Source organism: Micromonospora sp. LOL_021 (assembly GCF_048060215.1).
Classification (GTDB): domain Bacteria; phylum Actinomycetota; class Actinomycetes; order Mycobacteriales; family Micromonosporaceae; genus Micromonospora_E.
In genome coordinates this window covers 1-57,298 of sequence record NZ_JBHMIN010000001.1, presented here as the reverse complement: position 1 = coordinate 57,298, position 57,298 = coordinate 1, and the positions used below count along the sequence as shown (strand labels likewise).

Sequence of the window (57,298 nt, the reverse complement as noted above, 5' to 3'; positions counted from 1 at the left end):
TGCCCGCGGGTAGCTACCGGATCCGTACCGAGACCGGATCCGGATCGGCCGACGTACGGGTGCCGGACGATCCGGACGGCGAGCATCTGATCGACGCACGGACCGGCAGCGGGAGCATCGTCATCGATCGCAACCGGCACTGATCAGGAGAACGTCCCGCGGATACCAGGTCAGAAGCCCAGCTTGCGCAGCTGCCGGGGGTCACGCTGCCAGTCCTTGGCCACCCGCACGTGCAGATCGAGGTAGACCCGGCTGCCGAGCAGCTCCTCGATCTCCTTGCGGGAGCGGGTGCCGACGTCGCGCAGCCGGCTGCCGCCGGCGCCGATGACGATCGCCTTCTGACTCGGCCGCTCGACGTAGATGTCGGCATATATCCGGATCAGCGAGTCCTCCGGGAGCATCTCCTCGACGACCACCGCGATCGAGTGCGGCAGCTCGTCCCGTACGCCCTCCAGCGCGGCCTCCCGGATCAGCTCGCCGATCAGCACCTGCTCCGGCTCGTCTGTGAGCATGTCGTCCGGGTAGAGCCGGGGGGATTCGGGCAGGTGGCCGGTCATCACCTCGACCAGGGTCTGCACCTGGTGGCCGGTGGCGGCGCTGACCGGCACCACGTCGGCGAAGTCACCCAGCTCACTGACCGCGAGCAGCTGTTCGGCGAGTCGGCCCCGGTCGACCAGGTCGGTCTTGGTGACCACCGCCACCACCGTCGCCTTGAGCTCGGCGATCTCGCCGGTGATGAACCGGTCGCCCCGGCCGATCGGCTCATCGGCCGGGATGCACAGCCCGATCACGTCGACCTCGCTCCAGGTCTGCCGGACCAGGTCGTTGAGGCGTTCGCCGAGCAGCGTCCGCGGCCGGTGCAGCCCCGGGGTGTCGACCAGGACCAGTTGCGACCGCGGCTGGTGCAGGACGCCCCGGATCACGTGCCGGGTGGTCTGCGGCTTGCTGGAGGTGATCGCGATCTTCTGCCCGACGATGGCGTTGGTCAGGGTCGACTTTCCGGCGTTCGGGCGGCCGACGAAACAGGCGAAGCCCGCCCGGAAGGTCTCTGGCGGAGCCGACCGGCGCGGGCTCGCTGGCGTAGCGTGCCGGCTCACTGGCGTACCGTGCCGAGCAGTTTGCCGTCCGGGGCCGCGACGTGGACCGGCGCGTCGGTGGCCAGGTCCCGCACCACCGCGTGGCCGGCACCGTCCAAGGTGGATGCCTCGGTTACCACGGCAGCGGCCTCCAGACGGGTGGCCCCGGACGCGACGGCCGACGCGACCGCCAACTGCAACGCGGTCAGCGTCAACGACGGCAACGCGACGTTCGCTCCGGCGTAGGTGCGCCCGTCCTGGTCCCGCACGGCGGCGCCCTCGGCCGCGCCGATCCGGGCCCGGGCGCTGCGGGCCAGCACGACCAGCTTGCTGTCCTCGGCGCTGATCTGCTGCTCCGGCTCCGACCCGGCCGGCGTGGCCGACGGCGACTCAGGCATCTGCGTGCTGCCTTTCCTCTGCTCTGGCATGACGGTGGTCTTTGCCGCCGGTGGTGTGCTCGGCCGACGGCTCGGCCGGCTGGTCGACGGTCCGGCTCACCAGGACGGTGTCCACCCGGTTGCGCCGGCCGGTGGTGCCCTCGGCGACCAGCCGGAGGCCGGCGACGGTGACCTCCGCACCGGGGATCGGCACCCGGCCGAGCAGGTGGGCCATCAACCCGCCGACCGTCTCGACCTCGTCGTCGGAGATCTCCACGTCGAACAGCTCGCCGAGATCCTCGACCGGCAGCCGGGCGGTCACCCGTACCCGATCGTCGTCGAGTCGTTCGACCGGTGGCCGCTCGACATCGTACTCGTCGGTGATCTCGCCGACGATCTCCTCCAGGATGTCCTCGATGGTGACCAGTCCCCCGGTGCCACCGTACTCGTCGACCACGATCACCAGGTGGGTACGGGCGGCCTGCATCTCGGAGAGCAGGTCGTCCACCGGCTTGGACTCCGGCACGAACGTCGCCGGACGCATCAGCTCGACCACCGGGACCTCGTCGCTGCCCGGCCCGACCGCGTGGGCCCGACGGACCACGTCCTTGAGGTAGATGATGCCCACCACGTCGTCGACGTTCCCGCCGATCACCGGGATCCGGGAGAAGCCGGACCGCAGGAACAGCGCCAGCGCCTGGCGCAGCGTCTTGTGCCGTTCGATCCACACCATCTCGGTCCGCGGCACCATCACCTCGCGGGCGATGGTGTCGCCGAGCGCGAACACCGAATGGATCATCTGGCGCTCGCCGTGCTCCACGACACCGCGCTGCTCGGCCAGGTCGACCAGCTCCCGCAGCTCGATCTGGGTGGCGAAGGGGCCTTCCCGGAAGCCCTTGCCCGGGGTCACCGCGTTGCCGATCAGGATCAGCAGCGAGGCCAGCGGGTTCAGGGCGCGGCCCAGGCCGCGCACCAGCGGCGCGGTCGCCCGTGCCACGACGAAGGCGTGCTGGCGGCCGATCGTGCGCGGGCCGACCCCGACCACCACGAAGCTGACCACGGTCATCGCCCCGGCGGTGACCAGCGCCGCCGTCCAGCCGGCACCGAAGGTGTCCACGGCGACCAGCGCGACCAGGGTGGTGGCGGTCAGCTCGCAGAGCAGCCGGAGCAGCAGTAGCAGATTGACGTGCCGGACCGCGTCCGCGGCGACGATCTGCAACGCCCGGGCGGAACGGCTGCCGTCACGGGCCAGCTCGGCGGCCCGGGCCGGGGAGACGACGACCAGCGCCGCCTCGGTCATCGCGATGATTCCGGCCAGCACCACCAGACCGGCGGCGATGACCAACAGTTGCAGGTCCGGCAGCCCGGTGACTGCCGCAGCGGCGGCCAGCGGGGTGCCGGTGGTATGGCCAGAGTTCACGTGGCCCGGGCTTCCTTCCAGCTGTAGAGCAGGCGAGCCTGCAACTCGAACATCTCACGTTCCTCGTCCGGCTCGGCATGGTCGTAGCCGAGCAGGTGCAGCACCCCGTGCACGGTGAGCAGGTGCAGCTCGTCGGCGGCGGCGTGCCCGGCGGTGGCGGCCTGCTTGCCGGCCACCTCCGGGCAGAGCACGATGTCGCCGAGCAGGCCCGGCTCGTCCGGGCTCGACTCGCCCGGACCGTGGTCGACGCTGCCCTCGTCCATCGGGAAGGCCAGCACGTCGGTCGGTCCGTCGCTGCCCATCCAGCGGTGGTTGAGCTCGGCCATGTAGTCCTGGTCGACCAGCAGCACCGACAGCTCCGCGAGCGGGTTGACGCCCATCTCGTCCAGCGCGTGACGGGCGACGGCGAGCACCGCGTCGGTGTCGACGTCGACCCCGGACTCGTTGGCGATCTCGATGGACACGTGTCTCTCCCGAAGCTCTATCGGCGCCGGTTCGCCCGGCCACCGTGGGCGGTCCGGCCCTGGACCGCGTGGACGCCCTGATTCTGCTGTGCCTCACGGTCGGCGTCCCACCGGGCGTACGCGTCGACGATGTCGCTGACCAGCCGGTGGCGCACCACGTCGGTGCTGGACAGCTGCGCGAAGTGCACGTCGTCCAGGCCGGTGAGGATGTCCCGCACGGTACGCAGCCCACTGGAGGTGCCACCGGGCAGGTCGACCTGGGTGATGTCGCCGGTGACCACGATCCGGGAACCGAAGCCGAGCCGGGTCAGGAACATCTTCATCTGTTCGGCCGTGGTGTTCTGCGCCTCGTCGAGAATGATGAAGGCGTCGTTGAGGGTCCGACCGCGCATGTAGGCCAGCGGCGCGACCTCGATGGTGCCGGCCGCCATCAGCTTCGGGATGGAGTCGGGGTCGAGCATGTCGTGCAGCGCGTCGTAGAGCGGACGCAGGTAGGGGTCGATCTTCTCGTAGAGCGTGCCGGGCAGGAAGCCGAGCCGCTCACCGGCCTCGACCGCCGGCCGGGTCAGGATGATCCGGTTGACCTGCTTGGCCTGCAGCGCCTGCACCGCCTTGGCCATCGCCAGGTAGGTCTTGCCGGTGCCAGCGGGGCCGATGCCGAAGACGATGGTGTGCGCGTCGATCGCGTCCACGTACCGCTTCTGGCCCAGCGTCTTGGGCCGGATGGTCCGCCCGCGCCGGGAGAGGATGTTGAGGGTGAGCACGTCGGCGGGGCGCTCGCTGCCGCCCTGCGCCAGCATGCCGACGGTACGCCGGACCGCATCGGTGGTCAGCGTCTCGCCCTTGGCGATGAGCTCGAGCAGTTCGCTGAACAGCCGCTCGGCCACCGCGTTGTCCGACGGCACACCGGTGATGGTGATCTCGTTGCCGCGTACGTGGACGTCGCTGGCGAGGGACTGCTCGACCAGCCGCAGGATCTCGTCGCCTGCGCCGAGCAGGTTGACCATGATCTGCGGGTCCGGGACGGTGATCCTGGTCTGCACCCGGGCCTGCCCGGGAGGTGGAGTGCCGGTCATGGGTCGGCCTGACGGCCTTTCGCACCTGCTTCCATTTCAGCGCCCCGACCCGGTCGGCCGTGGCGGGCGGACTTGCTGCCATCGTATCCGCTCAACGCCCGGCACAGCGGCTCCATTTCCGCCGGTTGTCAACGGGACAGCAGCGGACCGAGCGGCGCTCCACCGAGCACATGGGCGTGCACGTGGAACACCTCCTGACCGGCGTACCGGCCGGTGTTGAAGATCAACCGGAACCCGTCGGCGGCCAGCCCTTCGGCCTGCGCCACCGCGGCCGCCGTGGTCAACAGCTCGCCCGCGACGGCGGGGTCGGCCGAGGCGAGCGCGGCGACGTCGGGGTGGTGCTGCTTCGGTATCACCAGCACGTGGGTGGGTGCCTGCGGGTGGAGGTCCCGGAACGCGACCGTGTTGGCCCCGTCGTACAGCAGGGTGGTCGGCAGTTCCCCGGCGGCGATCCGGCAGAAGACACAGTTGTCGCTCACCCGACGGATGGTAGCGGTGACCGGGGTCCGGCCGGTCCACCGCCGCGCCACCAGCGCCTCAACCACGGCGTTACCAGCGCCCCAGCCGACCGGAGAGCAGGGCGAGTGCCGCGACACCGGCGGTCGACGTCCGCAGCACCGCCGGGCCGAGCCGCACCGGCCGGGCCCCGGCGTCGACGAAGGTGGCCAGCTCGGCGTCGTCGATCCCGCCTTCCGGCCCCACCACCAGCAGCACCGACCCGGTGGTCGGCAGGTCGGCGACGGCCAACCGCTGCTGCGCCGACTCGTGCAGGACGAAGCTGGCGGCCGATGCCGCGCACCGGGCGGCGACCGCGTCGGTCGGCTCGGCCGGCTGCTGGTCGGAGCCGCCGATCGTCGGTAGCCACGGTCGGCGGGCCTGTTTGGTGGCTTCCCGCGCGGTGCCGACCCATCGTTGCCGGGCACGGGCACCACGGTCGTCGCGCCAGCGGGTCACCGAGCGGGCGGCCGCCCACGGGACGATCTCGTCGACCCCGACCTCGGTCATCGCCTGCACCGCCAGCTCGCCCCGGTCGCCCTTGGCGAGGCCCTGCGCCACCACCAGCCGGGGGTCGGTGGCGCTGACGTACCCGGTGTCGAGGACCCGCAGGTCGAGCTGGTGCCGGCCGACGGCCTCGACCACCGCGTCGGCGACGCCGCCGCACCCGTCGGCGAGCCGTAACCGCTCGCCCGGACGAAGGCGGACCACCGTAGCGGCGTGGTGGCCCTCCGGCCCGTCGAGGGTGTGGGTCGGCCCGGTCGGCAGGCACTCGACGAGAAACAGTGGGGCGCTCACGTCGGATCGGTTCTCCGCTGCTGCTCGCTGGCCGGGGCGGGCGGCGGGTCAGCCGTGGCCGTTGAACGCGTCGCGCATCCGGGAGAAGAACCCGCCCTGCTTGGTCAGCTCGGCGACCTCCTCGCCCCGGGCCTTGGCGAACTCCCGCAGCGTCCGCTCCTGCTCGGCGTCGAGCTTGGTCGGGGTACGCACGTCGAGGTGCACGTAGAGGTCACCGCGGCCGGTGCCGCGCAGATGTGGCACGCCGCGCCCGCGCAGCCGCAGGGTGGCACCCGGCTGGGTGCCCGGCTTGACGTCCACCGGCTCGTCGCTGTCCAGGGTCCGGATGGTCAGCCGGGTGCCGAGCGCCGCGGCGGTCATCGGCACGGTGACCCGGCAGTGCAGGTCGTCGCCCTTGCGGGAGTAGACGTCGTGCGGCCGCTCGTGGATCTCGACGTACAGGTCACCGGCGGTGCCCCCGCCCGGCCCGACCTCGCCCTGCTGGGCCAGCCGGATCCGCATCCCGTCCTCCACCCCGGCGGGGATCTTGACGGTCAGCGAACGCCGGGTCCGCACCCGGCCGTCGCCGGAACAGGTGGTGCAGGGGTGCGGAATGACGGTGCCGTAGCCCTGGCAGGCGACGCAGGGCCGGGACGAGACCACCTGGCCGAGGAAGGTCCGTTGCACCGACTGGACCTCGCCGCGCCCGCCGCACGCCTCGCAGGTCGCCAGGTGGGTGCCGGACGCGGTGCCCGCGCCGGAGCATGTGGTGCAGATCACCGCGGTGTCGACGGTGATCGGCGCCTCGACGCCGAACGCGGTGTCGGTCAGATCGAGCTCCAGCCGCAGGATCGCGTCGGCGCCGGGGCGGGTCCGCGACCGGGGCCCACGGGAGCCGGCCGCCGCCCCGAAGAAGGCGTCCATGATGTCCTGGAAGCCGACGAAGGGCCCGGCCCCGCCGGGGCCGCCGCCGGGCGCGCCGCCGGGCGCCAACGGATCGCCACCGAGATCGACGATCTGCCGCTTCTGGTCGTCGGAGAGCACCTCGTACGCGGCGTTGATGTCCTTGAACTTGTCAGCCGCCACCGGATCCGGATTGATGTCCGGATGGTACTGCCGGGCCAACTTGCGGTAGGCCCGCTTGATGTCGTCAGCGGAGGCGTCCCGGCTCACGCCGAGAATCCCGTAGTAGTCCTTGGCCACTGCGTCTGGTGTCCTCATGTGTCAGTCTCGCATGTGCAGTTCGCCGGGTCGTTTTTTTAACCTGCCCGCCGGTCAGTTCTGCGCCAGCAGATCGCCGACGTAGCGTGCCACGGCGCGAACCGTGGCGATGGTGCCGGGGTAGTCCATCCGGGTGGGCCCCAGCACGCCGAGGCCACCGACGATGACGGTGCCCGGACCGTAACCGGTGCTGACCACGGATGCGGCCCGCAGGTTGTCGATCTCGTTCTCGTCGCCGATGCGGACCCGCAGGGTGCTCGGCTCCACCTCACCGATCAGCTTGAGCAGGACGACCTCCTCCTCCAGTGCCTCCAGTATCGGGCGCAGGGAGCCCTGGAAGTCGAGTAGTCCCCCTCTGGTCAGATTAGCGGTCCCGGCCAGCGCGATGCGTTCCTCGTGCCGCTCGACCAGCGTCTCCAGCAGGACCGTCGAAAGCGTGGTCATCGCCGGTCGCAGGTCCGATGGCGCCTCGTCCACCAACGCCTGGACCAACGGCGGGGTGTCGGAGAGCCGACAGCCGTCGAGCTTCTCGTTGGCCAGCCGACGCAGGTCGGTCACGTCGTCGGCGCTGATCGGGGCCGGCAGCTCCACCAGGCGCTGCTCGACCCGGCCGGTGTCGACGATCAGGACCAGCATCAGCCGGGTGGTGGAAATCGGCACCAGTTCCAGGTGCCGTACCGACGACCGGGACAGGCTCGGGTACTGCACCACCGCGACCTGGCGGGTGAGCTGGGCGAGCAACCGGACGGTGCGGTGCACGACGTCGTCGAGGTCGACGGCGCCGGCGAGGAAGCGTTCGATCGCCCGGCGCTCCGCGGGGCTGAGTGGCTTCACCCGGGACAACCGGTCGACGAACAACCGGTAGCCACGGTCGGTCGGGACCCGCCCGGCGCTGGTGTGCGGCTGCCGGATGTAGCCCTCCTCCTCCAGCACCGCCATGTCATTCCGGACGGTCGCCGGTGACACCCCGAGCTGGTGCCGCTCGACCAGCGACTTGCTACCGACCGGCTCCTGGGTGGCGACGTAGTCCTCGACGATCGCCCGGAGCACGTCGAGTTTGCGGTCGTCGAGACCCATCTGCACCTCCTCCGCTGGCACCGGTCGGACCGGTCCGAGGCTACGGCCCCGGCCGTCGCGGCGGCCGGTGGGTGGCCGGACCGACGCCGGACGCCCTGCTGGCACTCGCCGGTTGTGAGTGCCAGCATACGTCGATCGGGCCGGACCGGCGATGATCAGTTCACCGGGCGGGGGCGCACCGGGCGATATGTCACCAAGCGCACGCACCCGGGTCGGATCGGTCGGCCGGCAGGGCTCCGCCAGCCGGGCGGCGGGCCCCAGAAGCCGGCCGGCCAACCCCGCGCAAGCCGACCGACCAGCGGAGACGGCCTGCCCGGACGGGAAAATCGCCGGCGGGGCTAACTGGCGCGGCTTGATCCGTCCCCCTACCGTGTCGGGCATGACTGAACCACCTCGCCCACCAGGGGAGAACGGTCCCGGCGGCATGCCGCAGGACCCCAACTCCCCGCCGCCACCTCCAGCGTCCTACTCGATGCCGGGCGAGGCCTCCTCTCCCGGATACCCCCCGCCGCCGGGCGGCGCGAGCCCGCCTCCCGGCGGATATCCCCCGCCCGGCGGTTTCCCGCCCGGCGGTCCGGCGTACGGAGGCCAACCCCCGTCCGGCTACGCCACCAACGACGACAAGACCTGGGCGCTGATCGCCCACTTCGGTGGCGCCCTGGGCGCGTTCATCAGCTTCGGACCGCTCGGCTTCGTCGGCCCGCTGATCGCCTACCTGGTCAAAGGTCAGCAGTCACCGGCCGTACGGGCGCACGCGCTGGCCGCGCTCAACTTCCAGATCCTCTGGTCGGCCATCGCCTTCGTGCTGCTCTTCGTCAGCTGGTGCCTGCTGTTCATCCCCAGCCTGGTGGTGTTCGCGATCCAGATCATCTTCGGGATCATCGCGGGCGTGAAGGCCAACGAGGGGACGCTGTACAAGTACCCGATGTCCGCCAATTTCATCAAGTGACACCGCTCGCCCCCGGATCCGTACCGGCTCCGGGGGCGTCACCGGTGGCGACGGTTGAACGGCGGCGGACTTCACGGCAGCAGGTCCCGGACGACCGCGTCGGCCAGCAGCCGGCCGCGCAGGGTCAGCACCGCCTGCCCGGCGGCGAGCGCGCCGGGGTCGAGCAGCCCGTCGTCGCCGGCCCGTCGGGCCGCGAGCCGGCCGGCCGGGGCCAGTCGCGCCAGCGGCAGCCCACTGGCCAGACGCAGCGCCAGCATCACCTCTTCGACCTGCTGCTCGGCGCCGGTGAGCAGTTCCCGGCCGTGGCCGGGCGATCGTCCGGCGGCCAGCCGCTCGGCGTACGACCGGGGATGCCGCACGTTCCACCAGCGGACCCCGCCGACGTGGCTGTGCGCCCCCGGCCCGAGCCCCCACCAGTCGCCGCCGGTCCAGTACAACAGGTTGTGCCGGCACCGGCCGGCGTCCGACCGGGCCCAGTTCGACACCTCGTACCAGTCGAATCCGGCGCCGCTCAGCGCCGATTCGGCGGCGAGGTAGCGGTCGGCGGCGACGTCGTCGTCGGGATACGGCAGTTCGCCGCGCCGCATCCGGGCCGCCAACCGGGTGCCGTCCTCGACGATCAGCGCGTACGCGCTGACGTGGTCCACCCCGGCCGCCACCACCGCCGCCAGCGACTCGTCGAAGTCCGCCGCGCTCTCCCCCGGCGTACCGTAGATCAGATCGAGATTGACGTGCTCGAACCCGGCCTCCCGGGCCTCCCGGGCGGCGGTGACCGCGCGGCCCGGCGCGTGCCGGCGGTCCAGCACGGCGAGCACCGCCGCTGCGGTCGACTGCATGCCGAGCGACACCCTGGTGTAGCCGGCGGCCCGCAGCGCCCGCAGCGACGCCGGGGTCACCGACTCCGGATTGGCCTCGGTGGTGACCTCCGCGTCGACGGCCAGCCCCCAGGTGGCGTCGATCGCGTCGAGCAGCCGGGCCAACGCGTCGGCGGGCAGCAGGCTCGGCGTGCCGCCGCCGACGAAGACCGTGTCCACCTGCCCTGGCGGGCGGTCGGCCAGGACCTTCGCGGCCAGTTCCAGCTCGGCCAGCACGGCGTCCAGGTACTCGCCGACCGGCGCGCTGCCACCGAGTTCGGCCGGCGTGTACGTGTTGAAGTCGCAGTAGCCGCAGCGGGTGGCGCAGAACGGCACGTGCAGATAGACCCCGAAGCCGCGCTGGCCGCTACGGGCGAGCGCGGACGACGGCAGCGCCCCGTCGGCGGGCACCGGCGTACCGGCGGGTGGTGCTCCTGGCATGCGACTAGTGTGCCGGCATGGATGAGCCCCGACCCACCAGGTCCGCGCAGCCACTGATCCGTACGGCCACCGCCGCCGGGATCACCACCTTGACCCTGGACAGCCCGGGCAACCGCAACGCGCTGTCCACCCCGCTGATGACCGAACTGCTCGCCGGCCTGGCCGAGGCGGTCGCCGACCCGCAGGTCCGGGTGGTGGTGCTGAGCCACACCGGGCCGGTCTTCAGCTCCGGCGCCGACCTGAAGGAGACCGCCGAGGCGTACGCGACCCGGCAGGTGCCGGTCGGGATGCTCGGCGACGTACTGGCGGCGCTCTGGGAGTGCCCCAAGCCGGTGGTGGCCCGGGTCGCCGGCCCGGCCCGGGCCGGCGGCCTGGGGTTGATCGCCGCGGCCGACATCGCGATCTGCGACGCGGCGGCCACCTTCGCCTTCACCGAGGTACGGCTCGGAGTGGTCCCGGCGGTGATCTCCGCCACCGTGCTGCGCCGGCTGCAGCCGCGGGCAGCGGCGCAGCTGTACCTCACCGGTGAGCTGTTCGACGGTGCCCGGGCGGCGCAGATCGGTCTGGTCAGCGCCGCCGTACCGGCTGGGGAACTGGACGCCGCGGTGGCGGCGAGCTGCACCGCGCTGGTCCGGGGCGCCCCGGGCGCCCTGGCCGGCACCAAGCAGCTGCTCCGGCGCACCCCGGCGGCGGACATCCGGACCGAGACAGCCGAGCTGCGCGAGCTCTCCACCGGATACTTCCTCTCCGACGAGGGCCGCGAGGGCGTACGGGCGTTCCGCGACAAACGCGACCCGAGCTGGCTGCCGGGCGGTGACCACGGATAGTGGCCCCGAAACGGGGTATCTCCGGCGTACGGGGTCGAGGCGTACGGTGTAAGGGCCGGGTACGGCAAGCGCGCGGGACGCTCTCCCGCTGGACGACACAACCGTCCCTGGTGTACCAAAGGTCCCAGCAACACGCGTGGGGGTGACGGTGCGGGCTAGGACGGTGCTGGTGCTGGTCGCCGTGCTGGCGGCGATCGCCCTGTTGGGCGGAGTCGGCCTGGGCCGGTGGATCGGCGATATCGCGTTGCCCGGGGGCTGGCGGGGCTGCACCGTCGAGCTGCCCGAGTCCATGCCGGGGGCCGGCGACGGCCAACTGCGTCGGGTGTCGCTCGATCCGGAGCAGATGGCGAACGCCGCCACGATCGCGGCGATCGGGGTGCAGCGTGGGCTGCCGCCCCGTGCCGTGGTGGTGGCGCTGGCGACCGGGTTCCAGGAGTCCAAGCTGCGCAACCTGACCGGCGGTGACCGGGACTCGGTCGGTTTGTTCCAGCAGCGCCCCAGCCAGGGCTGGGGCACGGTCGAGCAGATCCGCGACACCAGGTACGCGACGAACGCGTTCTACGCCGGCCTGGAACGAATCCGGGGCTGGCAGGACATGCGGGTCACCGACGCCGCGCAGGCCGTCCAGCGATCGGCCTTCCCCGAGGCGTACGAGAAGTGGACCGACGAGTCGCAGGTACTCACCGCCGCGCTGCTCGGCGAGGCCACCGGCGCGGTCGCCTGCACGGTGACCCAGGATCCGGTGATGCGGGGCGCCGAGGCGACGGCGGCGCTCACCGACGGTCTGCGGCTGGACTGGGGCGGCCTGGAGTCGCTGCTGCCGGTATCCACCACGCCGTCACTGAGCGTTCCGGTGGAGAACGCGCAGGCCGGGTGGCGATATGCGCACTGGCTCGTTTCCCATGCCACTGATCATGGCGTCAAAAGGGTCACGTTCGGCGATCAGGAATGGACTGCGGAAGGCGGCAGTTGGTCGTCGATTTCCGGCAGTGACATCGAGACCGGGCGGGTGATGGCGGAGGTCTTCGCCTGACGTCGGAAGCTGGTCACCTGGTTGCACATCTTAACCGACAGTTAGCGCAACATACGGCAAATTATGCAATACGGACATTTCGCATGGCCGACCTGTACCGAAAGTGCGCGCCTCGACACCTCACGTGCAATCAGCTGTGGCCGACCACACGGCCCGCAATTTGCTGACAATCGGCCCGGGCAGGCCGGCCGAGAGGCGGGCTAGGATCGGCATCCGCCAGGCCCGAAAAGGGCGCACCACCGACAGGACGGGAAAGCTGTGTTCGATTACGGCGGGCGGACCGGTTACGAAGCGATTAGCGACATCGACCGCAAGGAGTTCCACGAGCAGGGCTTCCTCCTGCTGCGCAACGTGCTGACCGAGGACCACCGGGCGGCGCTCGAGGCCGCGGTCGACCGGGTGTACGCCGAGGAGAAGGCCGCCGGCAAGACCACCGCCGACGGCACCCTGCACCTGCTGGGCTTCCTGGACCGCGACGAACTCTTCGGCGACCTGCTCACCCATCCGATCGCGTTCCCGTACATGTGGGGGCTGGCCGGTTGGAACATCTACACCCACCACAACCACCTCGACGTCACCCCACCGGCGCTGGAGCCGGAGAAGCCGTACTGGGGGTGGCACCAGGACGGCTACCGGCAGAACTCCGACCCGGAGACGATGGACCCGAACCTGCCCCGGCCGATGTTCTCGCTGAAGGTGGCCTACGTCCTGTCCGACCTGTCGCAGACCGGCCGCGGCGCCACCAAGGTGATCCCCGGCAGCCACCTGCGCAACTCGCTGCCCCGCCCGGCCGACCTCACCGTGCAGAACCCGGATCCCGAAGGCACGGTCGAGATCACCGCGAACCCGGGCGACGCGTTCATCTTCGACCGCCGGCAATGGCACTCCCGGTCGACAAACCTGTCGACGATCACCCGCAAGATGCTGTTCATCGGGTACACGTACCGCTGGATCCGCCCGTTGGACGAGCTGCATGTCGACAAGGACAGCCAGTGGTGGACGAACCGGACGCCGGTGCAGCGTCAGCTGCTCGGCGAGGGCACCCACACCGCCAACTACTGGGGCATCAACTGGGACGGCTACATCGACGACGAGATCCCACTGCGTAAGGAACTCAAGGAGCGTGGGCTGCTCGACCGCAGCATCCCCTGGCTGCGCTGACCTGCGGCAACCGGGTCCGTCGTCGGCGTCCACCCAGCTTGTGCCGGGGATGGGCGCCGACGACGGACCCGGTGCCGTCAGCTGTCGATCGGTCAGTCCGTCGGCCCGACCGCTCGGTCAGTCGACCCGGCCGCTCAGTACCGGCTCATGCCACGGCGGCCACCGACCCCGACGACCAGCGCCACACCGACTGCGGCCAGGATCACCTGCACGAAGAACTCCCGCCAGTCGAAGCCGGCGGTGCTGGCGAAGCCGCCGGCACGGGCGATGACGGTGCCCAGCAGCGCGGCGCCGACGCCGATCAGCATGGTCAACCAGATCGGGATGTTCTGCTTGCCCGGCACGACCAGACGGCCGAGCGCACCGATGATGAGGCCGACGATGAGAGCGGTGATGATGCCCATGACGGTCATTGTTCATCCTCCTTGTCGGAGATGTCGCGTTGTCCTTGGTGACCGCTAAGTTCCCGGCCATCGCGACAACCAAACCGGTTCATCTCCGCCGGACGAGCAACCGCGTCAACGTCCGAAGGATGCCGCCACGTCCCGTACCGCCGCGTCCATCGTCGCGAAGGCCAACGGCGGCGGCTCGGCAAGGGCGAACCAACCGCACTCGGTGGCCTCGGCCGAGTCGAGTCGGACCCGGTCGCTGACCAGGGTGGCCAGGTAGAAGCACTCCAGCACGCTCAACGTCTCGTCCTGGAACTCGTACTCACCCAGATAGAGGCCGACCAGCGCACCGAGCTCGACCTCGACGCCCAACTCCTCCCGGCACTCGCGCAGCGCCGCCGAACGGGGATGTTCCGCCCCGTCACAGAACCCGCCAGGGGTCTCCCAGTGACCGGCCCGGGGCGGCTTGGCCCGTCGGATGGCCAGGAACCGGGTCCGGGCCGGGTCGGTCACCACCACGTTGACGGTCGGCCGGGAATTCTGGAACAGCTGGTAGTCGCAGCCACCGCAGCGCACCGGCGGCGGACCGGGAAGCCCGGCCCCGCACCGCGGGCAGTACGCCGCGCTCGGGCCGTACCCACGGGGGATCACCGCTTGCCGCCGGACTTCCCGTCCGAGCCACCGCCGTCCGAGGTGGACAGGGCCGCGATGAACGCCTCCTGCGGCACCTCCACCCGGCCGACCATCTTCATCCGCTTCTTGCCCTCTTTCTGCTTCTCCAGCAGCTTGCGCTTACGGCTGATGTCGCCGCCATAGCACTTGGCCAGCACGTCCTTGCGGATCGCCCGGATCGTCTCCCGGGCGATCACCCGGCTGCCGATCGCCGCCTGGATCGGCACCTCGAACTGCTGGCGCGGAATGAGATTGCGCAGCTTGGCGGCGATCGTGGTGCCGTAACTGTACGCCTTGTCCTTGTGCACGATCGCACTGAACGCGTCCACCGGCTCGCCATGCAGCAGGATGTCCACCTTGACCAGGTCCGACGGCTGCTCGCCGGAGGGCTCGTAGTCCAGCGAGGCGTAGCCCTTGGTGCGGCTCTTCAGCTGGTCGAAGAAGTCGAAGATGATCTCGGCGAGCGGCAACGTGTAGCGCAGCTCCACCCGGTCGGCGGAAAGGTAGTCCATGCCCTGCAACGAGCCGCGCCGCCCCTGGCACAGCTCCATCACCGCGCCGACGTAGTCGTTCGGGGTCAGTACGGTGGCCCGGACCACCGGCTCGTGCACCTCGGCGATCTTGCCGGTCGGGTACTCGCTCGGGTTGGTGACGGTCGCCGTCTCGCCGTCCTCCATCACCACCCGGTAGACCACGTTCGGGGCGGTCGAGATCAGATCGAGGTTGAACTCCCGCTCCAGCCGCTCCCGGATGATCTCCAGGTGCAGCAGGCCAAGGAAGCCGCAGCGGAACCCGAAACCGAGCGCACCGGACGTCTCCGGCTCGTAGGTCAACGCCGCGTCGTTGAGCTTCAGCTTGTCCAGCGCCTCGCGCAGCGCGGGGTAGTCGGAACCGTCGATCGGATACAGCCCGGAGTACACCATCGGCCGCGGATCCTTGTAGCCGCCGAGCGGCTCACTCGCCGGACGACCGTTGATGGTGACGGTGTCCCCCACCCGGGACTGCCGGACGTCCTTTACCCCGGTGATCAGGTAACCGACCTCGCCGACACCTAGCCCGGTCGCCTTGATCATCTCGGGTGAGATTACCCCGATCTCCAGCAGCTCGTGGGTCGCGCCGGTGGACATCATCTTGATCCGGTCCCGGGCCTCGATTCGCCCGTCGATCACCCGGACGTAGGTCACCACCCCCCGGTAGACGTCGTACACCGAGTCGAAGATCATCGCCCGCGCCGGTGCCGCCGCGTCACCAACCGGCGGGGTGAACTGGCGGACGATCTCATCGAGCAGGTACGGAACACCTTCCCCGGTCTTGCCGGAGACCCGGATGCAGTCGGCCGGATCACCGCCGATCAGATGCGCCAGCTCCTCGGCGTACTTCTCCGGCTGCGCCGCCGGCAGGTCGATCTTGTTGAGCACCGGGATGATGTGCAGGTCGTTCTCCAACGCCAGGTAGAGATTGGCCAGCGTCTGGGCTTCGATCCCCTGCGCCGCGTCGACCAGCAGCACCGCGCCCTCGCATGCGGCGAGTGAGCGGGACACCTCGTAGGTGAAGTCGACGTGCCCCGGGGTATCGATCATGTTGAGCACGGCCGACTCGCCCTGGCGTTCACCGGCGCGGATCGTCCAGGGCATCCGTACCGCCTGGCTCTTGATCGTGATGCCGCGTTCCCGTTCGATGTCCATCCGGTCCAGGTACTGGGCCCGCATCTGGCGCGGGTCGACCACCTCGGTGAGCTGGAGCATCCGGTCGGCGAGGGTCGACTTTCCGTGGTCGATGTGCGCGATGATGCAGAAGTTCCGGATGCTGCCGGGTTCGGTGGCGCCGGGGGCGTTCACGCCGGAATCGGGCGTCGGAGGCACGGTGGTCCGTTCTGCTGGGCTGGAGTCCGTCGTCTCAGCCGGCGTCGCCGGCCGCCACCTATGTTCCCACGCCCCGATCGTCGGGGTGGTCATGCCCACCACCGGGCCGCCACCTAGCGCGGCTGCCAACGCCGGATGCCGGCCGGGTGCCGCTGCCGGGGTTCGTGGCGGCGGCGCGGCAGGATGGAGGGGTGGCTACAGTGCGGTTGCCCGCTATCCAGTACGACGCGACATCGGTTCGACCCGCCTGGGCGGACCTCCCACCTGATCTGCGCGCGGCGATCTGCGGTCGGCTCGGCAGCCCGGTGACCTGGGCGACCAGCGCCGGCGGCGGCTTCACCCGGGGCTTCGCCGCGACGCTGACCACCTCCGCCGGCGAGCGGGTGTTCGTCAAGGCCGCGTCGCTGGTCGAGCAGCGACACCTCAGCGACTGGTACGCCCGCGAGGCGGCACTGACGGCCGAACTCCCGGCCCAGGTGGCGGCGGCCAGGCCGCGGTGGACACTCACCACCGCCGGCTACTTCGTACTCTGTCTCGACGCGGTCGACGGTCGGATGCCGGCGCTGCCCTGGGCTCCGGCCGAGCTCGACGCGGCCCTGGCCAGCTGGGCGGGCGCGGCCCGCGCCCTACGCCGGCCGCCGGCCGGGCTGGTCAACATCGGTCTACCCCGGCTGGCCGACCTGGCCAGCGCCGACCTGGCCTGGTGGCAGGAAATCGCCGCCGGCCGGGAACCCATGCCGGTGTTCGGCGCCGACGCCGACGGCGACGGGCTGCTCCGTCGGCACCTGCCGGAGCTGGCGTCGCTGGAGGCGGACCTGCCCCACCTGGTGTCCGACGACGCGGTGATGCACGGCGACCTGCGCCTCGACAACCTGCTGATCGACCGGACCGGAATGGCGTGGATCTGCGACTGGACCTGGGTGTGTCACGGTCCCGCCTGGTTCGACACGGCCAGCCTGCTGGTCACCGCGTACGCCAGTGGTCTCGACGCGGACACGCTGTTCGCCCGGCACCCGACCGCGGCCGACGCGCCGCCCGGCGGGCTGGACGCGGCGCTGGCGGCGCTCTCCGGCTACTGGCTGACTCGGGCGTCCGCCGGACCCACCGGTGCCTCCCCGCACGTCCGCGCCCACCAGCGGTTCAGCGGAGAGACGGCGCTGGCCTGGCTGGCCGCCCGGCGCGGCTGGCCCGGCCCGTTTTGGCCGGCGCACCGGTGAACTGGTAACCTTGTCCTTCGCGCGTGGCGACACGCGCCGCCAGCATGCATCCTGGTTGTCGGGCCCGGCCATCCGTCGGACTCCCGGTACCTGTCCGGACCGGCCACTGCGCCGGACCCGGTCACCAGGATGACTCGGGCGGCCGTGTGCGCCGCAGGCGGATTGTCATTTTGGTCGTTTCGATTTCGGATGAGCAGGGCGAGGCTGTCGCGTGGCGAACATCAAGTCCCAGATCAAGCGCAACCGGCAGAACGAGAAGCGTCGGCTGCGGAACAAGTCGGTCAAGTCGGCGCTGAAGACCGCCGTCCGCAAGTTCAACGAGGCCAACGCGAACGGCGACAACGAGCAGGCCGTGGCGCTGATGCGGGAGGCCAGCCGCAAGCTCGACAAGGCCGTCAGCAAGGGCGTGATCCACAAGAACCAGGCGGCGAACCGCAAGTCCGCGATCGCCAAGCGCCTGCAGTCGATCGGCTCCTGACGAGCCCGCAGCCACGGACCAGCCGACCCGCGAGGTCGGCTGGTCCGTGTCGGGGACCGTTGCCGCCAGCCGGCCCCAACCCAGCTGAGCCTCCTCAGTCCCGACCCAACTGGTTCACGTCACTCGGGTACCGGTGGCGCTCGCTGGCCTGACCGGTGTGAAGCACGTCCAGCAGCACTGTCGGCGCGGCAAGCGCGGCAGCGGTAGCGGTCGCAGGGCTGGCCGGGACGGTCTGCAGAATGACCGTCGGAGCCGCGAGGGCCGCACAGGTCGCCGCAGTCGCATTCGCTGCGGTCGCCGTCGACGCAGTAGCCGTCGCTGCGGTCGCCTCGACGTGGGCACCGCCGATCCGCCGGATCTGAATACCGGGACCGGTCTGGACGCCAGTGCCGGTCTGGATGCCGTGGCCGGTGCCACCCGCCGGAAACGCCAGTCCGGTCCGGGTTCCGATCACCGGCCGTACGGGCTGCCCGACCGCGGGGACCACCTCCCGACGGAACATCTCCCGTTCCCGCTCGGGGACCAGCTCCGCTGACCGCTCGACCGCACCGGCGACCAAGTCGTTGATCTTCACCATGACGGCCACCGCGACCGGCAGGACCAGCGTGCCCCACCAGGGGATCAGTTCCGCCAGGGCGAGCAGCCCACCCAGTACGAAGCTGCCTTCGAAGAAGGCCAGACAGGTCAACCCGCTGGGCTGCACGTACCGGAGCCGCAGCGCCCGGGCGTAGACCGGTTGGAACTCATCCTCGACGGCATCCTGCTCGTCGGCCGGGTCCCGATGGGCACGGGGATCCCGAGGATCCCCATGGTCACGTGGATCCCGATGGTCACGACCACTCAACGCTGATCACCACCGCTGCGGCGGGCCTGCGCGACCGCGACGACGGCCCGCTCCAGTGCGTAGTCCCGGTCGTCCGACCCGCCCTTGACATCGGCGTTGCACCGCGCCGCCGCATGCATGGCATCGACCAGACCTTCCGCGCTCCAGCCCCGGCTCTGCCGTTGCGCACGCTCGATCTTCCACGCGGGCATACCGAGACTGCTCGCCAACTGGTACGGGCTCCCCCGGCCGGCGGACGCGACCCGGGCCACGGTACGGATGCCGTCGGCGAGCGCATCGGCGATCGGCACCGGATCGACCCCGACGTGCAGGGCCCAGCGCAGGGCTTCCAGGGCTCCCGGCACGTCGCCGATGATCGCCGCGTCGGCCACGGTGAATCCGCTCACTTCGGCACGCCCCCGGTAGTACCGGGCAACGGTCGCCGCGTCGACCCGGCCACCCGTGTCGGCCAGCAGTTGGGCGCAGGCTGCGGACAGCTCCCGCAGGTCGTTGCCGACAGCGGCGAGTAGCGCCTCGGCGGCGGCGTCGGTGCACCGGCCGCCGGCGCGACGGAACTCGTCGCGGACGAAGGCGACCCGATCCCGGTGCCCCTTGAGCTTGGTTGCCGGCACCACGGTCGCCCCGGCCGACCGCAGCCCGTCGGCGAAGGCCTTCCCTTTGGCACCGCCCGCGTGGGTGACCAGCAGCGTCACGTCCGGATCGGGTTGCTTCGCGTATCCGAGCAACGCGGCGGTCAGGTCCTTGCGGGCGTCCTGGCCACTGCGCAGGACGAGCAGTCGCCGACCGCCGAACAGGGACGGGCTGAGCATCTCGGCGACCTCGCCGGCACTGACCGCGCCCGCCTCGTACTCCCGTACGTCGGCGTCGGGATCGGTGGCCCGGGCAGCCTGGACGGCTTCCGTCACAGCCCGGGTGACCAGTAGTTCCTCGTCACCGAGCACGAGTACCACGGCGGGCGGGGCGGCAGTTTTCACGCCCGCCATAGTCGCACGGGTCGTAGCACCGAGATCAACCCCCAATTTTTCGCTGAGTAGTTGTTCGATCACGCTCCGATAATAGGGACATTTGTCGGCGAGCTGTCACGAACGACACCGGAACACTGCGTTGACTGCGGTGTTCCGTCCCACCCGGATCAGCCGGTACGGGAGTCAACGTCAGCTCTCTGGTGAGAAACTGCGAGTCCGCCGTCACGCCGTACCACCGCTAGATCGCCGTCTACATCGGTCCGCAACACCCGCGCTCCCCGCGCCGACAACCGGGCGAGCACTCCCGGATCCGGATGCCCGTACCGGTTGTCGGCACCGACCGGAACCACCGCTACCCTGGGTGCGACCGCGTCCAGGAAGCCGACGTCCTGGAATGCCGACCCGTGGTGGGCGACCTTGAGCACGTCCGCCCGCAGCCCAGCCGCCCCGAGCCGGTCCAGCAACGCTCCCTGCGAGTCGTGCTCGGCGTCACCGGTCAGCAGGATCCGAACACCGTCCACGACGGCCAGCAACATCAGAGAGTTGTTGTTCGGATCGGACCTGGTCCCGATGAACGGCTCGGTCGGACCGAGCACCGTCAACTCGACCGGGCCACGACGGTAGCTCCAGCCGGGCGGAACCGGCCCGACCGCGACGCCTCGGGCCGCCGCCGCCAACTGCACCGCGTCCCGGCCGGCAGCTGGCTCCGGCCACGCGGTGGTCGCCACCGCTGAGACCAGACGATGCCGCAGGACACCGTCGACGCCAGCAACATGGTCGGCGTGGAAATGACTGATCACCAACAGTGGCACCCGGCTGATGCCGAGACGACGCAGGCACCGGTCGGCCGCAGCCGGGTCCGGGCCGGCGTCGACGACCACAGCGGACCGGGCACCGGCGGGTAGCACGACCACGTCCCCTTGGCCCACCGCACAGACCGCGACCACCCAGCCATCCGGTGGCCAGCCCGACGCGGCGAGCCGCACCGGCAGGGCCCCGACCACGGCTCCGACCGCCACCACCGCCAGCAATCGACGGGTGAACCCGTGGCGGGCCAGGACCAGCACGACGACCGTCGACGCGGCGAGGGAGAGCGCACCGAACGCCCCGTCCGGCCACGGCAGCGACCCTGCGGGAACCCGCGCCCCGTACCGGGCCACCGTCACCAGCCACCAGGCCGGCCAGTGGCCGAGCCAGGCCAGCAGTTCGGCACCGCCCGGCCAGATCGGTGAGACGACGGCGGTCGCCACCCCGAGCACCGTCGCCGGGGCGATCGCCGGTACCACGAGCAGGTTGGCGGGGACCGCGACCAGGCTGATCAGCCCGGACAGGCCGGCGACGACCGGGGTGCAGGCCAGCTGTGCCGCCGCCGGGATCGCCAACGCGTCCGCCAGCGGAGCGGGAACGCCACGGGCCACCATCGCGTCCCGCCAGCCGGGTGCGAGCAGCAGCAGACCACCGGTCGCCAGTACGGACAGGGCGAACCCCGCGTCCGCAGCCAGCTCCGGATCGACCACGACCAGAACGGCCACGGTCGCGCCGAGCGCCGGCAACGCCGCCCGCTGACGTCCGGTCGCCAGCGCGAGCAGCCCGACCGCACCCATCACCCCGGCCCGTACCACACTGGGCGAGGGACGGGCCAGGATCACGAAGCCGACCAGCGCCACGGCGCACGCAACCGCCGTCAGGCCGGGGCCGGCCCGGCACCAGCGCATCCCGAGCAGGACGAACCCAACGACGACCGCGACGTTGGAACCACTCACCGCGACGAGATGGGTCAGCCCGGTGGCCCGGAAGTCCTCCTCCACTGCAGGATCCAGCCGGCTGGTGTCGCCGACGACGAGACCGGGCAACAGGCCACCGGGCTGGTCGGGCAGCGGCTCGCAGGCGCGCTGCAGGCCCGACCGCAGAACACCGGCGGCCCGCTGCGCCCAGCTCGAGGACCCGACCGGCGTCGGATCCTCTCCGGTGGACAGCACGGCCGCGGTCAGATCACCACCGCGCGGTGGCGCCAACCGGCCGGCGACCCGCACCCGCTGCCCGGGCAGCAGCCCGTCCCAGGCGTTGCTGGTGCCGAGGACGAGCAACCGCACCGGACCGACCAGTCGGCCGGCGACTCCGTCGTCGGGCCCGGCTGCCGGCGAGCCGGACAGGCCGGCCAGCCGGACCGGCACCAGCCACAGCGGCGGTCCCGCCACCGCCGACCTGACCCGTCGAGGGTCGTCGCGGATCACCAGCTCCGCGGTGACCGCCGCCCGGTCGTCGACCAGTGCCGCGAGCGGCCCGGCGTCACGCGCCGCCACCCGCGCGCCGGCAGCGGCGGCACCGCAGACGACCCCGAGCACCACCGCCATGGCCAGCCAGCCGTACGCGTGGATCCACCTGGTCAGCCGGGGCAGATCGGGGTCGTTGCCGGGCGGCCCGGCAGCCCGGCTGCGGCCGGTGCCCGTACCTCTGGTCAGGTAGACGCCGAGCAGGCCGACCAGCGTCACACCACCGATGACCAGCACCACCGCCAGTACGGCCGTGCCGCACACCACAGCGAAGGCAGCCAGCCAGCAGGCCACCGCGAACCCGGCCAGCCGCAGATCCGGCGGCCCAACCGGGTCGCCGTCGGACGCCTTCACACCGTCACCAGCTCACGCAGTTGGTCGAACCGCGCGTCGCCGATACCGCTGACCTTGCGCAGATCGTTGACGGACGCGAACCCGCCCACCCGCTCGCGATGGTCGATGATCCGCTGGGCGAGCACCGGGCCGACCCCCGGCAGCGTCTCCAACTGCTGCTGGCTGGCAGCGTTCAGGTCGACCTTGCCGGGCTCGCCTGGCAGGCCGCCGGCCGGGGCAGGCCCGGTCACGGCTCCCGGTGGAGGGGTGACCCCGACCACGACGAGCTCGCCGTCCTGGACCGGGCGGGCCAGGTTGAGCCAGGCGATGTCGGTGTCGGGCAGTGCGCCACCGGCCGCTTCCAGGGCATCGGCCACCCGGGCACCGGCCGGCAGGGTCACCAGACCTGGCCGGTGGACCCGACCGGTCACCGCGACGATCAGCTGTGTCGGTTCGCCGGTGCCGGTCGTCCCGGGTCCTGCGGCAGCGGGGCGGCCCTCAGGACTCGGGCCGCCGGCCGCGGCCGGCACCGGGGCGGTCTGGGCCGGGGTGCCGTCGGCGGACGGCACCGGCTCGACCCGGGGGCGCGCCCGCCAGGCGAGCAGCGCGGCGACGGCGACCACCACGACAGCCACGGCGGCGAGTGCCCGTACCCCGCGCCGACCGGGGTCGAAGGCGGGCAGCCGGGCGGTCGCCCCGGAGAAGGCCGGGTCATCGAGGTCGCGGTCGGACGGACGGTCGGGGTCTACCGGCGCCAGCAGGCCGCCACCAGCGTGGGTCAGCCGGGTCAGCCGCCGCTGGACGGGGTCGTCGTCGATCACGTGCAGAAGCTAGGCCGCCGGCCAGTACGGCGAACCTGGCTGCGGGCCAGGCTGTGGACGACCAGCAGGTTGTGGACAATGCCCCGTACCGGGCCCGGATCTGCTATGGGCCGGCGGTCAGGAGCCCGCCCGCCGGTGCACCACGACCGAAAGCAGACCGGGGCCGGCGTGTGCGGTGACCACCGCCCCGATCTGCGCCACGTGGACGTCCTGGAGCCGGTCGCCCAGCCGAGAGGTCAGTTCCGCGCACAGGGCGGCGGCCCGGTCCGGATCGTCGAGGTGGTGCACGGCGACGTCGACCCGCGACGCGTCGCCGGCCGCGAGACAGGCAAGGTCGACCAGCTTGGCCAGGGCACGGGCGGCGGTACGCACCTTGTCGCGCAGCACGATGTGACCGTCCTGCACGTGCAGGATCGGCTTGACCGCCAGTGCCGTACCGAGCAGCGCGGACGCTGCCGTGATCCGACCGCCGCGACGCAGATGCTCCAACGTGTCGACGTAGAAGAAGGTCCGGGTGCGGGCCGCCGCGGCGCTCGCGGCGGCCCTGACCTCGGCCAGATCACCCCCGGTGGCCGCCACCGTCGCCGCGGTGAGTGCCGGAAAGCCCAGCCCCATGCCGGTCGAGCCGCTGTCCACCACCGCGACCCGGTCCGGGCCGGTCTGCCGGGCGGCCAGTTCGGCGGCGGTGACTGTGCCGGACAGCCCGGCCGACAGGTGTACCGACACGACCCCGGAGCTACCGGCGCCCAGCAGTCGCCGGTACGTCTCGGCGAACTGCTCGGGCGCGGGTCGCGAGGTGCTGACCGTCGACCGCCGCACGGTCAACGCATGGGCCACCTCGGTCGGGGTCAGATCGCGGCCTTCCCGGCGTTCGACGCCGTCGACCAGCACGGTCAGCGGCACCACCGTGAGGTGGTGCCGCTGCGCCAGATCGGCCGGCAGGTAGGCGGTGGAGTCGGTCACGACCGCGACGGACATGCCGGCACGCTAGCTGATCATCGGCGATCGTGCCCGGTCAGGCCACCTGTCGGGCCAGGCGGCTGTCGGATCAAGCTGGCGATCGAGTCAGACCGGCTGTCGGGTCAGACCGGGGCGGGGATGTCCCGGGTGCTGCTCACTCCAACGTTGTGTGCCCGCAGTTGCCAGCCACGCGACTCGTCGTACCGCAGCTCGGTCCAGTGGCAGTTCTGCAGCGGCGCGACGGTACGCAGCACCGCCGTGCCCCAGCCGAGCAGATGGCCACAGCCCTGCCGGGCCGCCCCGCCGTGGGTGGCGACCACCACGGTCCCGCCCGGCGTCGCGTCAGCCGCGTCCTGCAACGCCTCCCCGACCCGTTTACCAAGGTCGTCGAGGCTCTCCACGGCACAGCCGGGCGACGGATCACCGGCCCGCCAGCGGGCGTGCTCGGCGGGGAACCGTTCGGCGATGGTCGGCATGGTGAGCCCTTGCCAGAGCCCGTACTGCCGCTCCCGCAACCGGGGATCGGAACGGACCGGAAGACCGGTGAGTGCCGCCAGAGCCGCTGCGGTGTCGGCGGCCCGCTGCAGGTCGCTGGCGACGATCGCGTCCGGTCGTAGCGCCGCGATCAGCGGCGCGGCGGCGGTGGCCTGGGCCCGGCCAAGGTCGTTGAGCGCGGTGTCGGTCTGGCCCTGCACCCGGTCGGCGGCGTTCCAGTCGGTGTTACCGTGCCGCCAGACGATCAACCGGGTCACTCGGTGGCCCCGGCTTCGGCCTCGACCAGGTCGCGGTCGACGAACGGGATGACCGGACAGTCCTTCCACAGCCGGTCGAGGGCGTAGAACTCGCGTTCCTCGGTGTGCTGGACGTGCACCACGATGTCGTTGAAGTCGAGCAGCACCCACCGGCCGGCCCGGTCGCCTTCACGCCGGATCGGCTTGGCCTTGTCCGGCAGCCGGACCAGGCTCTCCTCGATGGCGTCGACCACGGCCAGCACCTGGCGCTCGTTGGGCGCCGAGGCGAGCACGAAGGCGTCGGTGATCGCCATCCGGTCGGCCACGTCGATGACGACGATGTCCTGCGCCTTCTTGTCGGCGGCGGCCTGGGCGGCCGTCAGGGCCAGCTCCCGCGCGCGCTCTGAGGCGCTCATCGGATCACCTCGACAACACTCCTTCAGCTAGACAGCTTCGCTGCTCTAGCCTCTCACACTCGACGAGCCAGGAAATCTGGATATAACGCCCATAATATGACACCGAGGGGTTATTCCCCCGAAGATTCCGTCTCGTACAGCCGACGTTTGGCGATGTACTGCACCACCCCGTCCGGCACGAGATACCACAGCGGTTTGCCGGCAGCCACCCGCGCCCGGCACTCGGTCGACGAGATCGCCATCGCCGGCACCTCGACCAGGGACACCGTGTCGGCTGGCAGGTGCGCGTCGGACAGCTCGAACCCCGGCCGGGTCACCCCGATGAAGTGGGCCAACTCGAACATGGCATCCGTGTCCTTCCAGGACAGGATCTTCTCCAGGGCATCCGCGCCGGTGATGAAGAACAGCTGCGTCTTCGGCCCGTACACCGAGTGCAGGTCGCGCAACGTGTCGACGGTGTACGTCGGGCCGGGCCGGTCGATGTCCGCCCGGCTCACCTGGAACGTCGGGTTCGACGCGGTCGCGATCACGGTCATCAGGTACCGGTCCTCGGCCGGGGTGACCGTCAGCCCGGCCTTTTCCCACGGATCCCCGGTCGGTACGAAGACCACCTCGTCGAGCGCGAAACGCTCGGCCACCTCACTCGCCGCGACCAGGTGGCCCTGGTGGATCGGATCGAAGGTGCCGCCCATGATGCCGACCCGACGGATGCCATCGTCCATCGACGAATCGTATGCCGATGATCTACCCAGCCGGGCTGCCGCGTGGCGTAGGCAACACTATCGGGTGCCTGCTCCCGCTTTGTACCTGCGGCCACCTCTGCCTACAACGATCCCCGCCTACGCCGGTCCGGCTTCGGCTCCGGCTGGGTACCGACGTCGAGCGGTCAATGCCCGGTCCAGTTCATCGGTCCCGTCGGTGGCCACCCGGCGCAGCCCGGCGGTCAGATCGTCGCGGGCGAGCATCGCGGTCGCCGCCGCCCGGGTCCGCTCGCTCACCGCGAACTGCGGAAAGGCCGACTCCGCCACCCGGTCGGCGAGCCATGCCGGGCGCCGCCGGGCCGCCGCCGGCATGTCGGCGAAGTACCGGTCGACGTAGGGTGCCGTCAGCTCGGTCTGTTCCGGCTGCCAGAACCCTTCGGCGTACGCCTCGACAAGACGGTTGGACAAGCTGGTGTCGGTGACGATCGCCTGCCAGGCACGCTCCTTGCCAGCCAGGTCCGGCAGCGCCGCACGGCACTTCGTGGCCCACTGTTCACCGGCCGCGCTGCGGTCGCGGCCGGCCTCGTCGTCGATCTCGGTCGCGCCGACGCCGCCGCACGCCGCCAGCCGGTAGAGCAGCAACCAGCGCAGATCGGCGTCGACCGTCAACCCGGCCGGCACCGCCCACCCTGTCAGCCACCCCCGCAACCAGTCCACGTCCCCGCTGGCGGCGATCGCCCCCCGAGCGGCGGCCAACTGGACCGACGTGCCGGGCCCGGCCGCGGCCAGCAGCTGGGTGCAGGCAGCACCGAGCCGGGACCGCAGCATCGGACGGTCCACCGGATGCGCGTACCGGTCGATCACCGACCGGCTCAGCCGCAGCACGTCCTCGACGACCACCACCACGGTCTCGGCCGGCAGGGCCAACTCGATCAGCGCCGCCAACTCGGCCACCGGCTGCTGCGCGTCACGTACCGCGTCCAGGGTCGCCGTCCACGACACCGCCCGGGCCAACGGATCGGTCATCCCGGACAGCATCGCCGGCAGCGCGGCCGCCGACGCCGAGTCGAACCGCACCTTGGCGTACGTGAGGTCACCGTCATTGACCAGCAGCAGGTCGGCCGCCGGCTCACCGACCAGCGCCGGTACCAGGGTCCGTCCGCCGTCGACGTCCGGGGCCAGGTCCACCGCCAGCCGGTGCCGCCGCACCGACATTCGCCGGTCCCCGGTCGCGGCGGCGTCGAACAACCCCAGTCCGATCCGGTGCGGACGCAGCACCGGATGGCGCTGCGGTGCGGTCTGCACCAGGGCCACCTCCCGGTAGCGACCGGTCTCGTCGACGACCGTCTCGGCCCGGATCGTGTTCACCTGCGCCTGCCGCAGCCACCGCGTCGCCCAGCCGGACAGGTCGCGGCCACTCGCCTCGGTCAACGCGTCGAACAGGTCGACCAGCGTGGCGTTGCCGAACCGGTGGGCGGCGAAATGTGCCCGCAGCCCGGCCAGGAACGGCTCGTCGCCCAGCCAGGCCACCAACTGGCGCAGCACCGACGCACCCTTGGCGTACGAGATGCCGTCGAAGTTGAGCAACGCCCGCTCGGCGTCAACGACCTCCTCCGGCGCCACCGGATGGGTCGACGGGCGCTGATCCGCGGCGTACCCCCAGGATTTGTAGCGGATGCCGAAAGTCGTCCAGGCGTCGGTGAACCGGGTCACCTCGGCGGTCACCCGTACCCCGAGGTACTCGGCGAACGACTCGTTGAGCCACAGGTCGTCCCACCACCGCATGGTCACCAGGTCGCCGAACCACATGTGGGCCATCTCGTGGGCGATGGTGGTGGCCCGCCGCTCGCGTTCGCTGTCGGTGACCGCCGACCGGAAGATGTGGTCGTCGCGGAAGGTCACCAGGCCCGGGTTCTCCATCGCGCCGGCGTTGAATTCGGGCACGAACGCCTGACCGTAGCCGCCGAACGGGTACCGGACGTCGAACAGCTCGTGGAACCGGTCCAGGCACTGCCGGGTGATCGTGAAGATTTCCTCGGCGTCGGCGTCCAGGTACGGCGCGAGCGAACGCCGGCAGTACAGCGCCAGTGGGACGCCGTCGTGCTCGGCGTGGCGGGCGTGGTACGGCCCGGCGATCAGGGTCACGAAGTACGTCGCCAGCGGCGCCGTCGGTGCGAACTCCCACCGCCCGTCCACTGGCGCGCCGACCTGCTGGCCGTTGCCGGCCACCGTCCACTGCGGCGGCGCGGTGACCCCTAGCCGTACCGGTGCCTTCAGGTCGGGCTGGTCGAAGCAGGCGAAGATGCGCGGTGCGTCGTCCAGGAACGACATAGCGTAGAGGTACGTCTCACCATCGGCCGGGTCGACGAAGCGGTGCAGCCCTTGCCCCGAGTTGGAGTACGCCATCCGCGCCTCGACGGTCAGCGTGTTGCGCCCGGCGAGCCCGGTCAGCGGCACCCGGTTGTCGTCGAGACCCGCCGGATCGAGGTCGACGTCGTTGAGCCGTACCCGGGTCAGTTTCGCCGCAGCGACCTCGACGAAGGTCGCTGCTCCCGGCGCGGCCCGGAACTCGATCACGCTGGTCGAGCCGAACTCGGTGTCACCGATGGTCAGGTCGAGGTCGATCGTGTACGACTCGACGGTGATCGTCGCGGCGCGCTCGGCCGCCTCGGCGCGGGTCAGGCTCGGCATCCGACCATCCTGCCGCACATGCCGGAGGCGGCGGGCGTTAGCCTGTGCCGGTAACCGGGCGTGTACCGCCCGACATGTCCCGCGCGTGTTTCCAGTATCGAAGGAGTCGACGATGGCGCAGCACCCCAAGGGCGATTTCGACCTGTCGCGGGCGGTGTGGCAGCGGGCCGAGGGCGACGCGTCGGAGGGCGCGGTCGAGATCGCGTTCGTCGACGACTTGATCGGGATGCGCAACTCGGCCGAGCCGGACGGCCCGATCCTGGTCTTCACCCAGGCCGAGTGGGACGCGTTCGTCGCGGGCGCCCAGGACGGCGAGTTCGACCTGGACTGACTCGGCGGCCGCGGCGACCCGGGCCAGCACGACCTGATTACTCGGCTAGCCGGAGGTGCGTGACAGTGGACCACACAGGGCTGGTCAAGGCTCAGGCGCGGTCGGCGTTCCTCGACGCACTCCCCGCACACCACCGCTGACCTGCAGTGTCGGCCAACACGTGGGAGCAGGACGAAACCCTGCACGCCGGTAGCGCCACGCACTACGCCACCGGCCGGATGCCGTACCCGCCGATCCTCGCTGACGCGTCCGCAGGGCGCTCGGTCTCGACGGCCGGGGTCGGCTGCCTGCTGACCCAGCCACCCACCCGCCGTGCACGTACGCGCACAACTCAAGGAATGAGCACGTACGTGCACAGCAGAAATTATGAGCACGAACGCGCACAACAGCTAACCTGGGTACGTACGCGCACACGATCGGAACAGGATGCGAATCAGCGACGCGCGAGACCTCGGGCTCTTCGTCCGCCAGAGCCGACAAGACAAGGGCTGGACGCAGGCCCATCTTGCCCAGCGAGCGGGGGTGAGTCGACGGTGGCTTTCCGACCTGGAGGCGGGAAAGACGTCAGCCGAGGTCGGCCTAGCCCTGCGGACCCTGAGCGCGCTGGGTGCCACCGTGAACGTGTCGTTCCCTCCTCCCGGCGCAAACGGCATCGACCTGGATGAGCTGTTGAAGGACTTTGAGGGTGGCCGTGGCCGAGCAGACTGAGACGAGTGCCGTAACGACGTTGACAGCGGTCATGGCCGGCTCCGTGGTCGGGGTGATCACCCAACAGCGCGATGGCCGGTTCATGTTCTCGTACGAGAACGACTGGCAGGCCAGGCAGGATGCCACACCGATATCCCTGTCGATGCCGCTGGCGCATCGTACCCACGATGATCCAGCGGTGCGGACGATGATGTGGGGACTGTTACCGGACAACGAGCGGGTGCTGGAGCGTTGGGCACGTGACTACCAGGTCTCGGCCGGCAATCCGTTCGCCCTTCTTCGACACGTCGGCGAGGACTGCGCTGGCGCGGCCCAACTCGTCACCCAGGATCGCGTGCAGGCGGCCGTCGACGGTGATGGCGGCGTCCATTGGCTGACAGCTGACGACCTGGAGCTTCGACTCCGCACACTCAGAAACGACCCGACATCGTGGCACATCAACAACAGTGGACAATTCAGTCTTGCCGGCGCCCAGGCCAAGACAGCGCTGTATCTCGACGAGGCGAGCCAACGGTGGGGCGAGCCCTGGGGCGCCGTTCCGACCACACACATTCTCAAGCCAGCGGTGACCGGCCTGGACGAGCACGACCTGAACGAGCATCTCTGCCTGGCGGCCGCTGGGCTTGCCGGGCTGTCGACTGCCCGGTCGAACATCGTCAGTTTCAGCGGCGAACGAGCGATTGCCGTCGAACGGTACGACCGCAGGTACAGCCATGGAGCGTTGCACCGGATCCACCAGGAAGACACGTGCCAGGCACTCGCGATAGCGCCGATGCGGAAGTACCAGAACGAAGGCGGGCCGTCACCCGAGCAGATCATCGAGCTACTTCGGCGAGAAGTCAGACCGGCAGGGGTCGCCGCCGAACATATTTCCCGATTCGTCGATGCCCTGGCGTTCAACTGGATCATCGCTGGCACCGATGCGCACGCGAAGAACTACTCTCTCCTACTTGCCGGGTCGCAGGTGCGGCTGGCGCCGCTCTACGACGTGGCCAGCGCGCTACCTTACGACGACATGTATCTGCCGAAACTGCGAATGGCGATGCGGATCGGTGGTGAATACCGGGTCGACGCTGTCCGGGGTCGTCACTGGCGTCGGTTCGCCGAACAGAACGGGCTCGACGCACAGGAAGTACTGGCGCAGGTGGACGCTCTGGCAGCCCGTACCCCGGATTGTTTCGCGGCTGCCGCCGACGACGACGCGGTCCGCTCGCTCGGCAGCACACTGCCAGTCCGCCTGGTCCAGCGAGTGTCCAGTCGCGCGGCGCGTTGCCGCCAAGTGCTAACCGATGTGTGACCGGCGGTCAGTCGGCGCAGCGCAGTACGGCCTGACCGCGTACTTCGCCAGCGGTGACGTAGCGGATCGCCTCGGCCGCCTGCGCCAGCGGGAACGTCCGGTCCAGCACCGGTCGGACCACTCCTGACTCGATCATCCCGGTGATGGTGACCAGGTCGTCGCGACTGTCGGAGTGGATCACCGGCCGGGTACGGAGCCGGCGTAGCGGTGCGAGCGCCATGCCGCGCAGCCACCGGTCGGTGCCCATGAACCACCGGCCGCCGGTGCCGCCGACGTAGACGACGGCGCCGCCGGGGACCAGCACCCGGGCAACCTCGGCCAGCGACGGATTGCCGTACAGGTCGATCAGCACGTCGAAGCGGCGGCCAAGGTGGCGCAGCGGTGTGCTGGTGTAGTCGACGACCTCGTCGGCGCCGAGCCCGGCGACCAGGTCCATTTTGCTGGTCCGGCACATGCCGGTGACGTACGCGCCGTACGCCTTCGCGAACTGGACCGCGTAGGTCCCGACGCCGCCGGACGCCCCGGTGATCAGCACCCGACGGGCCGGTCCGTCGGCGGGCTGTGCGCCCCCGGTGTCGGCAGCCAGCAGACCGGCTCCGTCGCGGACCGCCTGCAGGGCGGTGAACGCGGCGATCGGCACCGCCGCCGCCTGCTCCAGGGTGAGGTTGGCCGGGATCGGCGCCAACTGTTTCTCCGGCACGGCGGCGTACTCGGCGAAGGTGCCGGCGGCCCAGCCGTACACCTCGTCGCCCGGTCGCAGGGTGCTCACCGCCGCGCCGGCTTCGACGACGGTGCCGGACAGGTCGTAGCCGGGGATCCGGGACCTCGGCCGACGCCAGCCGGTGATCGGCCGGGCAACGTACGGCAGTCCTCGGGCGAGGTGCCAGTCGGTGCCGCTGACCGGCGCGGCGTGTACGCGGACCAGCACGTCGCGCTCACCGGGCACTGGCCGGTCGACGTCGCGCAGGACCATCACCTTCTCCGGTGGGCCGTACGCATCCTGGGTGATCACTCTCATCGTCGTTCCTTCCGGATCGAGGGGTATCACGTCGGCTCGTCGCCGGCGTACTGGAACACGTCGTCGAGCGGAACCCGGAAGACCCGGGCGATCTGGAACGCCATCTCCAACGACGGCGAGTACTTCCCCTGCTCGATGGCGATGACGGTCTGTCGGGTGACACCGAGCCGGTTGGCCAGCTCGGCCTGGGTCATCTCGCCGTTGGCGAAGCGCAGGGCCCGGATCGAGTTGGTCACCCTGGTCGGTCTGCCCACGCGTCACCACCCCCGGCGGTACGCGACGATCTTGACAATCGCGCCGATGGAGGTGGACACCACGAACACCGCGTAGATGGCGTTGGCGATCCAGAAGTGGTCGAGCTCGGCCAGGGTCAGCCCGAGCGGCAGCACCATCCCGACCGAGAGGACCAGCCCGGAGACGTAGTCGCCCCGGCGGTTGATGTCCTTGTCGCGGACGTCGATCTGGTACGTCTCGCTCGGCACCGCGATCTCGACCATGATCCTCAGGACCATCGCCGCGACGATGGCGATGCCGAGCGCCCAGAGCATCGTCGACACGTACGGTGCCTCGGTCACCGGCCCGCCGTCAGCGCGGCGCACGACGGCGACGACGTAGCCCGCGTACGTACCCAGGGTGGTCACCAGGAACGCCCAGGTGCCCTTCTCCTCGTACGACATGGCATGCTCCTGATGTAAAGAAAGTTTGACATCGCCAAGGTAAAGGAGACCAGACACAATGTCAATAATCTTTGACACGGCCGGAACCGGAGCGCACCCGGGAGAGCCGGACGGACCAGGGCTACAGCGCGTCGTCGAGCAGGATCCGCCGCTGGTCGGTCGGCGTCACCAGGTGTACGCCGAGCAGCCGCACGCCGGCCTGCCCGCACACCTGGTACGCGGTGTGGAACCAGAGCCGGTCCGGGTCGCTGACCGCGCTCGACCCGGACCGGGTGAGCACCACCAGCATCGAGCCGTCACCCGCCCGCTCCGCGAGCGCGTGGGCGAAGATCCCGACCGCCTGGGCGCAGTCGTCCGGGTCGAGCCGCGCCGGCAGATCGTCGACCGGGCAGTGGACCTGGACGCGGTCCTGCTCGTCACAGAGAACGAACCGCACCCCGCGCCGCCCCCGCTCCCACCGCTCGATGGCGGCGGCGAGATGAGCATCGATAGCCTCGGGACTGTCCAGAACCGGCGAATCGCTCATGACCCGACATCGTCCACCATTCGCCCGGGTTCGGCCACCCCGTCCGCCTCGCCGGGCATCATGAGCCAGGACGGTCAGGCTGCGGCGACCGGAACCCGCTTCTCGAAGCAGACGCTGTACGGATTACCGACGTACTCGCCGTAGACCGGGATCCGGGCGTAGCCCGCCGAGGCGTACAGGTGCAGTGCCACCGGCAGGTAGCTGCCGGTCTCCAGCCGGAAGACGGTGTGGCCGGCCGCGTACGCCGACTCCTCCAAGGCGGTCAGCAGGTGCCGCGCGATCCCCCGGCCCCGGTAGGCCGGCCGTACGTACATTCGTTTGATCTCGGCGGTCTGCGCGTCCAACGCCTGGACGGCGCCGCAGGCGACCGCCCGCCCGTCCAGCACACACACCAGGTACCGGGCGTCGTCGTGCACCGGGTACCCGACCGGGTCGACCGGTCGGCCGGCACGTTCCGCCTCAGCCAGCTCGCGCTGCTGGGTCATGATCAGGGCGGCGACCTCCGGGTCGGTAGGCGAACGGCGCTCGATCAACACTCAGTCACGATAGACAAAGCGCATTTCCCGCAGGTTTCGTCCAGTTGGCCGGGATCAGGCCTGATTCCGACAACCCGACGTTCAACTGCCACCAACCCGCTTGGTAACAACCAGTTACCTTGATACGTCCGAGTCGTCCTCGGCCGGCCGCTGCCGGCGGGCCTTGCGGTCCGCCAGCCGCTGCGCGGCGCTGGCCCGGCTCGACTGCTCCTCCAGCCGGACATCGGTGCCACGGGAGCTCGGCACGTACTCGACGTCGGCGAAGTGGCTCGGCTGCCAGTCGAACTCCCAGGAGCCGATCCGCACCAACGCACCCGGCTCGGCGCCCGCCTTGGCCAACGCGTCCTCCACGCCCAGCCGGGCCAGCCGATCGGCGAGGAAGCCGACCGCCTCGTCGTTGTCGAAGTTGGTCTGCCGTACCCACCGTTCCGGGCGGGATCCCCGGACCCGGTACCCGCCGTCGGCGGCCGGCTCGACGGTGAATCCGGCGTCGTCGACAGCCGCCGGCCGCAACACGATCCGAGTCGGCTCCAGCTCCGGCGCGGCCGCACGGGCGGCGGCGACCAGTTCCGCCAAGGCGTAGGTCAGCTCCCGCAGCCCTTCCCGGGTCGCCGTACTGACCTCGAACGCCCGCAGCCCGCGCGCCGCCAGGTCGTCGCGGACCAGCTCGGCCATTGCCCTGCCGTCCGGTACGTCGATCTTGTTGAGCACCACCAGCCGTGGCCGGTCCGCCAGACCGCCGTACGCGGCCAGCTCCGCCTCGATCGCGTCGATGTCGGCCAGCGGGTCCCGCCCAGGTTCCAGGGTCGCCGTGTCCACCACGTGGGCCAGCACGGCGCACCGCTCGATGTGCCTCAGGAACTCCAGACCGAGGCCCTTGCCGGTGGCCGCACCGGGGATGAGCCCGGGTACGTCGGCGACGGTGAAGGTGTGTTCGTCGGCCCGGACCACCCCGAGGTTGGGCACCAGCGTGGTGAACGGGTAGTCGGCGATCCTCGGCCGGGCCGCCGAGATCACCGAGATCAGCGACGACTTGCCGGCCGAGGGGAAACCGACCAGGCCCACGTCGGCGACGCTCTTGAGTTCGAGTACTACGTCAAGCTGCTCGCCCGGCTCGCCCAACTCGGCGAAGCCCGGGGCCTTGCGTCGGGCGCTGGCCAACGCGGCGTTTCCCCGGCCGCCCCGGCCGCCCCGGGCGATCTCCAGGCTGGTGCCGGCGCCGACCAGGTCGGCCAGTACCTCGCCGTCGAGACTCTGCACACTCGTCCCGTTCGGCACCTTGAGCACCAGGTCGGCACCTTTGGCACCGTCCCGGTTGCCGCCAGCCCCGCCCTTGCCGTTCTCCGCCTTGGCGTGCGGCCGGAAGTGGAAGTCGAGCAGCGTGTGCACCTGCGGGTCGACGACCAGGGTGACGCTGCCGCCGTGCCCGCCGTTGCCTCCGTCCGGCCCACCGAACGGCTTGAACTTCTCGCGGTGAATCGAGACGCAGCCGTGCCCACCGTTCCCCGCCAGCACATGCAGTACAACCCGGTCGACGAAGGTCGTCACGGCCCTATCCTCTCCACTGCCGCCGGAGGGACCGGCGTACACGACAAAGCGGGCTGGGACCTCTGGTCCGCAGCCCGCTCGTCAGATTGCTCGACAAGCGTCAGCCAGCAACGCCAGGGCGCCTGCCTGCGGCGGCGCTGTACGGCAGATGCTACTGCGCCGCCGGCACGATGTTGACCGTCTTGCGACCCCGCTTGGTGCCGAACTGCACCGAGCCAGCGGCCAGCGCGAACAGCGTGTCGTCGCCGCCCCGGCCAACCAGGTCACCTGGGTGGAACTTGGTGCCGCGCTGACGGATCAAGATCTCGCCGGCGCTGACGACCTGACCACCGAACCGCTTCACGCCGAGACGCTTGGCCTCGGAGTCACGGCCGTTCCGCGAGCTGGACGCGCCCTTTTTGTGAGCCATGGCTGGTGCCTACTTCCCGTTCGAGATGCCGGTCACCTTGACCTGGGTCAGCGGCTGACGGTGACCCTGGCGCTTGTGGTAGCCGGTCTTGTTCTTGAACTTGTGGATCCGGATCTTCGGACCCTTCATCTGCGCGGCGATCTCGCCGGTCACAGCGACCTGGGCAAGCTTGGTCGCGTCGGTCACCAGGTCGTCGCCATCGACGAGGAGCACCGCGGGAAGCGTCACCGCGTCACCGGGGGTACCGGTGATCTTCTCGACCTCGATCACGTCGCCCTCGGCGACCTTGTACTGCTTGCCGCCGGTCTTGACGATCGCGTACATCGGACGCGGACTCCTGTCGTTTGTCGCTGGCGGATGGTGTTCGTGGCAGCTCGGCGGACCGTCGGCTACGCCGTGGGGAACGGACGCGGCGGTCTCGGACTGAGCAGTCACGGGCACGCGGGAACCTGGCGCACCGGGTGCGCCACCGGCAAGGGTACGCCATGCCGGTAGCAACCCTCAAATCGACCCCGGTCAGGGACGGGTCCGACGGCGGGTACCCCCGCTGCGGCGAACCCGTCGTCGACCGCCGGCGGCGTGGTCGGCCGTGGACGCGTCCTGGTCATCGTCGTCATCGGCGAGATCGGGATCGTCCGCCCCGGCCAGACGGACCGGTGCCGCGCCGTTGCCGGTCTCGACCACCGGATCCACCTCGTAACGGGACAGGTCGTAGCCCATCGTCTCGTCCTCGTCCTCCGCAGTCGGATCGACCAGCGGTTGCGCTGCCGCGACGGGAACCCTGATCACGCCGGTGGTGGTCGGGGCGGCCTCGGCATCGGGATCGGCTTCGGCGACACCGGCGACCACCACCACGTCGGCCGGCTCATCCGGCTGGTCGGTCTCGATCACAGCCGTGACATCAGGTGTATCGGTGGCTTCCGGTGCTGCGGCGACATCAGGCGCCGGGGAGGCGTCGTCCGCCGGCTGGTTGGCCTTGCGGCCCCGGCGGCGGCTGCCGCCGGCCGTCGCACCACCCGTACCACCACCGCTGGCCGGAGCTGCGGCGACCGCCTTCGCCCGGTCCCCGGCCCCGGTACCGCCCGACGAGCGCGGCTTCTCCGGCACCGGCTCGGTGTGGATGATCAGCCCGCGGCCCTTGCAGCAGTCACACGTCTCGCTGAACGCCTCCAACAGCCCGGCACCGATCCGCTTGCGGGTCATCTGCACCAGACCGAGCGACGTGATCTCGGTAACCTGGTGTTTGGTGCGGTCCCGGCCCAGGCACTCGGTCAGCCGGCGCAGCACCAACTCCCGATTCGACTCCAGCACCATGTCGATGAAGTCGATCACCACGATGCCACCGATGTCGCGCAACCGCAGCTGGCGGACGATCTCCTCGGCGGCCTCCAGGTTGTTTCGGGTGACCGTCTCCTCCAGGTTCCCGCCAGCGCCGGTGTACTTGCCGGTGTTCACGTCGATGACGGTCATCGCCTCGGTCCGGTCGATCACCAGGTGACCACCGGACGGCAGGAACACCTTGCGGTCCAGACCCTTGAGGATCTGCTCGTCGATGCGCCGCTCGGCGAACACGTCCGCCACCGCGGCGTGCCGCCGTAGCCGGGCCAGCAGGTCCGGCGAGACGTGCGCGAGGTAGGACTCCACCATCTCGTACGCGGTGTCGCCCTGCACGACCAATTCGCGGAAGTCTTCGTTGAACAGGTCCCGGACCACCCTGATGACCAGGTCCGGCTCCTCGTAGAGAAGCGTCGGCGCGCCACCGGAACCCGCCTTGGCCTGGATGTCCTCCCACTGCGCCTGCAGTCGCTTGACGTCGCGGGACAGCTCGTCCTCGCTGGCGCCTTCGGCGGCGGTCCGCACGATGACGCCGGCACCATCGGGCACCAGCTTCTTGAGGATGTCCCGGAGCCGCTTGCGCTCGGTGTCCGGCAGTTTGCGGCTGATCCCGGAGGCGTTGCCGTTCGGCACGTACACCAGATGCCGGCCGGAGAGCGCGACGTGACTGGTGAGCCGGGCGCCCTTGTGCCCGATCGGGTCCTTGGTGACCTGCACCAGCACCGAGTCACCGGAACGCAGTGCCTGCTCGATGGACCTGGACCGACCTTCCAGACCGGTGGCGTCCCAGTTGACCTCACCGGCGTACAGCACCGCGTTGCGGCCACGCCCCACGTCGACGAAGGCGGCCTCCATGCTCGGCAGCACGTTCTGCACCTTGCCAAGGTAGACGTTGCCGGCCATGGTGCCCGACGACGCCCGGGTGACGTAGTGCTCGACCAGGACGCCGTCCTCCAGCACGGCGATCTGGGTCCGGTCACCGCGCTGGCGCACCACCATGTCCCGGTCGACGGCCTCCCGCCGGGCCAGGAACTCCGACTCGCTCAGGATCGGCGGACGGGTCCGCCGCTGCTCTCGGCCGTCCCGCCGGCGCTGCCGCTTCGCTTCCAGCCGGGTCGACCCGGTGACGCCCTGCACCTCGTCGACGGTCTTGCGTGGCTCACGGATTCTGACGACGGTCGGCACGCCGTCCTCGGTACCGGACTCAGCGTCGCCGGAGCCACGGCGGCGCCGCCGACGCCGCCGACGGGTCGTGGAGTCGTCATCGCCGTCGGCGTCGGCGTCGGCGGCCGAGCCACCGTCAGCGGACGCCTCGGTCTCCTCGCCGGTGTCGGCGTCGTCCTCCTCCGCGCCGCCCTTGCCGCGGCCCCGGCCCCGGCGGCCGCGGCGCCGACGGCGCCGGCCGGCCGGCGTGTCGTCGTCATCGTCATCCGTGTCGGTGTCGGTGGTCGCCGCAGCGGGCTGCTCCTGCGGCGCCTCGACGGCTTCGGTGACGGCCTCGGCCGTCGGCTCGCTGTCGGCGCTACGCCGGCCCCGCCGGCGCCGCCGCACCGGCTCGTCGTCGCTGGCTGCCTCGGCGGCGTCGACGGCCCGGACAGCGGCCTCCGCTGCGGCCGGCTGACCCTCGTCGGTGACGACCGGCGGGCTCTGCGGATCGGGCGCCATGAACAGTACGACCGGTGGGCCGGCTGCTGCCCTACGGCGTCGGGACGGCGGCGCGGCGTCAGGCGCCGCAGCGGCGGCGTCGGTCGCCGGGCCGGGCTGGTCCACGGCCGCAGCCGACTCCGCGTCGGAGGCGGCGGTGGCCGAGCCAGACCTCGCCGACCGTCCGGTTGCCCGGGTCGGTGCCGGCTCGGCGGCCAGCGGCTCGGTGGCCAGGGGTGGCTCGGTGGCCGGCGTCGCGGGACCGGCCGGCGACGATGTGGCCAGTTGGGCAGCTGCTGCTCCCGGCGCGGGTTCGCTCTGCTCGACCGGCACCACGACTGCCGGCTCGGCCGCCTTCTTCCGCCGGGTCCGAGTGGTCTTCTTGACGGCCGGCTCGGCAGGCTCCGCAGCGGAGGCGGCCGCCGGGCCGGCGGTGTCGTCCGGGCCACCCGTACCGGTGGTGTCCGCGCCGGTGCTGTCCGCTGCCGTCGAACGGCGACGGCGGGTCCGCGACACCGCAGCCGGTTCACCGGTGGCTGGTGCCGGATCGGCCGAACCACCGGCCGCGGCCGCGTCGCCGCCGGTGGCCTCCGCCGCCGGCTCGGCGGCCGCCGCCGCAGCCTTGCTGGTCCGCCGCCGCGTCGTACGAGCGGTTGTGGATCGGGTCACATCAGCGGGAGCACCGGCCGGTTCGGTACCGGTCCGGTCCCCGCCCTCGGGCTCGTTTTCGAGCATTGGACGTTCTCCAGTTCTGGCCGCCCCGGGCGCGGGTGAGCGCTGCCACGCAGGGTTGCCGCAAAAAGTGATCCGGCGGACGCGCCGCTGAGCTTCCGGCCCGGTGGGGCGAAAGACCCGGAGGCAGACCGCCGAAGTCTGACTTACTGAGCGCCGGCCGGAACACGGCTGACGTTCACCGATGGCTGCCCAGCTCGATCCGCCTCCAACGGATCGACGATCTCCCCCTGCGCGGTCAGTGTTCCCTGCGCTAGCCGGGTCACTCGGGGCGGCACCGGCGGCTCCAGGTCGGCCATGACGCGCAGGCCGGAGAGGACGTCATCGGGTCGTACCGACGGGGTGACCTGCCGGACGACTAGGTCGAGTATCGCACACGGCACCGAGCTGACCTCGGAAGGTAGGCCGCTGCCCGCACCGGCACCCGGTCCGGTGATGTTGTCGGACCGATCGGCGACCACGATCCGCACCACCGCGGCACGGGCGTCGAAGGTACGCCGGCCCTGCTTGGTCAACCGCTCCACCAGCACCTCCTCGGCGGCGGCGAACGTCGCCACCGCCCGGCCGGCCGACTCCGGATCGACCTCGGGCAGCTCGATCCGCCACCGAGACGCGTCGATCCGGTCGGCCAGGCTGCCGCCGGCCGCCTCGACCGCCTCCAGTACGTCGAGACCGGGCGACAGCGCGGCGTCGAGCGCCACCCGGAGCCGGTCGGGATCGACCTGCTGCTGCAGACCGATCTCCAGGTACTCGGCCTCGCTGGCGACACCGGTCGGAGCCGCGCTCGCGTAGGAGATCTTCGGGTGCGGGGTGAATCCCTGCGAGAAGGCGACCGGGACACCGCCCCGACGCAGTGCCCGTTCGAACGCCCGGGCGAAGTCGCGGTGCGAGGTGAACCGCAGCGGGCCGCGCTTGGCGTACCGGATCCGGATCCGTTGCACGACCGGTGCCTGGCCGCCTGCCGGTTGTGGCTTCCTGCTGATCGTGATGCTCCTCGGAAGGGGTAGGGGACGTCGTCATCCTCACCCGGATGGGCGCGGCGCGCCAGTCAGCCCGCCGCCGGGGTCCGCAGGCCGGTGTTGACCGGCGTCAGCGGCAGCAGTTTCTGCCCGGTCGGACCGATCTGGATCTCAGTATCCATTGACGGACAGACACCGCAGTCGAAACAGGGCGTCCATCGGCAGTCATCCTGCTCGTACTCGCCCAACGCGTCCTGCCAGTCCTGCCAGAGCCAGTCCTTGTCCAGCCCGGAGTCCAGGTGGTCCCAGGGCAGCACCTCGGTGGCGTCCCGTTCGCGGACCGTGTACCAGTCCAGGTCGACCCCGTACGCCGGCAGGGTGTCGGCGGCCGCGTCGACCCACCGCTGGTACGAGAAGTGCTCGCTCCAGCCGTCGAACCGGCCGCCGGACTCCCAGACCCGACGGATCACCGCGCCGACCCGCCGGTCACCGCGCGACAGCAGGCCCTCGATCAGCGACGGCTCGCCGTCGTGGTAGCGGTAGCCGATCGCCCGACCGAGCGACCGGTCCGCGTTGATCGCCTGCTTGAGCAGCCGCAGCCGGTTGTCGATCACCTCCGGGTGCTGCATCGACGCCCACTGGAACGGGGTGTGTGGTTTGGGGACGAAACCGCCGATCGAGACGGTGCACCGGATGTCCTTCGACCCGGTCGCCGCCCGCCCCGCCTTGATCACCTCGTGCGCGAGCCGGGCGATCTGCAGCACGTCGTCGTCGGTCTCGGTGGGCAGCCCACACATGAAGTAGAGCTTCACCTGACGCCAGCCGTTGGTGTACGCGGTCACCACCGTGCGGATCAGGTCCTCCTCCGAGACCATCTTGTTGATCACCCGTCGGATCCGCTCCGAACCGCCCTCCGGGGCGAAGGTCAGCCCGGTACGCCGACCGTTGCGGGACAGTTCCTGGGCCAGCTCGATGTTGAACGCGTCGACCCGGGTGGACGGCAGCGACAGCGACACGTTGGTGCCCGCGTACTGCTCGGCCAGACCGGAGCACATGTCGCCGATCTCCGAGTGGTCGGCCGAGGACAGCGACAACAGACCGACCTCGTGGAAGCCGGAGTACTCCAGACCGTCGGCGACCATCTGCCCGACCGTGGTGATGGACCGCTCCCGCACCGGGCGGGTGATCATGCCGGCCTGGCAGAACCGGCAGCCGCGCGTACAGCCGCGGAAGATCTCCACCGCGTAGCGTTCGTGGACCGTCTCGGCCAGCGGGACGATCGGCTTCTTCGGGTACGGCCAGGCGTCCAGGTCCATGGTGGTGCGCTTGTGCACCCGGAACGGCACGTCCGGCCGGTTCGGCACCACCCGCTGGATCCGGGCGTCCGGCAGGTAGTCCACGTCGTAGAAGCGCGGCACGTAGATGCTCTCCGTACGGGCCAGCCGCAGCAGCAGCTCGTCGCGCCCACCCGGCGACCCTTCGGCCTTCCACTGCCGGACGATGCCGGTGATTTCCAGGACGGCTTCCTCGCCGTCGCCGAGCACCGCCGCGTCGATGAAGTCGGCGATCGGCTCCGGGTTGAACGCGGCGTGCCCACCGGCCAGCACCACCGGGTGTGAGTCGTCCCGGTCGGCGGCGGACAGCGGGATCCCGGCCAGGTCGATCGCGGTCAGCAGGTTCGTGTAGCCCAGCTCGGTGGCGAACGAGACACCGAAAACGTCGAAGTCGCCGACCGGCCGGTGCGCGTCGACGGTGAACTGCGGCACGCCGTGCGCCCGCATCAGCCGTTCCAGGTCCGGCCAGACCGCGTAGGTCCGTTCGGCCAGCACGTCGGGCTGCTCGTTGAGCACCTCGTACAGGATCTGCACGCCCTGGTTCGGCAGGCCGACCTCGTAGGCGTCCGGGTACATCAGCGCCCAACGCACCGTCGCGGCGTCCCAGTCCTTGGCCACCGCGCCGAGCTCGCCGCCGACGTACTGGATCGGCTTGCTGACCTGGGGCAGCAGCGGCTCCAACCGGGACCAGACCGACCTGGCCGTCGGGCCACCCACGGTCGCCGTCGGGGCAGCGCCTGCCGGGACACCCATCAAACCTCCTCCAAACCGCACCGGACGTCGGATCAACCACCCACAGTACGCGGGCGGGGCGGCCGGGCTGGCCGCACGGTACTAACCTCGAACGGGTCCGAGAGGAGATGCATCTGCGATGCGGCAGCCGCAACCGGATGAAGGTCCGACCACGGACCAGCCGGCCGGGGCGGGCGGGCCCGACCCGGCCACGTCACCGGCCCCGTGGCGGGGCTCGGCAGCGGTGCCGCCACCACGGCCGCGCCAGCGCTGGTGGCAGCGGGACACCCCCCGGACGGATCAGCCACCACCCCGTGACCCCACCCTGCAGCTACCCCCCGACGGGTTTGCCGAGGACGATCCGGCGACCCGCACCCCGGTTGACCCCTGGGCCGCCGCCGACCTCTGGCCGGCCGGTCAACCGACCGACCCACCCGACGGATGGCCCGGTGCCGACCCGCCGACGCCGGAACCGGTGGCCTTCCCTCCGCCGGTGTCCCCACCCGCGCCCACCTCGCCCCCGGACACGCCGTCACCGGTCGCCGGACCGCACCCGCCGAACCCGAGCCGGCTCCCGGTGACCCGACCACCGGTCACCGGGCCACCGGTCACCGGGCCACCGGCACCGACCGGAAAGGCGGCCCGCCGGCAGCGCCGGCAACAACGCCGACGACGGCGCTGGCCCTGGAAGACGGCGCTGTTCACCCTGCTCACCGTCGCCTGCTGCTGTGGCTGCCCGGCCTACTACGGCAAGCCGCTGTGGGACCAGTACCCGGCGAACGCCGCGCTCCCCGGGCAGGTCGCCGACCTGCGGCTCAGCGACGACGGTTCCAGCCAGGAAACGGTCGCCCGGTTGGAAGGTGAGATGCGCACCGCCCATCTGCTGGCCGAGGACACCTTCGCCGGGGTGTACCGGGACGGCAACGGCAAGCTCGTGGTGCTGTACGGCATCACCGGCTTCCGGATGACGCCCGGCAGCGACCTGGACAGCGAGGTCGGCCGGATCAGCGACACGTACCAGATGGATGCCGTCGAGACGTTCGAGACCGGCACCCGGGGCACCCACCTGACCTGCGGAACCGGCGTCTCCGACGGCGACGACGTGGTGGTCTGCGCCTGGGCCGACCACGGCAGCCTCGGCACCGCGCTGTTCACCCGCCGGTCGGTCGAGGAGAGCGCGACGTTGACCGGGCAACTACGCGCCCAGGTGATCAGCCGGGAGTGACCCGGAGCGGCTCAGCCGGCGGCGTCGCCGTCGCCGTTGCCGTTGCCCGGCTGGCCGTCGCTGGTCCTGGCCCCACCGGCGGTCCGCGGTGGCGCGTACCGGGGCACGTACTCCTGGCCGGTGAGCTGCTGGATCTCGCTCATCACCTCGTCGGTGATCCGGCGCATCTCGGAGCGGTCGTCGCCGCGTCCGGTGAAGTCGAGCGGCTTGCCGAACCGGACCGTGACCGTGCCGCGGCTCAGCTTCGGCCACAGCGACCCGATCGGCTGGACCTGCGCGGTGCCGACGAACCCGACCGGGACGACCGGCACCCCGGCGGCCAGCGCCAGCCGGGCCACCCCGGTCCGGCCCCGGTACAGCCGCCCGTCCGGCGAACGGGTGCCCTCCGGGAAGACGGCCACCTGCCGGCCGGCCCGCAGCAGCGGGATCGCGCCGTCGAAGGCGCTCAGCGCCGCCCGACCGCCGCCGCGTTCCACCCGGATCGCGCCGAGCCCGGTCACCAGGCCCTTGGTCAGCAGCCCACGGAATCCGGTGCCGTCGAAGTACTCGGCCTTGGCCCAGAACGCCACGTGCCGGGGCAGCACCGCACCGAGGAAGTACTCGTCGGCGACGGACAGATGGTTCGCGGCCAGGATCACCCCGCCGGTGGTGGGGACGTTCTCCCGCCCTTCCACCTTGGGTCGCCAGCCCAGCAGCAACGCTGGTCCGACAGTGACTTTGCCGATCGAATACAGCGGCGGCACGGATCCTCCGGCGACGGGACAGGCATGGGTGGGTCGGACAGACACGGTAGCGGACGGGATCCCACCCGGACCGGTCAGACCCGCTGCACCCGCACCGACACTGGCTCGCCGTCGCCCACCTCACCGGCGAATCCACCCGCCGGGCCGGCCCCGGACGGGTCGAACGTCACCTCGTCGGCGAGCACCTCACCGGCGACGAAGTCCTGGTACGTCCGTACCGCCGTCGCCACCTCGGCCCCGGCCGCCACCGTGACCCGGACCCGGTCGGTGATCCGCAGGTCGGCCTCCCGCCGGGCCTGCTGAATCACCCGGACCAGGTCCCGGGCCAGCCCTTCGGCCGCCAACTCCGGCGTGACGGTGGTGTCCAGCACCACCACCCCCTGCCCGCCCGGCAACGGTGCGGAATGCTCCGGGTCGGCGGCGACCAGCTTCAACTCGTACTCCCCGTCGGCCAGCCGGACCCCGGCGGCGACCGGCGCGCCGTCGTCGCCCAACGCCCAGTCGCCGGACTTCACCGCCCGGATCACCGCCTGCACCTGGCCGCCGACCCGGGGGCCGAGCACCCGGGGCACCACGGTTAGCACCTGCTGGCAGTGGTCGGCGACCGCGTCGGTGAACTCCACCGACTTGACATTGACCTCGTCGGCGACCAGGTCGGCGAACGGCGCCAGGCGCGGCGCGGCGGCGCTGGCCACGGTCAGCGCCGGCAGCGGCAACCGGACCCGCAGATTGCGGGCCTTGCGCAGCGACAGCCCGGCCGAGCAGACCTCGCGGACCGCGTCCATCGACGCGACCAGGTCGTGGTCGACGGGGAACTCGCCGGCGGCCGGCCAGTCGGTCAGGTGCACCGACCGGTCACCGGTCAACCCGCGCCAGATCTCCTCGCTGGTCAACGGCGCCAACGGCGCCACCACCCGGGTGAGCGTCTCCAGCACCGTGTACAGCGTGTCGAACGCGTCGGTGTCACCGGACCAGAACCGGTCCCGGGACCGGCGGACGTACCAGTTGGTCAACGCGTCGAGGTAGGTACGCACGCTGGCGCAGGCACCGGAGATGTCGTAGCCGTCCATCTGCCGGGTGACCTCGTCGACCAGCTCCCCGGTCTTGGCCAGCACGTACCGGTCGAGCAGGTGGGTGCTGTCGGTACGCCGGGTCGCGGTGTAGCCCTCCGCGTTGGCGTAGAGCGCGAAGAAGTACCAGACGTTCCACAGCGGCAGCAGCACCTGCCGGACCGCGTCGCGGACGCCGCTCTCCACCACCGCCATGTCGCCGCCGCGCAGCACCGGCGAGGCCATCAGCATCCACCGCATCGCGTCCGAGCCGTAGGTGTCGAACACCTCGTACACGTCCGGGTAGTTGCGCAGGCTCTTGCTCATCTTGCGCCCGTCGGCACCGAGCAGGATGCCGTGGCTGACGCAGCTACGGAACGCCGGCCGGTCGAACAGCGCGGTGGCCAGCACGTGCATGGTGTAGAACCAGCCACGGGTCTGCCCGATGTACTCCACGATGAAGTCGCCCGGATAGTGGTGCTCGAACCACTCCCGGTTCTCGAACGGGTAGTGCACCTGGGCGAACGGCATCGACCCGGACTCGAACCAGCAGTCCAGCACCTCCGGCACCCGGCGCATCGTCGACCGCCCGGTCGGGTCGTCCGGGTTGGGCCGGGTCAGCTCGTCGATGCCGGGCCGGTGCAGGTCGGCCGGCCGTACGCCGAAGTCACGTTCCAGCTCGTCGAGCGAGCCGTACACGTCGACCCGCGGGTAGGCCGGGTCGTCCGAGCGCCAAACCGGGATCGGCGAGCCCCAGAACCGGTTCCGACTGATCGACCAGTCCCGGGCACCGGCCAGCCACTTGCCGAACGAGCCGTCCTTGACGTGCGCCGGCGTCCAGGAGATCTGCTGGTTCAGCTCCACCATCCGGTCCCGGAAGGTCGACACGGCCACGAACCACGACGACACCGCCTTGTAGACCAGCGGCGTGTCACAGCGCCAGCAGTGCGGGTACGAGTGGGTGTAGGTGTCGTGGCGCAGCAGCAGACCCCGGTCACGCAGCTGGCGGATGATCGGCTTGTTGGTGTCGAACACCTGCTCCCCCGCGTACGGCGGGACCAGGGCGGTGAACCGGGTGTGGTCGTCGACGGTGACGATCGTCGGGATCCCGGCGGCGCTGCAGGCGTTCTGGTCGTCCTCACCGAACGCGGGGGCCATGTGCACCACCCCGGTGCCGTCCTCGGTGGTGACGAAGTCGGCGCCGAGCACCTGGTACGCGTTCGGGCCGGCCTGGTCGACCAGGTAGTCGAACAGCGGGGTGTAGCGGCGCCCGACCAGGTCGGCGCCGCGCACCGTGCCGACCCGCTCGAACCCGTCCAGTTCCTTGGCGTACGCCTCGAGGCGGGACGCCCCGAGCAGGTACCGCTGCCCGTCGCGCCGCAGCACCGCGTACTCGATGTCCGGGCCGACGGCGAGGGCCAGGTTCGACGGCAGCGTCCACGGCGTGGTGGTCCACACTCCGATCCGTTCCGTCTCGCCACCGGGCTGCGCCGGCGCCAGCTCGAACCAGACGGTGACGGTCGGATCCTGCCGGTCGCGGTAGACGTCGTCCATCCGGGTCTCGGTGTTGCTCAGCGGCGTCTCACACCGCCAGCAGTAGGCCAGCACCCGGAAACCCTCGTAGACCAGCCTCTTGTCGTACAGGGCCTTGAAGGCCCACATGACGCTCTCCATGTAGTCCAGGTCGAGCGTCTTGTAGTCGTTGACGAAGTCGACCCAACGGGCCTGCCGGGTGACGTAGCGCTCCCAGTCCTGCGTGTAGGTCAGCACCGAACTGCGGCAGACGTCGTTGAAGCGCTCCATGCCCAGCTCGACGATCTCCGCCTTGGTGGAGATGCCGAGCTGGCGTTCGGCTTCGACCTCGGCGGGCAGCCCGTGGCAGTCCCAGCCGAAGCGGCGCTCGACCCGCCGGCCGCGCATCGTCTGGTAGCGCGGCACCACGTCCTTGACGTAGCCGGTGAACAGGTGACCGTAGTGTGGCAGGCCGTTGGCGAACGGCGGGCCGTCGTAGAAGACGTACTCGTTGGCACCGTCCGGCCCCGGGTCGCGCTGGTCGACGCTGGCTTCGAAGGTCTTGTCCGCGGTCCAGTAGTCCAGGACGCGGCGCTCCACCTCGGGCAGGTCCGGACTGGCCGGCACGCCGGTGGCGGCGGGGTCGGTCATCGGGTACGCCATGGTGGTGCCCTCTCCTCGCGCAGCTCACTGTCTCGTGGTCTGCGAGGACGAACCCGCCGGGCGGTCGCCGGCTGCTGCCGGACGCCGCCACGGTGGGCCGCGGTACCACCTCGCTTGGCGGTCGCCGAGGTGCACGACCGCCCGCTCATCGGCCGGCTGTGACGGGCCGGACCCGTCCGGTTCTACTGGGGCCGCCGCTGCCGCTCACGTGCGGTGGTGGCCGGTTCTTCCGGAGGCTCACCGGTGATGGCCGGGTCGTCGCCTTTGGGTTGTCTTCGTTCCGAGCGTATCCCACCCGTCGAGCCGGTTTCCGTCCGCCCGCCACTTCCGGTTTCAGCGGGTGGATGGGGCCGGCAGGGTGGTCGACCAGAGCGAACGACCGTCCCGGTCGCGCAGGTGCACGGTGAACGCCCGGGATCCGCCGTCGACGAACACCTCGCCGTAGTGCTGGAAACCTTCGGCCGGTGAGGTGTTGGCCCGCGGCGGGGCGTTGACGAACACCGCCTCCGGGCCGAACGTACCGTCGAGGGTGTTCGGGCCGAACGCCCCGGCGTGCGCCGGGCCGGAGACGAACTCCCAGAACGGGGTGAAGTCGGCCACCGCGGCCCGCGCCGGGTCGTAGTGATGGGCGGCGGTGTAGTGCACGTCGGCGGTGAGGAAGACGATGCCGGTGACGCCGGCCCGGTGCGCCGCTCCGAGGATCTCGGCGAACTCCAGCTCCCGCCCGGCCGGCGCGCCACCGTCGCCCTGGGCGACGCCCTCCTGGGCGCCACCACCGTCCGGCACGATCAGCCCGAGCGGCAGGTCGTTGGCGATCACCTTCCAGGTGGCCGTCGACCGGGTGAGCTCGCGGATCAGCCACTGCCGTTGCTGGGTGCCGAGCAGGCCACGATGCGGGTCGGCGTAGGTGTTGCCGTCGTTGGGGTCCTTGTAGGTGCGCATGTCGAGGACGAACACGTCCAGCAGCGGCCCGTAGCGGACCACCCGGTACAGCGGTCCGTCGTCCGGGGTCGGCAGCCACTCGTGGAACGCCTGCCGGGACCGGGCGGCCAGCACGTCGACCCGGGTCTCGGTGTAACGCGGGTCGGTGAGGATCTCGCCCGGATACCAGTTGTTGGTCACCTCGTGGTCGTCCCACTGGTTGAGCTGCGGCACCTCGGCGGCGAACGCCCGCAGATGCGTGTCGAGCAGGTTGTAGGCGAACTGGCCGCGGAACTCGGTGAGCGTCTCGGCGACCTTGGTCTTCTCCGGGGTCACCAGATTGCGCCACACCCGCCCGTCCGGCAGGGTCACCGTCTCGGTGAGCGGGTTGTCGGCGTACACGGTGTCGCCGCTGCACAGGAAGAAGTCCGGCCGGCCGCGCCGCATCGCCTCGAAGATCCGCATGCCGCCGAAGTCCTCGCTGATCCCCCAGCCCTGGCCGGCGATGTCCCCGGTCCAGACGAACCGCACGTCGTCGACCCGCCCGCGGGTACCGCCGACCGGCCGGCCCCGGTGGGGTCCTTGGTGGCCCCTGGCGCGGGGCGCGGTGCGCAGGGAACCGGTCAACGGTTCGCTGACCAGGCCGGGACGGTGCAGGCTCTCCACCCGTACCCGGTAGTGCAGCCGCTCGCCGGCGGGCAGGCCACGCAGCCGTACCTTGCCGGTGTAGTCGGCACGGCCGTCGAGTACCGGGCCGCGTACCCGCCGGGCGTCGCGCAGGTCGGGCCGGCGGCCGACCTCGACGATCAGCCGGCCGACCCGGTCGGCGCGGGTCCAGACGACGGCCTCGCCGGGGCCGGCCACGCCGCTCTGCACGCCGTGGGTGAGCACCGGCCGGCCGGTGGGGTGCCAGGCCGGCGCCGAGGGCCGGCCGGACGCGACGTCCGCGCCGGCGGCCGCGCCGGCTCCGCCGAGCAGCGCGCCGCCGGCGAGCCCGGCACCGCCGGCCAGTCCGGCCCGCAGCAGGGTACGGCGGTCGAATGGGTTCATCGAATCCTCCTGGGAAGTACGGCGTTCCCAAGAGGTCTATCGATGAAATGTGGCGAGATCCCCCGGATCAGGTGACCAGCACCCGAACCGGCCGATAATCCGCGGCTGACTGACCGAGGTCAGCCCAGGTCGGGGAACCAGAGCTTGATCTCGCGGGCCGCGCTCTCCGGGGAGTCCGAGGCGTGCACCAGGTTCTCCCGGTTGGACAGCGCCAGGTCGCCGCGGATGGTGCCGGCCGCCGCCTTGCGCCCGTCGGTGGTGCCGATCAGCGCGCGGACCACCTCGATGGCCTGGTCACCGGCGAGCACCAGGGCGACCAGCGGCCCACCGGTCATGAACTCCTTCAGCGGCGGGTAGAACGGCTTGTCCACATGGTCGGCGTAGTGCGCGCCGGCCAACTCCTCGTCCATCCGGCGCGACTGCAGGGTGACCAGGTGCAGTCCTTTACGCTCGAACCGGCCGAGGATCTCGCCGACCAAGCCGCGCCGGACCGCGTCCGGCTTGATCAACACGAGGGTACGTTCGACATCGGTGGGGCTGGACACGCTGGCTCCTTATCGACGGACCGGCACCGCTCCCCTGCGGAGCGATCCGGTACGGACTGGCGCTGCCAGCCTAGTGGGTCCACGCCGCCCCGCGCGTCATGATGGAGGGCCAGGGGACGGACGAGGACCGGCGGCTACCGACGCCACGGTCGTGGCTCTTCCATCCTCGCCGGGCCCGGCCTAGCCTGGCCTTGACGCAGGGAGGTCTACTGTGGCGAACGGCCATCGATCGGTTTCCGCCGCCCGCAAGCTCATCGCGACGGTGCTGGGCACTTTCGCCACGTTCATCATCCTCTTCGGCGCCGGCATGACCAGCTGGGCGATCGCCGCGCTGGGGGTGGCGCTGCTGGTGCTCGCGGTCAGCCTGGTGCTGATCACCGCGTTCCCCGGCACCGAGCGCGCCTGGGTGGCCGGCATCGCCCACGTCCGCAGCGTTTCCGAGCCACCGGCTTCCTCCACGTACGGCCGCTGCGAACTGCAGATTCTGGTGGACGCGCCGGGCGTACCGCCACGGTCGGTCAAGGTCCGCGACCCCCGGGTGCCGGTGGCGAAGTGGCCCGACCCCGGCGCCACGCTGCCGATCATGGTCGCCATCGACGACCAACGCCACGTACGGATCATCTGGGACGACGTGCTCACCCACGCCGAAGCCGCCGCGGAGCGAGCCGACCTGCCGCCGGAGTTCGACGAGCCCGACTTCAGCCCCCTCGACGACGACCTGCTCGACGTGGATGAGGAGCCGCCGTGGGTACGGCGACGCTCCGACGACCTGTTCCTCGACCCGGACACCACCCGGACCGCCGATCTCGGCGCAGGGCTGCGCGATGACGACCCAGCCGAGCCCGCCGGCCCGGCCGACGATCCCCACCAGCGGCGACGCGACCCGGCGGAAAATCCCCGACCGGACTTCGCCACCCCGGGGTTCGACCCCGACGTCGAGCAGTCCGAGCCGGAGGATCCGGGCAAGGTCGGCAACCCCGGCAAGGACCCCGGCAAGGTCGGCGACCCTGTCGTGGTGAGCCAGTCACCGGGTGGCCACAAGGTGGTGGACGGCACCGTGGTGGACCCGCAGCCGGTGCCGCTGCCGCGCCGTGCCCGGCCACGGCCGTACTCCCCACCCGCCGAGCCGGAGGCCGGCACGGTCACCGCCGGAGCGGACCGGGGCCGGGCCGCCGCCGAGGCCCGCGCCGAGTCGCCGACCGCCACCGGGACGGCGCTGGCCGACCAGCCCGACCCGGACGCGGACGACCCCACCGGAGTGCCGGCGACCGACCCGGACGGACCGCTCGCCGACCTGGCCGCCGCCGGCCCGGTGACCGGCCCCGACACCCTGGCCGGCGAACCGGCCGACGATCACGGGCCGATCCACGGCGTCGGTCTGACCCTGCTCGTCGCGGACCTCGACCGGTCGGTCGAGTTCTACCGCGACATGCTCGGCTTCTTCGAGATCGACGGCGGTGACGGCAACGCGGTGCTCGCCTCCGGGCAGACCCGCCTGGTGCTGCGGTCGGTGCCCGAGGTCGCCCCGGTCAACCGTCGGCTGATGCACCTCAACCTCGAAGTCGACGGCCTGCAACGGATGCACGACGAGCTCAAGGCCAAAGGGGTGCGGTTCACCTACGCGCCCCGGGCAGTCAACCGGGGTGCCCGGCTGGAGCTGTGGGCAGCCGCTTTCCGCGACCCGGACGGCCACGGCATCGCCATCATCGAATGGCGTGACCGCGACCAGCCGACGTCCGACGCCGACGCGGCACAGTGACTGTCAGCTGAGAATGACCCGCCGGACGTGCCACACGTACGCCCAGACGACGCCGAACAGCACCCCCACCACCAGCAGTGACCAGTGCAGCAGGCCGGCGAGCAAGACCAGCCCCTGCAGCACCGTGCCGGCGTACCAGGCCCAGCGGCGGCGCAGCAGGCCGGCGAGCGTCACCGCGCCGACGGCGAGCACGGCGCTGACCACCATCGCCGCCGGGCCGGAGCCGCCGGCCACCATCCGGATCGGCTGGATCGCCAGCACCAGCACCAACGCCTCCAGGCCGAGGGTCGCCGCGCCGAGCCCGCGCACGGCGGCCGGCGGGTTGCGCAACCCGGACCGGCGCGGCGGCGGTCCGGCCGGGTCGGCGCCCACCGGGTCGGCGCCTGCGGGCTCGTCGCTCACCGGGTCAGCAGCCGGCGTGCGTCGGCCACCGTCACCACCGACCCGGTGATCAGGACCCCCACCCCGCTGAGCTCCCCGTCGAGGTCGGCCTCGGCCAGCGCCACCGCCGCTTCGATCGCGTCCGGCATCTGCTGGGTCACCCGTACCCGGTCCACGCCGAACGCCTCGACAGCGAGGCCCGCCAACTGACCGACCGGCATCGCCCGCGGCGACGTGTTGCCGGTCACCACCAGTGCGTCCGCCACCGGCTCCAGTAGATCCAGCAGCGCCTCGGCGTCCTTGTCAGCCAGCACGGCGAGTACCACCACGAGCCGCCGGAACGCGAACTCCTCCTGCACCGCAGCGACCGTGGCCGCCATCCCGTGCGGGTTGTGGGCGCCGTCGAGCAGGATCGTCGGCGCGCTGCGTACCCGCTCCAGCCGGCCCGGTGACGACACCCCGGCGAAGCCCTGCCGGACCGGCTCGGCGTCCAACGTCCGACCCGGGCCGGCACCGAGGAACGCCTCCACCGCCGCCAGCGCCAACGCCGCGTTCTGCGCCTGATGCGCCCCGTGCAGCGGCAGGAACACCTCGTCGTACCGGCCGCCGAGACCCTGCAACGTGAGCATCTGCCCGCCGACCGCGACCGCGCGGTGGACCACGCCGAACTCGCCGCCCTCCCGGGCGACGGTGGCCCCCACCTCGGCGCACCGGTCCAGGATCGGCCCGGCCGCCTCCTCCGGCTGCACCGCGGTGACCACCGTCGACCCGGCGTGCACGATGCCGGCCTTGGCCCAGGCGATGTCGGTGAGGGTGTCGCCCAGCCACTCGGTGTGGTCGAGACCGATTGGCGTGATCACGCAGACGCCGGCGGACAACACGTTGGTGGCGTCCTCGGCACCGCCCAGCCCGACCTCCACCACCGCCACGTCGACCGGGGCGTCGGCGAACGCCGCGAACGCCAACGCGGTCGTCATGTCGAAGTACGTCAACGGCTCCGCCGCCTGCTTGTCGACCAGCTCGGCCAACGGCGCGACCTCCCGGTACACGGCGGCGAACCGCTCCTCGCTGACCGGCTCACCGTCCAGGCTGATCCGCTCCCGCACCGTCTCCAGATGCGGGCTGGTGTAGCGGCCGGTGTGCAGCCCGAAGGCCCGCAGCAGCGAGTCGATCATCCGGGCGGTCGAGGTCTTGCCGTTGGTCCCGGTCAAGTGAATCGACGGGTACGCGCGCTGCGGGCTACCCAGCAGGTCCAGCAGCTGGCCGATCCGGTCCAGGTCGAACACCATCCGGGTGAAGCCCCGGTCGGCGAGCTCCTGCTCGACCCGCGCGAACTCGCCACCAGGCCGCTGCCTCGCACCGCCGGCGGCCCCGGGTCGACGTACCGTCACGACTGCTCACCGTCGGCGGCCGGCAGCGCGGCGAGCGCTCCGGCGATACGGGCCAGCTCCGCCTCGGCCACCGCCAACCGGGTACGGATCTTCTCCACCACCGGGGCCGGTGCCTTGTCGACGAACGCGCTGTTGCCCAGCTTGGCCCGGCACTGCTCGGCTTCTCGCTCGGCCGCCGCCCGGTCCTTGGTCAACCGGGCGCGCTCAGCCGCCACGTCGATCGAACCGCGGGTGTCGAACTCGACACCGACCTGTGCGGTCACGGCAAGCTTCGCGGTGGCCGAGAAATCGACGGCCGGCTCGTCCAGCCGGGTCAGCGACCGGATCAGCGGTTCGTGCCCGCCGACGCCCGCGTCGGCCAGCCCGGTCAGCCGGGCGCTGACCCGCTGGGTCGGCCGCAGCCCCTGGTCCGACCGGAACCGGCGGACCTCGGTGACCACCCGCTGCACCACAGCCAGCTCCGCCTCCGCCGCCGGGTCCTGCCACGACGGGTCGGCGACCGGCCAGGAAGCCACCATCAGGCTGCCGGCCGCAAGCTGGCCCGACCCGGCCAGCGCCGACCACAACTCGTCGGTGACGAACGGAGTGACCGGGTGAAGCAGCCGCAGCAGCTGGTCGAGCACATGGCCGAGCACCCGACGGGTCCGGTCGGCGGCCTCCCCGCCGGCGCCCAGCACCGGCTTGCTCAGCTCCAGGTACCAGTCGCAGACGTCGTCCCAGGCGAAGTGGTAGAGCGTGTCACACGCCTTGGCCAGCTCGAACGCCTCGAACTGCTGGTCGACCTGCGCCGTCACCTCCTGCAGCCGGGACAGGATCCACCGGTCGGCCGTGCCCAGGTCCGCCGGGTCGGGCAGGTCGCCGGTCAGGTGCGCGCCGTTGAGCAGCGCGAACCGGGTGGCGTTCCACAGCTTGTTGCAGAAGTTCCGCGAACCCTGGCACCACTCTTCGCTGATCGGCACGTCGGCGCCCGGGTTGGCGCCGCGGACCAGGGTGAACCGGGTGGCGTCGGCGCCGAACCGGTCGATCCAGTCGAGTGGGTCGACGACGTTGCCGTACGACTTGGACATCTTCTTGCCGAACTGGTCCCGGACCATGCCGTGCAGGGCCACCACGTCGAACGGCTGCCGGCCGTCCATCGCGTACAGCCCGAACATCATCATCCGGGCCACCCAGAAGAACAGGATGTCGTAGCCGGTCACCAGCACGCTGGTCGGGTAGAAGGTCCTCAGGTCGTCGGTCTGGTCCGGCCAGCCGAGCGTGGAGAGCGGCCACAGCGCGCTGGAGAACCAGGTGTCGAGGACGTCCTCGTCCTGCCGCCAACCGGCACCGGCCGGCGGCTGCTCGTCTGGTCCGACGCAGACGACCTCGCCGGCCGGGCCGTACCAGACCGGGATCCGGTGCCCCCACCACAGCTGCCGGGAGATGCACCAGTCGTGCATGTTGTCGACCCAGGCGAAGTAGCGTGCGGCCAGCTCCGGCGGCTCCACCCGGGTCCGACCGTCACGCACCGCGTCCCCGGCGGCCTTCGCCAGCGGGCCGGTCCGGACGAACCACTGCAACGACAGCCGCGGCTCGACCGTCGTCCGGCACCGCGAACAGTGACCGACCGCGTGCACGTACGGTCGCTTCTCGGCCACCACCCGTCCTTCGGCCCGCAACGCCGCGACGATCGCCGGCCGCGCCTCGAACCGGTCCAGTCCTTCGAACGGTCCGGACGCCGTGACCACCGCCCGCTCGTCGAGGATGGTCAGGCTCGGCAACCCGTGCCGTTGGCCGATCTCGAAGTCGTTGGGGTCGTGCGCCGGGGTCACCTTCACCGCGCCCGTGCCGAACGTCGGGTCGACGTGCGCGTCCGCGACGATCGGGATCCGCCGACCGGTCAACGGCAGCTCGACCTCGGTGCCGACAAGATGCCGGTAGCGGTCGTCGTCCGGGTGCACCGCCACCGCGGTGTCGCCCAGCATCGTCTCGACCCGGGTGGTCGCCACCACGATCGACGCGTCGCCCTCGCCGTACCGGATGGAGACCAGCTCGCCGTCGTCGTCGCTGTGTTCCACCTCGATGTCGGACAGGGCGGTACGGCACCGCGGGCACCAGTTGATGATGCGCTCGGCGCGGTAGATCAGCTCGTCGTCGTAGAGACGTTTGAAGATGGTCTGCACCGCCCGGGACAGACCCTCGTCCATCGTGAAACGTTCCCGGTCCCAGTCGACCGAGTCACCGAGACGGCGCATCTGCCCGAGGATGGTGCCGCCTGACTCCGCCTTCCACTGCCAGACCCGGTCGATGAACTGTTCCCGGCCGAGGTCGTGCCGGGACAGCCCTTCGGCGGCGAGCTGCCGCTCCACGACGTTCTGGGTGGCGATCCCGGCGTGGTCCATGCCGGGCAGCCAGAGCGCTTCGAAGCCCTGCATCCGCTTGCGTCGGATCAGCGTGTCCTGGATCGAGTGGTCGAGTGCGTGCCCGACGTGCAGCGACCCTGTGACGTTCGGCGGCGGCACCACGATGGTGAACGGCGGCTTCCCGCTGCCCGCGTCGGCGCGGAAGTACCCCTCGGCTACCCACCGCTCGTACCGCCGCTGTTCGACCTCACCCGGAGCGTACTGGGCCGGCAACATGGGGGCTGCGTCGTGATGGGGCTGCGAAGTTTCGGTCACCCATCGAGTTTACGGAGCCAGCGCACCCGGATTCACGCAGGCCCGGCTACCGCTGACCGACTGCGGCTGGCCAGCGGCCTCGGGCCGATTGACGGGCCTGACGGGCGGCACCCACCGTTCGGCGGACTCGGTGACGTACGGTGTCGGGCATGGTCGACGACATATTCGGCGGACGACGGTCGGCTCACCAGGAACCGGAAGACCGTCAGGAACCGGTCGACGTGACCGCGAACGCCCGGCCGGCGCCGGGCGACGGAGACGGCCGTAGCCGAGGTGTCCGGGTCGGGCGCGGCCGACGCGTCGCCGTCATCGGCTCGCTCGCCGCGATCGGTGTGCTGGGCGCCGGCCTGGTCGGTTCGACCGGATTGCGCATCGTCACGCAGAAGGATGCCAGCCTGAGCGCCCCGGACGAGGCGGCCGGGCTGGTCCGCGACGACGGAGAACAGGCCAGGAGTACGGCCGATTACCTGCACAGCGCCTTCGCCGCCGGAATCGACCTGGACCACAGCACGGCTGCGGTATACCGGGACCCGTCGGCGGCGGACCGCAGCGTTTTGGTCTTCGGTGGCACCGCCCTGCTCTGGTCACCCGAGCATGACCTGGACGCACTGCTGGAGATCGTCGGTGACGAGGAAGGCTCGGTGACCGGAGTCCACCAGGTGCCGGCTGGAACGTACGGCGGGGTGATGAAGTGCGGCAGCACGCCCACCGACGACCAGGAGATGCCGGTCTGCGGGTGGGCGGATCACGGGAGTATCGCGGTGGCGCTGTTCCCGGGGCGTACCGTCGACGAGTCGGCCGCGCTGCTCGCCGACCTGCGCACGGACCTCCAGCAGCGGGACTGACGTCCGCACGCGGTCTTCTGGCCAGGCGGTCTGCTGCACGCCCGGCACGGGCTCTTCGTCGAACCTTCCCGGAAAACACTTGTGGGCCACCCGTACGGGTGGCCCACAAGTAAAGATGTCCGGCGGTGACCTACTCTCCCACACCCTCACGAGTGCAGTACCATCGGCGC

Annotated in this window: 53 protein-coding genes (1 of these 53 cut by a window edge); 13 read left to right on the top strand and 40 right to left on the bottom strand. The window is 71.1% G+C overall.

From position 1 onward, the window contains the following. Window positions 1-143: the end of a DUF4097 family beta strand repeat-containing protein gene (locus ACFHWT_RS00265; protein WP_416592579.1), read on the top strand. The gene continues 658 nt to the left of window position 1, outside the view; 143 of the gene's 801 nt are visible here — the last part of the coding sequence; its start codon lies beyond the left edge, outside the window; it ends in the stop codon at window positions 141-143. Between the two features lie 27 nt (window positions 144-170). Here ACFHWT_RS00265 and era read toward each other — a convergent pair whose 3' ends face one another. The 9 genes from era to hrcA form a co-directional block, all read right to left on the bottom strand. Further along, window positions 171-1,097 (bottom strand): GTPase Era, encoded by a 927-nt coding sequence (gene era, locus ACFHWT_RS00260; RefSeq protein ID WP_416592578.1) that lies wholly within the window; start codon window positions 1,095-1,097, stop codon window positions 171-173. Continuing rightward, window positions 1,094-1,474, bottom strand: a complete 381-nt coding sequence (locus ACFHWT_RS00255; RefSeq protein ID WP_416592577.1) for a cytidine deaminase — start codon at window positions 1,472-1,474, stop codon at window positions 1,094-1,096. Before ACFHWT_RS00255 ends, era begins: the two co-directional genes overlap by 4 nt. Further along, window positions 1,467-2,873 carry a hemolysin family protein gene (locus ACFHWT_RS00250; RefSeq protein WP_416592576.1) on the bottom strand — a complete coding sequence of 469 codons (1,407 nt, stop codon included), beginning with the start codon at window positions 2,871-2,873 and terminating at the stop codon, window positions 1,467-1,469. The genes ACFHWT_RS00255 and ACFHWT_RS00250 overlap by 8 nt, the downstream gene beginning before the upstream one ends. Then, window positions 2,870-3,337, bottom strand: coding sequence for an rRNA maturation RNase YbeY (gene ybeY, locus ACFHWT_RS00245; RefSeq protein WP_416592575.1), 468 nt, complete (start codon window positions 3,335-3,337; stop codon window positions 2,870-2,872). The genes ACFHWT_RS00250 and ybeY overlap by 4 nt, the downstream gene beginning before the upstream one ends. 17 nt (window positions 3,338-3,354) lie before the next feature. After that, window positions 3,355-4,413: a PhoH family protein gene (locus ACFHWT_RS00240; RefSeq protein ID WP_278170666.1), complete on the bottom strand. Its 1,059-nt coding sequence runs from the start codon at window positions 4,411-4,413 to the stop codon at window positions 3,355-3,357. A 128-nt stretch (window positions 4,414-4,541) separates the two neighbouring features. Beyond that, window positions 4,542-4,892, bottom strand: coding sequence for a histidine triad nucleotide-binding protein (locus ACFHWT_RS00235; RefSeq protein WP_416592574.1), 351 nt, complete (start codon window positions 4,890-4,892; stop codon window positions 4,542-4,544). Between the two features lie 70 nt (window positions 4,893-4,962). After that, window positions 4,963-5,706 carry a 16S rRNA (uracil(1498)-N(3))-methyltransferase gene (locus ACFHWT_RS00230; protein WP_416592573.1) on the bottom strand — a complete coding sequence of 248 codons (744 nt, stop codon included), beginning with the start codon at window positions 5,704-5,706 and terminating at the stop codon, window positions 4,963-4,965. 48 nt (window positions 5,707-5,754) lie between these two features. Then, window positions 5,755-6,888 carry a molecular chaperone DnaJ gene (dnaJ, locus tag ACFHWT_RS00225; RefSeq protein WP_416592873.1) on the bottom strand — a complete coding sequence of 378 codons (1,134 nt, stop codon included), beginning with the start codon at window positions 6,886-6,888 and terminating at the stop codon, window positions 5,755-5,757. 72 nt (window positions 6,889-6,960) lie between these two features. After that, window positions 6,961-7,983 carry a heat-inducible transcriptional repressor HrcA gene (hrcA, locus tag ACFHWT_RS00220; RefSeq protein WP_416592572.1) on the bottom strand — a complete coding sequence of 341 codons (1,023 nt, stop codon included), beginning with the start codon at window positions 7,981-7,983 and terminating at the stop codon, window positions 6,961-6,963. A 379-nt stretch (window positions 7,984-8,362) separates the two neighbouring features. On the opposite strand from hrcA, the gene ACFHWT_RS00215 reads away from it, so the two are divergent. Beyond that, window positions 8,363-8,932, top strand: a complete 570-nt coding sequence (locus ACFHWT_RS00215; protein WP_416592571.1) for a DUF4870 domain-containing protein — start codon at window positions 8,363-8,365, stop codon at window positions 8,930-8,932. 71 nt (window positions 8,933-9,003) lie between these two features. On the opposite strand, the gene hemW is transcribed toward ACFHWT_RS00215, so the two are convergent. Beyond that, window positions 9,004-10,227, bottom strand: a complete 1,224-nt coding sequence (gene hemW / locus ACFHWT_RS00210; RefSeq protein ID WP_416592570.1) for a radical SAM family heme chaperone HemW — start codon at window positions 10,225-10,227, stop codon at window positions 9,004-9,006. A 17-nt stretch (window positions 10,228-10,244) separates the two neighbouring features. Between hemW and ACFHWT_RS00205 the strand changes: the two genes are divergently transcribed. The 3 genes from ACFHWT_RS00205 (at window position 10,245) to ACFHWT_RS00195 (ending at window position 13,248) form a co-directional block, all read left to right on the top strand. Beyond that, on the top strand, window positions 10,245-11,054 hold the full coding sequence (locus tag ACFHWT_RS00205) for an enoyl-CoA hydratase-related protein (RefSeq protein WP_416592569.1): 810 nt from the start codon (window positions 10,245-10,247) through the stop codon (window positions 11,052-11,054). 142 nt (window positions 11,055-11,196) lie between these two features. After that, on the top strand, window positions 11,197-12,087 hold the full coding sequence (locus tag ACFHWT_RS00200) for a hypothetical protein (RefSeq protein ID WP_416592568.1): 891 nt from the start codon (window positions 11,197-11,199) through the stop codon (window positions 12,085-12,087). A gap of 258 nt (window positions 12,088-12,345) precedes the next feature. After that, entirely contained in the window at window positions 12,346-13,248 is a 903-nt protein-coding gene (locus ACFHWT_RS00195) for a phytanoyl-CoA dioxygenase family protein (protein WP_416592567.1), read from the top strand. 134 nt (window positions 13,249-13,382) lie between these two features. On the opposite strand, the gene ACFHWT_RS00190 is transcribed toward ACFHWT_RS00195, so the two are convergent. From ACFHWT_RS00190 to lepA, 3 genes are all read right to left on the bottom strand, one after another. After that, on the bottom strand, window positions 13,383-13,661 hold the full coding sequence (locus tag ACFHWT_RS00190) for a GlsB/YeaQ/YmgE family stress response membrane protein (RefSeq protein ID WP_416592566.1): 279 nt from the start codon (window positions 13,659-13,661) through the stop codon (window positions 13,383-13,385). 105 nt (window positions 13,662-13,766) lie between these two features. After that, on the bottom strand, window positions 13,767-14,288 hold the full coding sequence (locus tag ACFHWT_RS00185) for an NUDIX hydrolase (protein ID WP_416592565.1): 522 nt from the start codon (window positions 14,286-14,288) through the stop codon (window positions 13,767-13,769). Continuing rightward, complete coding sequence (gene lepA / locus ACFHWT_RS00180) at window positions 14,285-16,171, bottom strand: translation elongation factor 4 (protein ID WP_416592564.1); 1,887 nt, start codon at window positions 16,169-16,171, stop codon at window positions 14,285-14,287. Before lepA ends, ACFHWT_RS00185 begins: the two co-directional genes overlap by 4 nt. Before the next feature lie 200 nt (window positions 16,172-16,371). Between lepA and ACFHWT_RS00175 the strand changes: the two genes are divergently transcribed. Both ACFHWT_RS00175 and rpsT read left to right on the top strand, forming a co-directional pair. Continuing rightward, complete coding sequence (locus tag ACFHWT_RS00175; RefSeq protein WP_416592563.1) at window positions 16,372-17,388, top strand: phosphotransferase family protein; 1,017 nt, start codon at window positions 16,372-16,374, stop codon at window positions 17,386-17,388. A 211-nt stretch (window positions 17,389-17,599) separates the two neighbouring features. After that, window positions 17,600-17,866 carry a 30S ribosomal protein S20 gene (gene rpsT / locus ACFHWT_RS00170; RefSeq protein WP_416592562.1) on the top strand — a complete coding sequence of 89 codons (267 nt, stop codon included), beginning with the start codon at window positions 17,600-17,602 and terminating at the stop codon, window positions 17,864-17,866. Between the two features lie 94 nt (window positions 17,867-17,960). Here rpsT and ACFHWT_RS00165 read toward each other — a convergent pair whose 3' ends face one another. The 9 genes from ACFHWT_RS00165 to pepN all read right to left on the bottom strand — a co-directional run bounded on the left by ACFHWT_RS00165 (window position 17,961) and on the right by pepN (window position 28,601). Further along, on the bottom strand, window positions 17,961-18,710 hold the full coding sequence (locus tag ACFHWT_RS00165; RefSeq protein ID WP_416592561.1) for a hypothetical protein: 750 nt from the start codon (window positions 18,708-18,710) through the stop codon (window positions 17,961-17,963). Further along, window positions 18,707-19,693: a DNA polymerase III subunit delta gene (gene holA, locus ACFHWT_RS00160; protein ID WP_416592560.1), complete on the bottom strand. Its 987-nt coding sequence runs from the start codon at window positions 19,691-19,693 to the stop codon at window positions 18,707-18,709. The genes ACFHWT_RS00165 and holA overlap by 4 nt, the downstream gene beginning before the upstream one ends. A gap of 149 nt (window positions 19,694-19,842) precedes the next feature. After that, window positions 19,843-22,302, bottom strand: coding sequence for a ComEC/Rec2 family competence protein (locus tag ACFHWT_RS00155; protein ID WP_416592559.1), 2,460 nt, complete (start codon window positions 22,300-22,302; stop codon window positions 19,843-19,845). Beyond that, entirely contained in the window at window positions 22,299-23,102 is an 804-nt protein-coding gene (locus ACFHWT_RS00150) for a helix-hairpin-helix domain-containing protein (RefSeq protein ID WP_416592558.1), read from the bottom strand. The genes ACFHWT_RS00155 and ACFHWT_RS00150 overlap by 4 nt, the downstream gene beginning before the upstream one ends. A gap of 117 nt (window positions 23,103-23,219) precedes the next feature. Beyond that, window positions 23,220-24,080 (bottom strand): DegV family protein, encoded by an 861-nt coding sequence (locus ACFHWT_RS00145; RefSeq protein WP_416592557.1) that lies wholly within the window; start codon window positions 24,078-24,080, stop codon window positions 23,220-23,222. Window positions 24,081-24,184: 104 nt separating this feature from the next. Then, window positions 24,185-24,814, bottom strand: coding sequence for a histidine phosphatase family protein (locus ACFHWT_RS00140; protein WP_123602987.1), 630 nt, complete (start codon window positions 24,812-24,814; stop codon window positions 24,185-24,187). Next, entirely contained in the window at window positions 24,811-25,209 is a 399-nt protein-coding gene (gene rsfS, locus ACFHWT_RS00135; protein ID WP_123602988.1) for a ribosome silencing factor, read from the bottom strand. The genes ACFHWT_RS00140 and rsfS overlap by 4 nt, the downstream gene beginning before the upstream one ends. Before the next feature lie 110 nt (window positions 25,210-25,319). Continuing rightward, on the bottom strand, window positions 25,320-25,931 hold the full coding sequence (gene nadD, locus ACFHWT_RS00130; RefSeq protein ID WP_416592556.1) for a nicotinate-nucleotide adenylyltransferase: 612 nt from the start codon (window positions 25,929-25,931) through the stop codon (window positions 25,320-25,322). Window positions 25,932-26,048: 117 nt separating this feature from the next. Next, on the bottom strand, window positions 26,049-28,601 hold the full coding sequence (pepN, locus tag ACFHWT_RS00125; protein ID WP_416592555.1) for an aminopeptidase N: 2,553 nt from the start codon (window positions 28,599-28,601) through the stop codon (window positions 26,049-26,051). Between the two features lie 112 nt (window positions 28,602-28,713). On the opposite strand from pepN, the gene ACFHWT_RS00120 reads away from it, so the two are divergent. The 3 genes from ACFHWT_RS00120 (at window position 28,714) to ACFHWT_RS00110 (ending at window position 30,937) form a co-directional block, all read left to right on the top strand. Beyond that, on the top strand, window positions 28,714-28,932 hold the full coding sequence (locus ACFHWT_RS00120) for a DUF397 domain-containing protein (RefSeq protein WP_278170686.1): 219 nt from the start codon (window positions 28,714-28,716) through the stop codon (window positions 28,930-28,932). A gap of 426 nt (window positions 28,933-29,358) precedes the next feature. Continuing rightward, window positions 29,359-29,640: a helix-turn-helix domain-containing protein gene (locus ACFHWT_RS00115; RefSeq protein WP_416592554.1), complete on the top strand. Its 282-nt coding sequence runs from the start codon at window positions 29,359-29,361 to the stop codon at window positions 29,638-29,640. Further along, window positions 29,618-30,937, top strand: a complete 1,320-nt coding sequence (locus ACFHWT_RS00110; protein ID WP_416592553.1) for a type II toxin-antitoxin system HipA family toxin — start codon at window positions 29,618-29,620, stop codon at window positions 30,935-30,937. Before ACFHWT_RS00115 ends, ACFHWT_RS00110 begins: the two co-directional genes overlap by 23 nt. A gap of 7 nt (window positions 30,938-30,944) precedes the next feature. Here ACFHWT_RS00110 and ACFHWT_RS00105 read toward each other — a convergent pair whose 3' ends face one another. The 11 genes from ACFHWT_RS00105 to ACFHWT_RS00055 all read right to left on the bottom strand — a co-directional run bounded on the left by ACFHWT_RS00105 (window position 30,945) and on the right by ACFHWT_RS00055 (window position 42,408). Then, window positions 30,945-31,955 carry an NAD(P)-dependent alcohol dehydrogenase gene (locus tag ACFHWT_RS00105; protein WP_416592552.1) on the bottom strand — a complete coding sequence of 337 codons (1,011 nt, stop codon included), beginning with the start codon at window positions 31,953-31,955 and terminating at the stop codon, window positions 30,945-30,947. 26 nt (window positions 31,956-31,981) lie between these two features. Next, window positions 31,982-32,209 (bottom strand): helix-turn-helix transcriptional regulator, encoded by a 228-nt coding sequence (locus ACFHWT_RS00100; RefSeq protein WP_416592551.1) that lies wholly within the window; start codon window positions 32,207-32,209, stop codon window positions 31,982-31,984. Window positions 32,210-32,212: 3 nt separating this feature from the next. After that, the gene (locus tag ACFHWT_RS00095) at window positions 32,213-32,632 is read right to left on the bottom strand and encodes a hypothetical protein (RefSeq protein ID WP_416592550.1); all 420 of its coding nucleotides are present in this window, start codon (window positions 32,630-32,632) and stop codon (window positions 32,213-32,215) included. A 121-nt stretch (window positions 32,633-32,753) separates the two neighbouring features. Beyond that, a complete protein-coding gene (locus tag ACFHWT_RS00090) occupies window positions 32,754-33,158 on the bottom strand; it encodes a hypothetical protein (RefSeq protein ID WP_416592549.1) in 405 nt (134 codons plus the stop codon). Between the two features lie 74 nt (window positions 33,159-33,232). Beyond that, a complete protein-coding gene (locus tag ACFHWT_RS00085; protein ID WP_416592548.1) occupies window positions 33,233-33,694 on the bottom strand; it encodes a GNAT family N-acetyltransferase in 462 nt (153 codons plus the stop codon). 114 nt (window positions 33,695-33,808) lie between these two features. After that, a complete protein-coding gene (gene obgE / locus ACFHWT_RS00080; protein WP_416592547.1) occupies window positions 33,809-35,242 on the bottom strand; it encodes a GTPase ObgE in 1,434 nt (477 codons plus the stop codon). A 151-nt stretch (window positions 35,243-35,393) separates the two neighbouring features. Then, entirely contained in the window at window positions 35,394-35,651 is a 258-nt protein-coding gene (rpmA, locus tag ACFHWT_RS00075) for a 50S ribosomal protein L27 (protein WP_278114042.1), read from the bottom strand. Window positions 35,652-35,660: 9 nt separating this feature from the next. Beyond that, entirely contained in the window at window positions 35,661-35,975 is a 315-nt protein-coding gene (rplU, locus tag ACFHWT_RS00070; protein ID WP_416592546.1) for a 50S ribosomal protein L21, read from the bottom strand. 192 nt (window positions 35,976-36,167) lie between these two features. Next, window positions 36,168-39,365 carry an Rne/Rng family ribonuclease gene (locus ACFHWT_RS00065; protein WP_416592545.1) on the bottom strand — a complete coding sequence of 1,066 codons (3,198 nt, stop codon included), beginning with the start codon at window positions 39,363-39,365 and terminating at the stop codon, window positions 36,168-36,170. Between the two features lie 143 nt (window positions 39,366-39,508). Further along, window positions 39,509-40,264, bottom strand: coding sequence for a TIGR03936 family radical SAM-associated protein (locus ACFHWT_RS00060; protein ID WP_416592872.1), 756 nt, complete (start codon window positions 40,262-40,264; stop codon window positions 39,509-39,511). Window positions 40,265-40,410: 146 nt separating this feature from the next. Further along, window positions 40,411-42,408, bottom strand: a complete 1,998-nt coding sequence (locus tag ACFHWT_RS00055) for a TIGR03960 family B12-binding radical SAM protein (protein ID WP_416592544.1) — start codon at window positions 42,406-42,408, stop codon at window positions 40,411-40,413. Between the two features lie 118 nt (window positions 42,409-42,526). Here ACFHWT_RS00055 and ACFHWT_RS00050 point away from each other — a divergent pair, with 118 nt between their 5' ends. Further along, window positions 42,527-43,612, top strand: a complete 1,086-nt coding sequence (locus ACFHWT_RS00050) for a hypothetical protein (RefSeq protein ID WP_416592543.1) — start codon at window positions 42,527-42,529, stop codon at window positions 43,610-43,612. Between the two features lie 11 nt (window positions 43,613-43,623). Here the strand turns inward: ACFHWT_RS00050 and ACFHWT_RS00045 are convergent, their stop codons facing one another. The 4 genes from ACFHWT_RS00045 to ndk all read right to left on the bottom strand — a co-directional run bounded on the left by ACFHWT_RS00045 (window position 43,624) and on the right by ndk (window position 50,095). Beyond that, window positions 43,624-44,355 (bottom strand): lysophospholipid acyltransferase family protein, encoded by a 732-nt coding sequence (locus tag ACFHWT_RS00045; protein WP_416592542.1) that lies wholly within the window; start codon window positions 44,353-44,355, stop codon window positions 43,624-43,626. A 74-nt stretch (window positions 44,356-44,429) separates the two neighbouring features. After that, window positions 44,430-47,579 (bottom strand): isoleucine--tRNA ligase, encoded by a 3,150-nt coding sequence (ileS, locus tag ACFHWT_RS00040; RefSeq protein ID WP_416592541.1) that lies wholly within the window; start codon window positions 47,577-47,579, stop codon window positions 44,430-44,432. A gap of 333 nt (window positions 47,580-47,912) precedes the next feature. Next, window positions 47,913-49,550, bottom strand: coding sequence for an alkaline phosphatase D family protein (locus tag ACFHWT_RS00035; protein WP_416592540.1), 1,638 nt, complete (start codon window positions 49,548-49,550; stop codon window positions 47,913-47,915). 119 nt (window positions 49,551-49,669) lie between these two features. After that, the gene (gene ndk, locus ACFHWT_RS00030) at window positions 49,670-50,095 is read right to left on the bottom strand and encodes a nucleoside-diphosphate kinase (protein ID WP_416592539.1); all 426 of its coding nucleotides are present in this window, start codon (window positions 50,093-50,095) and stop codon (window positions 49,670-49,672) included. Between the two features lie 211 nt (window positions 50,096-50,306). On the opposite strand from ndk, the gene ACFHWT_RS00025 reads away from it, so the two are divergent. Beyond that, a complete protein-coding gene (locus tag ACFHWT_RS00025; RefSeq protein WP_416592538.1) occupies window positions 50,307-51,854 on the top strand; it encodes a VOC family protein in 1,548 nt (515 codons plus the stop codon). A gap of 3 nt (window positions 51,855-51,857) precedes the next feature. Here ACFHWT_RS00025 and ACFHWT_RS00020 read toward each other — a convergent pair whose 3' ends face one another. From ACFHWT_RS00020 to ACFHWT_RS00010, 3 genes are all read right to left on the bottom strand, one after another. Then, on the bottom strand, window positions 51,858-52,256 hold the full coding sequence (locus ACFHWT_RS00020; protein WP_416592537.1) for a DUF4233 domain-containing protein: 399 nt from the start codon (window positions 52,254-52,256) through the stop codon (window positions 51,858-51,860). Then, complete coding sequence (locus tag ACFHWT_RS00015) at window positions 52,253-53,524, bottom strand: bifunctional folylpolyglutamate synthase/dihydrofolate synthase (protein ID WP_416592871.1); 1,272 nt, start codon at window positions 53,522-53,524, stop codon at window positions 52,253-52,255. Before ACFHWT_RS00015 ends, ACFHWT_RS00020 begins: the two co-directional genes overlap by 4 nt. Window positions 53,525-53,622: 98 nt before the next feature. After that, window positions 53,623-56,244 (bottom strand): valine--tRNA ligase, encoded by a 2,622-nt coding sequence (locus tag ACFHWT_RS00010; RefSeq protein WP_416592870.1) that lies wholly within the window; start codon window positions 56,242-56,244, stop codon window positions 53,623-53,625. Between the two features lie 188 nt (window positions 56,245-56,432). Here ACFHWT_RS00010 and ACFHWT_RS00005 point away from each other — a divergent pair, with 188 nt between their 5' ends. Further along, a complete protein-coding gene (locus ACFHWT_RS00005) occupies window positions 56,433-57,128 on the top strand; it encodes a hypothetical protein (RefSeq protein ID WP_416592536.1) in 696 nt (231 codons plus the stop codon). Window positions 57,129-57,298: the final 170 nt, after the last annotated feature.

Excerpts from the sequence above, each read along its gene's own strand:
- ACFHWT_RS00255 (WP_416592577.1), bottom strand. The coding sequence starts at position 1,474 with ATGCCTGAGTCGCCGTCGGCCACGCCGGCCGGGTCGGAGCCGGAGCAG.
- ACFHWT_RS00240 (WP_278170666.1), bottom strand. The coding sequence starts at position 4,413 with ATGACCGGCACTCCACCTCCCGGGCAGGCCCGGGTGCAGACCAGGATC.
- hrcA (WP_416592572.1), bottom strand. The coding sequence starts at position 7,983 with ATGGGTCTCGACGACCGCAAACTCGACGTGCTCCGGGCGATCGTCGAG.
- ACFHWT_RS00215 (WP_416592571.1), top strand. The coding sequence starts at position 8,363 with ATGACTGAACCACCTCGCCCACCAGGGGAGAACGGTCCCGGCGGCATG.
- hemW (WP_416592570.1), bottom strand. The coding sequence starts at position 10,227 with ATGCCAGGAGCACCACCCGCCGGTACGCCGGTGCCCGCCGACGGGGCG.
- ACFHWT_RS00205 (WP_416592569.1), top strand. The coding sequence starts at position 10,245 with ATGGATGAGCCCCGACCCACCAGGTCCGCGCAGCCACTGATCCGTACG.
- ACFHWT_RS00190 (WP_416592566.1), bottom strand. The coding sequence starts at position 13,661 with ATGACCGTCATGGGCATCATCACCGCTCTCATCGTCGGCCTCATCATC.
- holA (WP_416592560.1), bottom strand. The coding sequence starts at position 19,693 with ATGGCGGGCGTGAAAACTGCCGCCCCGCCCGCCGTGGTACTCGTGCTC.
- ACFHWT_RS00145 (WP_416592557.1), bottom strand. The coding sequence starts at position 24,080 with ATGTCCGTCGCGGTCGTGACCGACTCCACCGCCTACCTGCCGGCCGAT.
- rsfS (WP_123602988.1), bottom strand. The coding sequence starts at position 25,209 with ATGAGCGCCTCAGAGCGCGCGCGGGAGCTGGCCCTGACGGCCGCCCAG.
- nadD (WP_416592556.1), bottom strand. The coding sequence starts at position 25,931 with ATGGACGATGGCATCCGTCGGGTCGGCATCATGGGCGGCACCTTCGAT.
- pepN (WP_416592555.1), bottom strand. The coding sequence starts at position 28,601 with ATGCCGAGCCTGACCCGCGCCGAGGCGGCCGAGCGCGCCGCGACGATC.
- ACFHWT_RS00120 (WP_278170686.1), top strand. The coding sequence starts at position 28,714 with ATGGCGCAGCACCCCAAGGGCGATTTCGACCTGTCGCGGGCGGTGTGG.
- ACFHWT_RS00115 (WP_416592554.1), top strand. The coding sequence starts at position 29,359 with ATGCGAATCAGCGACGCGCGAGACCTCGGGCTCTTCGTCCGCCAGAGC.
- ACFHWT_RS00105 (WP_416592552.1), bottom strand. The coding sequence starts at position 31,955 with ATGAGAGTGATCACCCAGGATGCGTACGGCCCACCGGAGAAGGTGATG.
- ACFHWT_RS00095 (WP_416592550.1), bottom strand. The coding sequence starts at position 32,632 with ATGTCGTACGAGGAGAAGGGCACCTGGGCGTTCCTGGTGACCACCCTG.
- ACFHWT_RS00090 (WP_416592549.1), bottom strand. The coding sequence starts at position 33,158 with ATGAGCGATTCGCCGGTTCTGGACAGTCCCGAGGCTATCGATGCTCAT.
- rpmA (WP_278114042.1), bottom strand. The coding sequence starts at position 35,651 with ATGGCTCACAAAAAGGGCGCGTCCAGCTCGCGGAACGGCCGTGACTCC.
- rplU (WP_416592546.1), bottom strand. The coding sequence starts at position 35,975 with ATGTACGCGATCGTCAAGACCGGCGGCAAGCAGTACAAGGTCGCCGAG.
- ACFHWT_RS00065 (WP_416592545.1), bottom strand. The coding sequence starts at position 39,365 with ATGCTCGAAAACGAGCCCGAGGGCGGGGACCGGACCGGTACCGAACCG.
- ACFHWT_RS00055 (WP_416592544.1), bottom strand. The coding sequence starts at position 42,408 with ATGGGTGTCCCGGCAGGCGCTGCCCCGACGGCGACCGTGGGTGGCCCG.
- ACFHWT_RS00050 (WP_416592543.1), top strand. The coding sequence starts at position 42,527 with ATGCGGCAGCCGCAACCGGATGAAGGTCCGACCACGGACCAGCCGGCC.
- ileS (WP_416592541.1), bottom strand. The coding sequence starts at position 47,579 with ATGGCGTACCCGATGACCGACCCCGCCGCCACCGGCGTGCCGGCCAGT.
- ACFHWT_RS00035 (WP_416592540.1), bottom strand. The coding sequence starts at position 49,550 with ATGAACCCATTCGACCGCCGTACCCTGCTGCGGGCCGGACTGGCCGGC.
- ACFHWT_RS00015 (WP_416592871.1), bottom strand. The coding sequence starts at position 53,524 with ATGGTGTTCGACCTGGACCGGATCGGCCAGCTGCTGGACCTGCTGGGT.
- ACFHWT_RS00010 (WP_416592870.1), bottom strand. The coding sequence starts at position 56,244 with ATGTTGCCGGCCCAGTACGCTCCGGGTGAGGTCGAACAGCGGCGGTAC.
- ACFHWT_RS00005 (WP_416592536.1), top strand. The coding sequence starts at position 56,433 with ATGGTCGACGACATATTCGGCGGACGACGGTCGGCTCACCAGGAACCG.